Source organism: Vibrio sp. D3 (assembly GCF_043995865.1).
GTDB lineage: Bacteria > Pseudomonadota > Gammaproteobacteria > Enterobacterales > Vibrionaceae > Vibrio > Vibrio diabolicus.
The window spans coordinates 692,057-749,727 of the sequence record NZ_CP171887.1; the positions used below are offsets into that span (position 1 = coordinate 692,057).

Sequence of the window (57,671 nt, forward strand, 5' to 3'; positions counted from 1 at the left end):
TGTGTTTCGAACTCTGTCAATCCATTTTCTAAAAAAATGTGCTCTAAGTGTAATTCTAGCGACTTCCCTGATCTAGACTTTCTACGATTACTAATTGAGTTTGCTAAAGCTATAAAGTCATCGACACTAGTGAATCCCGACTTGATCAATTCAAGCACATGGACTTCTTCAATTTTTTTAAATAGTGAGTATTCTGCTTCCCTTCTAAGGAGTAGTTTTTTATCAGAGGTATCAGCTTTAATATCAAACACCTGAGTTAAGTAATTTATTATTTCTGTTCCGCTAGGGAACTTAATGTTCCATTCTTCTGGTATTGGATAGTCTTTCGATTTCCAGTCATAGCTCACAGTACTCCCTGATATTACTTTATTAGCATCGGTGAATATAGAAAGCCCAGGGAGTAATTCTCCTGTTAATGTTTCTATAAAATTCTCTTCTTCTAAACTTCTACATACCCATACATCGATCAACTTAGAATCACAATCTTCATTTTTACAGAACGCAAGCACTACAATAGCACCTGTGTTTTCATGGTCTTGTAGAGGTGATTTAGAGCCTCCCCATGAAGTGATTCTCATCTCATTACGTGTCCCATCAAAAAACTTATTATTGTAATAGATAGCTCTTACTTGCTTTTCTAAGAAGTCATGTGAGCTAGTTTTTGCTGTCAGATAAAGAGATGGATTTTTTGTATCAATTCTATTAATGGATGGGAACAGAAACGTCATGTAACCTTTGGGTATGTAGACACCTACTTGATGTGCTCCTGATGCACCTGTGTCATTTGCTGAAAGCCTCTTAATGTAAAAATACCAGTCATCAGAGCTTTTTGACCGAAGCCAAGTTTTTATATCATTCATAGTCATAACTTACTTTTTGTTTAATTTTATTTTAAATCAGATGGTTACATTTTGGCCTTTAAAGTTTTTTATTTTAGTACACTTACAACTGTATAAAAACACAACCTCCTGGTACAATGGGTCAAACATGTACCAGAAGTGAGCACAAACCTCCCATGCTTGATAACGTTATCAGACTTGGCGATGAGCTTTATGAGAAGCTACATCGAGAAGACAAGGATGTTAGTTCAAGATTAATCAAACTCTTAATAGAGATCTACGATCAAAAGAACTTAGCTCGTAAATTGAACGAACTTGGATTTAAAACAGATAGGAAAGCGCTTAGTAACTGGAAGAAAGATCCTGATAAGCATCCACTATTGTTATCTGAAAAAGAGAGAGCATATATCTCTAAGAAACTGCTACCGCCTAAACCAAAGCATTGGGACAATCCCAAGTTTACCTTTGTTGATCTTTTTGCTGGAATCGGTGGATTGAGAAAAGGGTTTGAACAGGTTGGTGGGAAGTGTGTATTTACCTCTGAGTGGGATGATAAAGCAAGAAAGACGTATCTAGCCAATCACTATGTAGGTGAGAGTGAACTCCCATACTTTATTGATAGTGAAGACGAGAACCCTGATAAAAATCAGAAATATATGGACATAACCAACATAACACTAAGTGCTGACAAAATGGCTACGGAAGAAGAGAAAATTTCTCATATTCGCAAGCACATTCCTGCACATGATGTGTTACTTGCAGGTTTTCCTTGTCAACCTTTTTCAATAGCTGGAGTTTCAAAAAAGAATTCTATGGGACGTTCCCATGGATTCGATTGTGATACTCAAGGAACACTGTTCTTTGATGTAGAAAAAGTACTAGAAGCTAGAAAGCCAAAGTTCTTCGTTTTAGAGAATGTAAAGAACTTAAAAAGTCATGATAAAGGTAATACTTTTGCAGTAATTGTCAGAGCTTTGGATAAGCTTGGATATTGGATTGCTGACATCACTAATGAAGGAGATGATATAGAGGCTGCCATAGAGAGGGTTCGTAAAAGGAAAAAAGAACCTGTAATTATAGATGGCGCTGACTTTCTCCCTCAGCATAGAGAAAGGGTTGTTCTGGTTGGGTTTAGAAAAGATTTAGATTTAACTTATGATCAATTTTCTCTGGTTAACTTACCTAAACCGCAAAAGCGTTTAACTCTGCGGGATGTTTTATGCGAGTTATCACCTGAAGAGTTAGATCGTTATACACTTACTCCAAATTTATGGAATTATTTGTATAACTATGCTCTTAAACATCAAACTCAAGGCAATGGTTTTGGTTTTGGTTTAGTTGATCCTAATGATGAAAGCGCAGTAACGCGTACTTTATCTGCGCGTTACCATAAAGATGGCTCTGAGATACTTATAAACCATAATGGTTTGGAAACCAGTTATTTAGAAAGCAGAAAAGCAGAGTGTATCCAAAAAATACAAGAAAGACATGCATATGTCGATAAGAAGGTAACTGAGTATTTACAGAGTGAACCTAAAGCAACAAATGCAAAGTTGTCTGAACTGAGAAAAGAAGCTGAGTCAGAGTATAACGAAAGATTTGGGCGTTATGTTAGCTATGATTCGTTTAACCCAGAATATCGCACACCTAGACGCCTTTCTCCTAAAGAGTGTGCAAGGTTAATGGGGTTTGAGAAGCCAGAAGAGCTGCGCTGTGAAGGCGATGTGGATTTCAATATTGTATGTGCAGATACTAGTGCTTACAAGCAGTTTGGCAACTCGGTAGTTGTTCCTGTCTTTACAGCTGTTGCTGAACTATTAGTTCCATTCATTATGCAAGAAAAGGAATCTAATCCAGAAGAGCGTACTGAAAGTAAGCTTGCCATATAACTTCTATTGTTAGTCCAATTGGCAGCATATATATGCTGCCAATTCTCAATTCTTTAGCTTTCACTGTCTCTAAAGCCGTCTAGTTTTGCGTAGTTAGATGTTCTTTGGGAAAGAGATAGCTTCGCTTTATTTGTTGTTCCGCTAAATCTACCGATTTCAAAACCCAGAGACTTCATGAGTTGTCCAAAATACAGCATCTTTTTATTTGTCGTGCTGTTTTTGTTGAGTGATCGGGGGATATGAGTATCTTTGTGCAGTGTCCAATTGACTAAGTCCCGACTCTCGATCATCAGATTAATAAACCCTAAAACCTGCTCCCTATGGACCATGATAGAAGGAGATTGAGAATTAAACTGATGTCCGTTGAACAGACTCTCACTGATTAAATTCGCCAAGCGGCGATATTTTGAGTGTGTGCTGTTATCTTCGTTCGGCGCTGGAACAGAAAATAGCTTGTCGAAGAGCTTTCTGTTCTTAGAAAACAGGAAATGAAACTCGACATCTTCTTTCGTGACTTCAGTCAGCTGATAGTAGCTTTTGATTGTATGCTTCGAGATGGCTGCGTTGTCACTAGCTGTGCGCTTATCTGCCTTCATAAGCCGTTTGATATCATGCTGGTTTAAATCGACAGCTTGCATAATGGCGTTGACTAACGCCTCTCTGTAAGCTTTTAAATAGTGCTTGTTCGTTTTAGACCCACAGCTCTGTGAGTACACAGAGGATGGCAGCGAATCTACATGAAAGCCGAGTTCCTTCAATGTGATCCATAGATGTAGTCCCAGAGGTACGGTGAACTGTGATTTCACGTTACCGAATGCAATCTCTAGGTTGTCTGTGGGCGCTGAGTGAATATTCGCATTGTAGACTCTTGCTCTTGTCGGGCGGCAGAAGAAGTCTTGACGGGCATCTACGGTGAACCAAATCTCCTTTGCTTTACGGAATCGACGTGCGAAGTTAACTAGTTCAAATGGATTTAGTGTTTTGTCACAGAATACGACAACTCTATTGGCAAAGTTTTTGACGATTGAGAAGCCTGACCCTAGACAGGGAGAAGCGATAATCGCTTTGTATTTGGAGATTTCTTCATTCGGGTTAGCCAGAAAAGCACGTTGTGCGTCCATTCCTTTATTCTCCCCGTGAATGACTAGCACACCGTCGTTTAGAGCCGCAGTCTCACAATCTAAACCTTGCTTGTCCTCATAACCAAGTTGTTTAACAACTCCTCGAAGCGTCACTAGTGAGTCAAAAAGAAACACCTTGTCGTCCAATAATTTGGATTTGAGATCACCCTGACTGTAAAGGTACTGATTTTTATCTGTGATAACTGCTTCAATTCCCAGATATGGGTTTTTGTCGCAGTGGATTAAAGTCACGTCACCTCGTAAATCTTTCAAGAAGCCTAAACTAATATCGGAAAGATCAGCATCACCCACAATGACTTGTGGAATGGAGCGAATAATCTCAGACAAGCAATGAAAAACGCGTTGTTTAGGCATTTGTAGTGAATGCTCCGAGCACACGACAGTTGAAATTACTTTCTCAAACTCATCAATAATCAAGGTATCGGCATTGTGGCAATATGCTTGGATATGTGCTTTCCACACACTATTGACGACTAATCCCATCGCTTTCGACTGTTCAAGCTGAGTTAAGTTTTGAGTGGTATAGCTGACCGCATGATTTTGAATGCAGTATTGTTCTACTAAAGCCATCAGATGAGAAAGGTATACCACGGATTTATTGTTTTGCTCAGCTAGCTGAGTAATAGGTCCAAAGACGTGTTTCGTTTTACCAGTCCCTGTTGCAGATTTAATTGCAAGGGTTCGCTCATTGGTTAACGCTTTACACACTTCTGGACAGTCGAGAGTTGAAGTACGGATTGTTTTCGTAGGCGTTCTAAGCTTCATAAAATCTTGAACTGAGGAATGGTGGTGGTGTAGCTGTAGTTCAAGGCAATCTAGGACTTTGCTTAAGAAATTGTTGTCTTTGTGAAGATAGAAACGATAAGTTCTCAAGCATGATTCAGCATCGGAACAGATCAGAGGAATTGTACGGACTAATTTTTTCGCTAGCCAGTCAATGATTTCGTCACCCTGCATGCCGCAACTCGTCAACTGATAACAAAGAGATAGATACTGCACTGTGTCGTTGTAGTCTTTCAGTCTGTAGAGCTGCTTTGACGCTAAATCATAAAGGTCACACATAGCGTGGCGATAATTAATCATCATGAAATCTACAGCTTGAGCGGGGAGCTTTTTTGAATCAATGATTAACTTGATGTTATTGAAGCCAGCATCACGGTAATAGCGGATAACTTCAGCCAGGTTGTTTTTGTCGTTGCGAACAGCAACGACCCTGTACTTGTCATGATCGAAGCTTAGAGACTCGCCGCTAAGAATAGCGACCGAGCAGGATTCTGTTGAACGAACCAGTGTATGTTCTGAGGCTTGAGATTGCGCGATAACGTTCATTTATTCTTATTCCTAGTAGAACGTAAAAGTGCAAAGTTTCTAAGTAATATATATAACTAAAGAACTCTGCACTTTTACCAGCATGCTAAAGCATGCAGTAAACAATTGATTTATTTGTGCTTAGTGAGAGTTTTTAGTTATGCGGCTAGTGCATAGAGACTGTTGTCGAAAAGAGACTGTCTTTGCTCAACAAGATGAGAAACGGTTTGCTGTAGATCTTTGCCCAATGCCATGGCTGCGATAATTGCATCGACTTCATGAGATAAGAAACCAACAGAGTTTGCACCAAGTGGAATTGAAGGTGGGAATGTTCCATCATTGATTTTGCGATGGAGAGTCGCTCTTGAGAATGGAACGCGCTGTAGAACGTCAGATTTACGTACGATTTTTAGAAGAGGAGTTGTATTTACAGACATAACGATAACCTACATTAATTCATGTCTAGTACTAACTTTATATTCCAATACTTACACTGATCCACGGAAGTTTATTATCAGTGAAGGAACACCTAGATGGGACTGAAGCCTATTGGGTTACAGACTCATTCCTTAATAATTAAAGGAAGGTATTCGTATGTAATGGAATAGTGAAGACTTCAAAAAAAGGCTCCGAAAGTTAAGTTAATACCAAAACAATAAACAAATAGTTAAACCGAAGTTTAACGGGAATAAGTTACGTCGCCGCGTAGCGGACTTTAAATGTCTGTTTCCTATGTAAAAATTAAATATTTAGACGCGATTTAAAATAATGTGGGTGATTCTCATCGTCAATACAAAATCACCCACATTTCGTTTATAGTGTGACTTGTGTCACTTATTTTGATGGTTTTGCAATAGTGTTAGCAGTTTTAGAAGCATCGAATATGAAGTTACTCCACCATTCCATGATCTTGCGGCGTTCTTCCAAGTATTCAGCATTGTTGTAGATGTCACGAATCGTGTTCTTATCTACGTGTGCTAAACACAGCTCAATAGCATCTTTGTTGAAGCCCTGTTCGTTGAGCGCTGTACTGCCAATTGAGCGTATACCATGGCTCACCAACTTTCCCGCCATACCTGCACGTTTCATTGCAGCGTTGATACTTTGACTGTTCATGTGTTTGTCTGCTGAGCTAGCGCTTGGGAAAACATATCGTTGACCGAATGATATAGGCTTCATAAAGTTCAATAGCTGTAATGCAGCGTCTGAAAGAGGGATCTTATGGTCGCGTTTCATTTTCATTTTATCTCGACCAATGATCCAAAGCCTGTTTTCGAAATCTATCTCATTCCATTCGGCTCTAGCGCACTCATTTGGGCGGGTTAGCGTGTGAAGCTGAAACTCAAAGGCGCACCTAGTGGTAAGCTTGATATTTGCCAATGACATTTTTTGCATAAGAATATTTAGATCATCAGGCTTTATCGTAAGCATGTGTTCAGCTTTTGGCTTTTTGAAAGCTTTCGAGATGTTTTCGAACCGATTGAATTCAACTTTGCCGCAGTGTTGTGCATAAGTCATAACTTCATTTAAGCGTTGACAGACGCGTCTTACTGTTTCTAAAGCTCCTTTCGCTTCGATAGGTCGTAATGTTTGAATCACTGTTTGAGTAAGTAATTCGTTAACAGGCATATTTCCTAAATTCGGAAACACATGCAGTTCAAGAGATCGCCAAATGTCATCTGCATAATCATCTGACACATCGTGCTTCTTCACTTCAAACCATTCTTCAGCGACAGCTCTTAACGTGTGAGACTGTGCTATCTGAGCATTAAAACGTTGGTTATCTCTGTGAGTTTTGGGATCTACACCCTCGGCTACCAACTGTCGCATCTCTCTTGTTTTTTCTCTCGCAGATGCGAGAGTGATGTCGGGAAATGCACCAAGGCTTATGTTCTTACGTTTTTTAGTAGTTGGATGGATGTAGTTGAAAATCCAAAGTTTTGCGCCATTCGGCTTTATACGTAAGTACAGACCGTTGCCATCGGCAAGCGAATATTCTTTTTCTAAGGGCTTAGCTTTGGTTACTTGAGTTGGTGATAAAGGCTTGATTTGCTTAGCCATTTTAATGGTTCCTTTCTGATGTAACACCAATTTGTGTTGTTATTGGTTAGTGTTACGCAGAATGTTACTAAATGACTGAGATTAAGTGAATCTTGATGAGACGTCCTGAACCACTTAAAGCTAGATGGGTCAAGGGTTTAGAAAAGAAAACGGGACGTCCTGAGACGTCCCGTTACTAGTGATTGGTGGAGCTGGCGGGAGTTGAACCCGCGTCCGAAAACCGTTCATCATTGGTACTACATGCTTAGTCGATCTTTAATTTCGCCACCCACCTGCGAACCGACACGCTAATGAATGACTAGCCTGAATTAAAATTCGCCGTTCATCTCTCAGGCGGGAGAATCCGGGCTAGCGCGTTTGGGTTTGATCCCTCGTTATTCCCCGTCTTACGTGCGGAAGCTAGGGCGAGAGAGCTCTGAGCAGGTTATTAAGCTGCTAGTGCGTAGTTTTCGTCGTTTGCGACTATTTTTTTGCGGTTTGTTAACGAGGCCTACCGCACCTCGGCATGCACCTCAGACTTCTGAATTCCCGTCGAATCCTAAATCAGCCCCAGGTAATATTCGCATAGTAACAGAAAAGCATTGGCTGTCCAGTACTATGCGTTTAAGTGGTCAAGATTAACGCAGTGTACTCTTCATTACGCGTGCTTTCTCTCTTGCCCAGTCTTTTTCTTTTAAATCCGTACGTTTATCGTGCAGCTTTTTACCTTTTGCTACGCCAATTTTTAGTTTCACCCAAGAGCGAGACCAGTACAGAGAGAGCGCCGTTAATGTCATACCTTCACGGTTCACACGTCCGAATAGGTTGTCTAGTTCACGACGACTCATTAGTAGTTTACGCACACGTGTGGGGTTCGCCACAACGTGTGTCGATGCCTGATTTAAAGGAGTGATTGTCATGCCACTCACAAAGGCTTCACCGTCACGCATAAATACGTAACTTTCAGAAATATTGGCTTTACCTTGGCGAAGGGCTTTCACTTCCCAACCTTGGAGCTCCAAGCCAGCTTCGATTTCATCATCGATGAAATACTCGTGGCGAGCTTTTTTATTCAGCGCGATAGTATTGCTACCCGCTTTTTGTTTCGTTTTTTTCTTTGCCATAATAGCGACATTATACGGGTTGGATATCGGATAGGAAATCCTTTTATTTGCGCAATCGTGGAATAAAAGTAAAATTGGCAGGAGCTTTAAATCTGTACATGTATCGATAGGAGTATGTATGAAGCAAGTCAGCCGTTCTGCGCTTGTGTCTTTTAGTGCTGAACAGATGTTCAATCTGGTTAACGATGTTGCTAAATACCCTGAGTTTCTGCCTGGTTGCTCGGGCTCTAGAATCATTGAGTCTTCGGGTAATGGTATGGTGGCTTCTGTCGATGTGGCGAAGGCTGGTATCAGCAAAACGTTTACTACTTCAAATGAGCTGATCCCAGGGCAAGCAATTATGATGAACTTGGTGGATGGTCCGTTTAAGACATTGCGTGGTGGTTGGATTTTTACCGCGCTAGATGAGCAAGCTTGCAAGGTTGAGCTAAAGCTTGAGTTTGAATTCTCAAGTAAAATGATTGAGATGGCCTTCGGTAAGGTTTTTAACGAGCTTACCAGTAACATGGTAAATGCATTCACTAAACGCGCAAAACAGGTCTACGAGTGTTATGAGTATTGAGTCAGATATGATTCACGTAGAGGTTGTCTATGCTCTTCCTCATGAACAGCGTGTATTTAATTTAGTGGTGAATAATCACGCAACGGTAGAAGAGATCATTCGACAATCTGGCGTGTTAGAGTTATACCCTGAAATTGATTTATCTAAGAATAAAGTGGGTGTGTTTAGTCGTAATGTGAAGTTAGATGCGACCGTTCGAGATCGAGATCGAATAGAGATATATCGTCCGTTACTCGCAGACCCGAAAGAGATTCGTCGTAAGCGGGCGGAGCAGGCTAAAGCCGAGGGGAATGCAGACCCAGTCACCGGTGGTAAGCCTAGCTCTGTACGTAAGAATAAGTAGACTTGATATCAATCCCAATGGATGGCGTCATTGATTCAAAGTGTGATTGCGCGATATCTAGATAATAAAAAACCTCTCATGTGAGAGGTTTTTTGCAAAAGTCGTTTACTGAATCTGCTCGTAAAAAGCGTCACTTTTTGGGAAGTCACCACTGATATCTGCGAGTGTGCCTTGATCGTTAAAGTTAACGATCAGGTCTTTTTGCACTGGATCACCGTGACCAGGAGTATGGTGATAAATGTAGTACCAAGTGTTTGGGTAGCCGTTTTCAATAAGCATTGGCGACCCTAGTACGAAGCGAACCTGTGCTTTAGTCATCCCAAACTTTAATTTATCTACCGCACTTTGTTCTACATAGTTGCCTTGGTTGATATCAATGCGATAAACCAGTTTTTCCAATACCGAACATCCTGTCAGCAATGTCATTGCTAATGGTACGGCAACTAACCACTTCTTTAATTGCATAATAATTTCTTAGTAACCTTTAAAATACTGCGCTGATAATAAACAAGCTCGACGCAGATGTAAAAAGCTATGCGTCGTATGATAGGAAATCTGACAACGAATTTTGAGTTGAGTTGCATTTATTGATTCTCTCACATGTATGTTTATGTCGATGAGCGGTTTTCTATCCAGTTTAAGCGGTAACTAATGACAAATAGCCAAGTTATTGAGCTATGGGGTGGCACTGACCATTATTTCGAAAGGGAATCAGCACCCAAGCACTTTGATATGGTGATGGGGGAGGTAGAGTCACGGAGCAGTGTTCGTGACTCTATCTTTGGAAGAGTATGGCTAAGCGGCGATGAGGAGCTCTTTGGCGTTTGCAAGGGTAGAATCTGTAATTTGGCTACCTCCAAGTAGGCGAGCTAATTCTGCCACACGCTGTTGTTCATCTAATGCGTGCATTTGTGTTTCGGTTTGGCCTGCTTTGGTTTGTTTAGCCACGAACATTTGTTGATGGCCACACCCCGCAACTTGAGGGAGGTGAGTGACACATAATACCTGAGTAGACTCGCCAAGCTTGCGTAGCATTTTGCCGACGACTGCTGCTGTTGGACCACTAATACCGACATCCACCTCATCGAAGATCAAGCTTGGTGTATCCACTTTCTGAGCGGTAATCACTTGAATAGCTAATGAGATGCGTGATAGCTCACCGCCTGACGCAACTTTTGCTATAGGTTGCAATGGTTGCCCTGGGTTGGTCGATACTAAGAAGCACACACTGTCCATGCCAAGTGGTGATGGGTGCGTGTTTTCATTGCTGACTTCGATATTGAATACCGCTTTTTCCATGCTCAATTCGTGCATGCTTTGTGTGATCAGTTTGTTCAGTTCTTTTGCGTAACGGCTGCGTGATTTGTGTAGTTTTTCTGCTTGGTTTAGGAAGCTTTGGTACTTTTGTTCCACTTCTTGCGCGAGTTCATCTAAACGTTCATCAGAGCAATCTAACGCTTCTACTTGAGCCAGAAGATCTTGGTGATGTTGGTATAGTTCTTCTGGCATCACGTGGTGTTTGCGAGCAACAGACATCACTTTAGAAAAACGTTCTTCTACATAAGCCATACGAGCAGGATCCACATCGATGCCATCTAGATAACTGCGTAATTCGTTCTTCGTTTCTTCCAGTTGAATCATCGCTTCTGACAACATGTTGGGTAGCTCAGATAGCTTTTCATCTAACTCAGCTAGTTGAATTAGGGAGTGATTGGCCGATTGCAAAATACCAAGCGCATTGACTTCTTCACCTTCGTAAATAAGTTCGATGGCTTGCTGACAGGTAGTGGCGAGTTCACCACTATTGGATAATCGTTTGTGCTCTTGCTCGAGCTCTGCAAATTCTTCTTCACCTAGCGATAACTCATTTAGTTCTTTGATTTGGTATTCAAGCAATTGTTTTTGCGCCTGGTTTTGCTGGCTATTTTCTTTTAGTTGCTTGAGGTTATTGTCTGCCTGACGCCAATGCTGGTAAGCACTTCGTGTGCTTTTTAGTAGGTTTAGATGACCTGCATATTGGTCGAGCATAGCCATTTGGTGTTCGCTTTTCATCAATTGGTGATGAGCGTGTTGCCCATGGATATTGATCAGCAGTTGCCCTAGAGATTTGAGTTGTGATAGTGGGACAGGACTGCCATTAATGAAGGCTCTTGAGCGACCTTCTTTTGTGATGATGCGACGCAAAATACATTCACTGCCATCAAGCAGATCGTTATCTTCTAGCCAACGCGTTGCATGTAGGTTGTTGTCCAGTAAAAAAGCGGCACTAACTTCGGTTTTTTCTTCACCTTGTCGAACCATGCCGGCATCGGCTCGTCCGCCTAAGCAGAGCCCTAAAGCATCGATAGCAATGGATTTACCCGCGCCTGTTTCACCTGTGATGGTGGTCATGCCCTTAGACAGCTCGAGTTGTAAAGACTTAACAATCGCAAAATTATTAACACTTAGATGAGCCAGCATTTTTATTTACCTGTATAACTGAACAATACTGTATAAGAGAACAGTATATACTGTTTCTTTATACAGTAAAGACAGGTGAGAAAAAATTTCTGTGTGGGGTGCTTTTTTGTGATGAAGTGGGAAAAATGAGCCGAAGTGATTACAACGACTCATTAAAATTGAACAGGTTACGGACGAGTTGGGTTAATCGTGAGCGGCTCTAATGTGACTACTGCATTCACACCAGCACCTGGATGATCCACGTATGATGTGTCTTGCATTAGTGTGTAGTAAACGTCGACGAAGTCATCATCATTCGTTAGGACGCCGTCAGGGATCGTGTCGATGATCTTATTCGTGATTTGCGGAATAATCGCGTAAGCCTGAACTTCTGGATCTGGAATCGCTTTCAACACTTCTCCAGCAACTTGAACAAGGAGTTTTGCCAACTGTTTATAGTCTGTACCATCATCTTGTTCCATGAGCACGATGTCCGCAGCGCCCCAACGGTAACGAGACCAGTGAATAATGATCTGATTTGGGTAGTAATCTTGGTTATCGTAGTCTAAGTATGGAAGCTCTACTAAATCGAGAGTAGGTTCATCACGACTTGGATTGACGCCCGTTACGATAGCGTAGATTTCTGCCTTGCCAGAGATCCAAGGTTCTTTGTCATCGGCTAGACGGATCTTTTTCAACTGCGTTGTTTGAATTGGAGCCGCTTCGCCCACTGTGCTACTTGACAATAGCGGTGCATTTTGGCGTTGTTCATCAGCAATATATGGTTGAACTAAAGCTGGCTGACCGAGTTTTTTCATCTCAGCTTGCATAGCTTGCAAGCCTGCTTTTAGCTCTGCAGAGCTGTTGTTATCAACAACGAGTACAGGTACCTCAGGGAGTTGGTAAACATCGAGTTGATGGATGTTGCCATACACATCAAATGCTTCGATATATTGCCAATTCTCATCATCACCACTTGGTTCAAATGCAAATAATGGCTCGACCTCGCCACTTTGCCATGCTGTTATCATGCTCTCATTCGCTAAACGAACTTCCAGCAACTGATCTGAGTATTCAGAAATACCTTTCCAGCTACGAATTTGAGTGTCAGCTTGTACAAGCTGACGGCTAAACTCGGAGTTGGGGTTTTGTTGAACAAATGCTGATACAGAGACGCTAGTCTGTTGTGGAGTAATATCTCTTCTCAACATGGGTTCAATGGCAGCATAGTTCTCACTCAATTGTTGAGCGAGGGCACGCTTCGTCTTAGTGATATCTTCCGCTTTTGCGTTGGATACACTGTTGACTTGCGTTTCCTCTGATTGGCAGCCAATAAGTGCTAATGTACTGAGAACAGACAGAATGATGGTTTTCTTCATAATATGTCCTTTATTGATTTTATGAAATAGAGTTAATACTCTATTCATGGTGAGAATATCACCGGACATAGATCATTGAATTTGCTTTTCTATCTTTTGTGTAAACTTTGCCCACAGGATCAAAATTTATAAACTTCTCTTTAATGACAGCAAATATCGTGTCGCCTCACTACTTTGTGTCTATTTCTTGTCTAAGAAAGCCAAAAGCCAGTGGCAATTAAGCTACTGGCTTTTTTATTGAAGTCATTTCCCTGAGTAACAAGTGTTAGAACAATTTACTAGACCAACCAAGCTTGTTACGTAAAACGTGATAGTAGCTGTAGTCTTTGGGATGGATGAGTTTGAGCACATTTGGACTTTGATAGATGTGGATTTCGTCTCCTGGAGAAACAGGGAGAGACACTTGTCCATCACAGCTAACTTCTTGTGTTCCTCGGTTCTCTGGTGACACCACCAATTTAATTCGACGCTTTCCATCAACCACCAAAGGTCGACTCGACAAGGTATGAGGAAACATTGGCACGAGTGAAATGGCATTCAAGCTAGGCGAAAGAATTGGACCACCGCCAGAAAGCGAATATGCGGTCGAGCCCGTTGGTGTGGAGACAATCAAACCATCGGCTCGTAAAGAGAAGGCGAAGCTTTCATCAATGTACACTTCAAATTCAATCATATGGGCAATTTGCCCTGGGTGAAGTACAGCTTCATTTAGCGCAGCGTTGTGGCTTTTAATTTGTCCGTGGCGGTGTACTTCCGCCTCTAAAAGAAAACGCTCCTCTTCAATATACTCACCGTCGAGTACCGCTTGCAGAGACGCTTGGAAGTCGTCTGGGTTCAAGTCAGTTAAGAAGCCCAAATTTCCACGGTTCACGCCTATAACTGGTACATCAAATCGAGATAAAATTCTTGCTGCACCTAGCATGTTGCCATCGCCACCAACCACAATGGCTAGATCGGCATTTTTTCCTAGTTCAACTAAGCTAGCAAACTGACTCTGTGGGATATCATCCAGTATTGCGGCAAGGCGATCGTCAATGAATACTTTATAGCCCTCAGAGGTCAACCATTGGTACAACTCTTTATGAGTTTGAATTGCTTGTTGATCTCTTGGTTTTCCGATAATCGCGATCACGTTACATGGATTTTTCATAGCATTTCCGCATTAAAGAGGCTTGAATCAGGAATCTTCATCCCCATAATAATGGCAAGTCACCTAAATATGCGAATTTTTATGTGGTTAAAGCCCGCAAAAACGCGCATGGCTTTAAGGGCATTATGTTGAATTCTGGAGATATCATGAGCAACGAAGAAAACAAAGTTACAGAAGAAGAGCTTGATCAAATCATCGAAGAGGCTGAAAAAGTAGAAGCTGAAGCACAAGAAGTTGAAGCTGAGCTTGAAGAACTTGGTGATGAGACAGACGCTAAGATTGCTCAACTAGAAGCGGCACTACTGTCTAGCGAGGCAAAAGTAAAAGAGCAGCAAGATGCGGTGTTGCGTTCTAAAGCTGAAGTAGAAAACATGCGTCGTCGTACTGAGCAAGAGATCGATAAAGCACGTAAGTTTGCGTTGAACAAGTTTGCCGAAGAGTTGCTTCCTGTTATTGATAACCTAGAGCGTGCAATTCAAGCGGCAGATACAGAGAATGAAACGGTTAAGCCGTTCCTAGAAGGTGTTGAGTTAACACACAAAACGTTTGTCGACGTTGTGGCGAAATTTGGCTTGAAAGCAATCAACCCTGAAGGTGAAGCATTCAACCCAGAGTTCCATCAAGCGATGTCGATTCAGGAAAGCCCAGATCATGAATCAAACACAGTTATGTTTGTTATGCAAAAAGGCTACGAACTAAACGGCCGTGTGATTCGTCCGGCAATGGTAATGGTTGCTAAATAACCTTAACTGCCTGTTTTCAAATATAAAGCGCCCATCATTTTTTGATGGGCGCTTTTTTGTTTTAAACGTAAGTTGTTGTAATGAGCTTCATTGTATATCGATAAAATGGAAGTTTGATCCCCTTCATGTTTTTTCTTATTGGTTAATTATTTTCCTATAGGAGATTTCTTCTCATCTCACTGCGTGTTTATGAACGAAGAGGGCTATAAGTAATTGTAATTATTCGCTGTGTGAATGTTTGTCCTGCATAGGAATGTAAAGATAGTCATTTTTTCTACAATAATTCCGTTAACAAAAGTGTAAATTATCACTTTATTTTGTAACCTTCGTGTGTATGATTTGCGACTAATGCTTTAAAAGTAAGCATATATAACTACAAAGATGTAAATAGCAAACACAACATATCGGAGATTTATAATGGATAAATCGCTTTCTAGTAAGATTTTTATAGGCTTGTTTGCCGGCCTTGTGCTGGGAACAGCAATTCAGTACTTATTTAGCGGTATTGCGATTTTTGATACATACCTACTTGGAGCAGCAGAAGGCGTTGGCGGCATGTTTGTCTCGCTGATCAAATTGCTTGTTGTTCCTTTAGTTTACGTTTCAATCGTATGCGGCATTGTTGACTTGAAAGACATCAGTGCATTTGGTCGTCTTGGTGGAAAAACTTTTACCCTCTACATTCTTAACACCATCATTGCGATTACGGCGGCTTTGACTGTTGGTTTGATTTTCCAGCCAGGAGCTGGTGCTAATCTGGCAGGAACGGTATCTGAGGCCGTACAGCTGACGACGACAGAAACGCCGGACATTTTCTCTCTAGTTGTTAACATTGTTCCTAGCAATCCAGTACAAGCGTTTGCTAACGGCGATATGCTGCAAATTATCTTCATGGCAATTCTGACAGGTCTTGCAATTCAAGCTTTGGATTCTCGTGGTGGTCCTGCCATCCGCACATTCAAAATGGCAAATGAAATCATGATGAAACTGGTTGGATTAGTGATGAGTCTTGCACCATATGGTGTGTTCGCACTAATGATTCAACTAGGTGCAACGCTAAACGCCAATACATTGATGTCCGTGGCTGGTTACGTGGCTTTGGTGGTTGCGATGTTGGTGTTCTGGATCTTCTTCTTCTACCCAATGGCAGTGAGTATTGCGACCGGAACTTCTCCAAAGACTTTCCTACGTGCAACTCGTGAGCAGATTCTGTTCTCTCTATCTACCGCGAGCTCAAACGCGACTATCCCGGTAACGATGCGTACACTGACAGAAAAGCTTCAGGTCTCTAAATCGGTTGCTGGCTTCGGTGTACCACTGGGCGCAACGATGAACATGTCTGGTGTGTCTATCTATATTGCTCTAGCAACGATGTTTGTTGCGAACGCTTTTGGCCAGCCAATTAACACCGCAGACATCTTCACGCTTGGTTTGACTATTCTTCTATTATCTATTGGTGCTGGTGGCGTTCCTGGAGGTGGCGTGGTAATGGTAGGCGTTTTGCTTCACCAACTAGGCTTACCACCTGAAGGCTTGGCAATTATTGCTGCGGTTGACCGTATTAATGACATGTTCTGCACGTCTTCAAACGTTGTGGGCGACACGGCGGTAAACACCATTGTTGCAAAAACAGAAGGTGAGATTGGTAAAGAAGAAGGCGTTGACGCTGAGCCTGCTCAAGCGAACGCTTAATGTCTTGAATCATTTATTTTAACCCTAATATTGAAACGAGCTCTTATGAGCTCGTTTTTTTTGTTTAGGAAGAGTCGGGCATAAATACATTTACCTGAGAAATGGTGTTTTGTTGCGCTACAGCAGTGTGACGAGTTCCCAACTAATCAGAAAGAAACACATAAATTTCGAAAAAAGACGCTTTTTTTTAATTCTGCCCTTGAAAAGCATTTTGCCGCCCTTATCTATGTGGCATAGAGAAGCAAACATTGATTATTTTTGTTTGTGAGCAAGGGTTGAAACCCGATTCTCCTCCCCCCACATTGGGGTTATAACCAAACGAAAATAGAATTTATTCGGAGATAGCCAGATGGGTAAAATCATTGGTATTGACTTAGGTACTACTAACTCATGTGTTGCTGTATTAGACGGCGACAAACCACGTGTAATTGAAAACGCAGAGGGCGAACGTACTACTGCATCGGTTATTGCTTACACTGACGGTGAGACGCTAGTAGGTCAACCTGCGAAACGTCAAGCAGTAACTAACCCAGAAAACACGCTATTTGCAATTAAGCGTCTAATCGGTCGTCGTTTTGAAGACGAAGAAGTTCAGCGTGACATCCAAATCATGCCTTACAAAATTGTTAAGGCTGACAACGGTGACGCTTGGGTAGAAGCAAAAGGCCAAAAAATGGCGGCTCCTCAGGTTTCTGCTGAAGTTCTTAAGAAAATGAAGAAAACTGCTGAAGATTTCCTTGGTGAGGAAGTAACTGGCGCAGTTATCACAGTACCTGCTTACTTTAACGATGCTCAGCGTCAAGCTACAAAAGATGCTGGCCGTATCGCAGGTCTAGAAGTTAAACGTATCATCAACGAACCAACAGCAGCAGCGCTAGCTTACGGTCTTGATAAGAAAGGCGGCGATCGCACTATCGCGGTATACGACCTTGGTGGTGGTACATTCGATATTTCTATCATCGAAATCGATGAAGTTGAAGGCGAGAAAACATTCGAAGTTCTAGCGACTAACGGTGATACTCACCTTGGTGGTGAAGACTTTGATAACCGCCTAATCAACTACTTAGTAGACGAGTTTAAGAAAGAGCAAGGTATCGATCTTAAGAACGATCCACTAGCAATGCAGCGTGTTAAAGAAGCAGCAGAAAAAGCGAAAATCGAGCTTTCTTCTACTTCTCAAACTGACGTAAACCTACCTTACGTTACTGCAGATGCAACTGGTCCTAAGCACATGAATATTAAAGTGACTCGTGCAAAACTAGAATCTCTAGTTGAAGACCTAGTACAACGCTCTCTTGAGCCACTAAAAGTAGCTCTAGCTGACGCTGATCTATCAGTAAACGACATCACTGACGTAATCCTAGTTGGTGGTCAGACTCGTATGCCAATGGTTCAAGCGAAAGTTGCTGAGTTCTTTGGTAAAGAAGCGCGCCGTGACGTAAACCCTGACGAAGCAGTAGCAATGGGTGCTGCAGTTCAAGGTGGTGTACTTGCTGGTGACGTTAAAGACGTACTACTACTAGACGTAACTCCACTGTCTCTAGGTATCGAGACAATGGGTGGCGTGATGACTAAGTTAGTTGAGAAGAACACAACTATCCCAACTAAAGCGAACCAAGTTTTCTCTACAGCGGAAGACAACCAGAGCGCGGTTACTATCCACGTTCTACAAGGTGAGCGTAAGCAAGCGATGTACAACAAGTCTCTAGGTCAATTCAACCTAGAAGGCATCCAGCCTGCACCACGTGGTATGCCACAAATCGAGGTTACTTTTGACCTTGATGCGGACGGTATCCTACACGTGTCAGCGAAAGACAAGCAGACTGGTAAAGAGCAGAAGATCACTATCCAAGCTTCTGGCGGCCTGAGCGATGAAGACATCGAGAAAATGGTTCAAGAAGCAGAAGCTAACAAAGAAGCGGACAAAAAGTTCGAAGAGCTAGCGACTGCACGTAACCAAGCTGACCAAATGATTCACGGTACTCGTAAGCAAGTAGAAGAAGCTGGTGAAGCACTACCTGCAGAAGAGAAAGAGAAGATTGAAGCAGCAATTTCTGAGCTAGAAACAGCGCGCAAAGGCGAAGACAAAGAAGCTATCGATGCTAAAGTTCAAGCACTAATGACCGCTTCTCAAAAACTGATGGAAATCGCTCAACAACAAGCTCAAGCGCAGCAAGCACAAGGTGCTGACGCCGATGCACAGTCTAAAGAAGACGACGTTGTAGATGCTGAGTTCGAAGAAGTTAAAGACGACAAGAAATAATATTTCTTAACCAGATGGCTGCAAAGCCATCTGGGGTCGATAAGACTTCGTGTGCGGGCGTTTGGGGCAACTCTTACGCCCGTCTGTTTGTAAACGCTGTCTTTCTAGTTAAGTATGTTGCGGATAAGTGCACTTACCTAGAACGATACAAACACCAAGCGGTGAATCGATGCCGTTTGTAGTAATTAACTGGTGACGAAGAACATGTCAAAACGTGATTTTTACGAAGTATTAGGCGTAAGCCGTGATGCCTCAGAGCGCGATATCAAAAAGGCGTACAAGCGTCTAGCGATGAAATTCCACCCAGACCGAAACCAGGGTGATGAGTCTGCGGCGGACAAGTTTAAAGAAGTAAAAGAAGCGTACGAAGTTCTGACCGACCCTCAAAAGAAAGCGGCGTACGACCAGTACGGTCATGCTGCTTTTGAACAAGGCGGCGGTGGTTTCGGTGGCGGCGGCTTTGGTGGCGGCGGTGCTGATTTCGGCGACATCTTTGGCGATGTATTCGGCGACATCTTTGGTGGTGGTCGTCGTGGCGGTGGCGGTCACCGTGCTCAACGTGGTGCGGACTTACGTTACAACATGGAACTGACGCTAGAAGAGGCGGTTCGTGGTGTAACGAAAGAGATCGAAGTACCAACACTAGTACACTGTGATACCTGTGATGGTAGTGGCGCGAAGAAAGGCTCATCTGCTGAAACATGTGGTACCTGTCATGGTCATGGTCAAGTACAGATGCGCCAAGGCTTCTTCGCAGTGCAACAAACCTGTCCAACCTGTCACGGTAAAGGCAAGATCATTAAAGACCCTTGTAATGAGTGTCATGGTCAAGGCCGTAAGCAGAAAACCAAAACACTTAACGTTAAGATCCCTGCAGGTGTTGATACTGGCGACCGTATTCGTCTATCTGGCGAAGGTGAAGCGGGAGAAATGGGAGCACCAGCTGGTGACTTGTATGTACAAGTGCACGTGAAAGAGCACCATATCTTCGAACGTGATGGTAACAATCTGTACTGTGAAGTGCCTGTAAGCTTTGCGATGGCGGCTCTAGGTGGTGAAGTAGAAGTACCAACTCTAGATGGTCGCGTAAGCCTAAAAGTGCCTTCAGAAACGCAAACAGGTCGTATGTTCCGCATGCGTGGTAAAGGTGTGAAAGGCGTTCGCGGTGGCGGTATCGGTGACTTGATTGTTAAGTTGGTTGTTGAAACACCAGTAAACCTAAGCTCACGCCAAAAAGAACTGCTCAAAGAGTTTGAAGAGTCTTGTGGTGGTGAAGCGGCGACAAAGCACAAGCCTAAATCAGAAGGCTTTTTCAACGGTGTGAAAAAGTTCTTTGATGATTTAACCAGCTAAGACGTTAGTGAAAAGCACAAATACAAAGGCCTGCTAAAATGCAGGCCTTTTTGCATCTTGGTGTTCTTTCTAATTCCAGCAATCACTTGGTTCTTCGACATTTTTTGACGTTAAAGTAATCGTTTTAGCGCCAGTCAAGCACTCGTCGTCGTCTTGTCCCAGAGCCGATTTTGCTGTTGCTGTAATGGTATAGGCCGTACTTGCAGAGCTCGCAATATTGAAAGAAAATCTATCTGTGTCTGAATCGCATAGAGTGCATGTGCCTCCAGAGATAATATGACTCCAGTCGTACCCACCATCATAAGATGTCTCTAGCTCTAGCTGAATTCGACTAAGATCGCTCAAGGCAACCGTCCTATGAGACTTGAGCACATGATTGGTGTAAGAAGGGTAGGCGACAGCCGCAATGATCCCGACAATCACTACGGCTATCAGTAATTCGATCAATGTCATCCCTCCCAATCTTTTTTTGTAGCTGTTACAGCGAGAAATTCGAATCATCACGAGTAGTTTCCTTTTCACTTTTCCGCCTATTTTTGGCAGGTGATAGCATCTGTGCAAGATGAATTACGGCCCTTTTGCCGTTTACATAGGAATTTGGGAAATGCCTCGCGGGTTTACGTTGTTGGAGCTTCTTATTACTGTTGCTGTACTGAGTATTATATTGGCGTTTGCAGCACCATCTTTCCAAAATGTTTTTGAAACCAACAAAATGCAGCGCTTAGCTAATGAATTGCATGGCTTTGTTATTGAAGGCAAGTCTGAAGCAGTATTACAGCGTGAAAGACTTTGGGCACACATCATCATGCCCGGTAGTTCATCCAGTGATGGTAATTGGCGTATCGAGCTTACTGATAACGGAACGGAGGGGGAAGGGACAGTTTTGTTCTCTTTTTCAGGAACACCTTATGAGGGGATCGTCGTTACACCTAGCTACGCTTCAGACCAAATCAGTTTTGACGACGTTTATGGCCGTCCGTCATCAGGCAGTATTCGTTTTTATCCCGTAGGGGAACCTTCAAAAGTCCTCAAACTTATTTCCCACACTTTGTCTGCTCGCGTGCGAGTGTGTAGTGATAGCAGCAATAAAGAATATTACGGTTATTCAACTTGCTCTTAAAAGGATGATTATGTTTAAACAAAAAGGGGCAAGCCTTGTTGAGTTTATGATCGCATCTGCACTTGGGCTTATTTCTCTTGCGACAGTGGGGGCAATTTATGTGAGTGGTCAAAGGGTGATAATGGAACGGTCGAAAGAGCTAATGTTGTTACAGAACTCTGAAAGTGTTGTGCAAATGCTCAAGAGTGACATTCAGCGTGCTGGTTTTGATGGTAACGATGGCAATTCTATAAAAATATCTGGCTCATCAAACACAATTTACACTCTCGATGATGTTGATAGAGGGGTGATTGCTTATGCTTATTACATAGGTGTTTCTGGCGCTGGCGCTAGCTCTTTTCCTTTATATAAAAACGTAGCTTATGAGCAACGAGTTAGCACGCCAGAGTCGCTATTTGTTTGTGAAAAAAAGCAAACAACGATATGGGATGTTGATGACGTGATTAACCTTGCAGGCACTGGCTCATGTAAAAATCTTTTTGATAAGAAAGTTATTCACGTTAATCGTTTTGACCTTACTAGTGAACTGTTAGAAAGCACTGATGCAAAAAGTGTACTGGTGACCGTTACATTGGGAACCGAATTGAAAGATGCGACAGATATTCACACTCAGCAGTCGTTTACTGCGATGCAAAGGAACTGGCAGTAATGAAGAAACAACAAGGTGCAGCTGCGTTGTTAGTTGTGAGCGTATTGCTAGTTGTGGCATTAATGATGTCTCTCGGTAGCTATAAATCCCTCTTTTACCAAATTAAACGAGCCAATAATCAAATTGAAGCAAGACAGGAACATTGGCGTGCAGAAGGAGGGCTAGAGTGCGTCTATAGCAAGACAAAAATAAATAAAACATTGCCAACTAATGTGAATGATTGCATCACAGCTATGGGGCTTGATGCCTTAACATATTCCTCGGGCTCTTCAAGTCTAGTGACTTCAACGATAGGTAATCGGGAAATTAAAAAGACCATTAAACTACCTACAAGCAGTGGGGCTGGAGCGATAAAATCTAAATCCGACCTCGTGATTAATGGCTCATATACGAGCTCTCCAGATCCGAGTAAAAGTCTCGGTAATAATTTCTGGGAATGCACTTCTGTTCTTTACTACAACTTTTTTTATGCAACAAGTGTAAACACTTTTCACCCCTATCAGCTATCTGATAAGCCTTATTCGAGTTTCCCTGACAGTCCTGCAGGACAAGAACAAAAGTGCGCATCTACTCACTATAGTTGGGGAACAAGTGTTGCTGCATCTGAGAGTGATTATCGTCAGTCTTCGGATATGGATCCGTTTAAAGATGTATTTGATGTCCCTCGAAGTGAGTGGTTCGATGTGATGTCGGATAATTCCCTGTTCGGATATGTACCCTTGTCATTAAATAGTATGAAATTGAACTCAAAAGCAGATCTCCCTTCTCCTGTATTCAACGAGACATGCGCGGAGGGGATTGTTAGCAATATCGAAAATGGGAAAGATCTTATTTGGGTTTATGGTGGCTGTGAAATTAATACGGCCGATTTTACGAGTATAAAGAACGCCATAGATAATAGCCTGGGTGGGAGCGGGATAATTCTAGTCGTTCAAGACGGTATTTTTTCTACGATAGGCACGCAGGATTTCAAAGGAATGCTTTACCACTTTATTTCTCCGCTGTATACCGAACCTACAACTGGGGCTACATTTGATTTTACCGACTGGTCTGGCTCTGCCAATGATGCCGAATTGGATGGCGTCATAGCGGCTTTAAAAACAACAGTGCCTATGGAAAAGGCAAAGGTTGGCTATTTTCAGCACGGTGCATTTAACCCGTTAGGAGGATTTGTCATGGATGCACCAGGAACATTTGCACTCTTTAATGCCGCGTTATCATTCCAATACAATCGCGATGTAATTGAGGAGCCTCAAGAGAAGCTGAAGAAAGCACATTGGAAAAAGGGCTCTTGGAATGATCTCTAAACAAAAAGGATTTAACCTTCTAGAAGTCTTAATTTCTTTCCTGCTTCTTGGCGTAGGCGCGTTAGGTTTAACGAAGCTAAACGTGTATCTAGAACGTGAATCCGAATATGCCATAAAAAGTATTGAAGCACTGCGTCTAACAGAGAACCAGCTTGAATGGTTCCGAACGCGTGGTGCTTCGGATGCGCTTTCTACGATTTCTACTGCCAGTTTTGCCTCTATCGTGACAGGATCTTCCGCCACTGGAGCGTACACGGTGGAGTGGGATGTGCCACCTGCTACTGTATCAGGTTCACTAAAGACGATCATCATCACAACAAGTTGGGAAGATAGAATGGGGCAGACGCAATCCGTTCAGCTGAAAACTATGATTTCACAGTACAGTGAATTCGAAAACTAAGTTCAATTGCATGCATGCGCTGAGACAAATGCGGGTGTAATTCCTGTTTGATACCGGATTTGTCGCGGTTAATAAATGGTTTTTGAACTGTTAATCGAGTTGATGTGCTACTGTTTTTATTATGTTTAATTGAAGTGGTGTTTTTGCAAAATATGTCTCCAATTATGAAAAAAAATATAGAACCTTGTGCTTTCTCCATTAGTGTTTACTAGAATACTCGTTGGATAGTAGGCCGTATAATTATTCAAATAGGCCTTGGCACCAACATCATTCACTATGGAGTTACCATGAGTAACCAAGCTGTAAATAAGGCACCATCATCGAAGCCGAGCGGGATGGAGCGCTTTTTAAACTTTATCGAGAGGACAGGTAACAAAATTCCTGATCCTGCGATTTTGTTCTTCTGGGCATTGATCATTACTTGGGCGGCGTCAGCACTTTTGTCGAATGTATCATTCGATCTTCCAAACCCTCGAACGGGCGAAGCTCTTACCATCACTAATTTACTTACGGGCGAAGCGCTAGCAAGTTTCCTTGCGAACATGGTGACGACGTTTACTGGTTTTGCGCCACTGGGTATCGTACTTGTCGCGATGCTAGGTGTGGGCGTTGCAGACTCTTCGGGCTTTATTACGACGGGTCTTAAGAAGATGCTGAACTTCACGCCAGCTAAGCTTCTTACTCCAATGCTTATTTTGGTTGCTATTGTGTCGCATACTGCGGCAGATGCAGGCTATGTTCTGGTTATTCCTCTGGGCGGTATTATCTTCCATGCGGCAGGTCGTCACCCTCTAGCGGGTATTGCGGCAGCATTTGCAGGTGTATCTGGTGGCTTCTCTGCAAACTTTATCCCTTCTGGTATCGATCCACTACTTGCAGGCTTTACGCAAACCGCGGCGCAGGTTCTTGATCCTGAATACGTGGTTAACCCATTAGCAAACATCTTCTTTACTGGCCTATCTTCCATCATTATTGTAGCGATTGGTTGGTACGTGACAGAGAAAATCATCGAGCCTCGTTTGTCAAAAATGCCAATTGATGACGATGCGGAAACCGCGCCAAACCTAGGTTCATTTACTGAACTGGAATCAAAAGCATTCCGTTATGCAGGTTGGGCAATGATGGCGGGTATTGCTTTACTTGTTGCAGCGTTAATTCCAGAAACATCAGCACTTCGCTCGCCTGAAGGTGAAATTACTGCCTTCTCAGCACCGATCATGAAGTCTATCGTGCCGTTGATCTTTATTCTGTTTATCATTCCTGGTTACGTTTACGGTAAAGTGTCTGGAACGTTCAAGACCAGCAACGACATTATCAAAGCGATGGCTGATACTATGTCGACCATGGGCGCATACATTGTAATGTCGTTCTTCTGTGCTCAGTTCCTATCTGCATTTGCTCAGTCAAACATCGGTACGATGCTAGCGTTGTATGGCGCAGAAGGCTTAAAAGCGATGAACCTACCAGGTGAAGTGACTATCATCGGTATGATCCTTCTAACCGCGTCTGTAAACCTACTTATTGGTTCGGCATCGGCAAAATGGGCTTTAATTGGTCCAATCCTAGTGCCAATGCTAATGGCGGTTGGTATCTCGCCTGAGCTATCTCAAGCGGCTTACCGTGTGGGTGACTCTGTATCGAACATCATTTCGCCTCTAATGGTATTTTTCCCTCTTGTAGTGGTTTACTGTCAGCGTTATGTGAAGTCGGCTGGTATCGGTACGCTTGCGTCACTAATGATGCCATTCTCGATCGCAATGCTGATCGGTTGGTCTATCTTCCTAGTTGCTTATTGGATGGTAGGTATCCCGCTAGGCATTCAAGCTCCTTACACTTACACAATGTAAAAACGTGTAGGGTGTGAAAGCCGCTAATTGGCAGCCAAAAAGCGCAGGTCTTCGATCTGCGCTTTTTTGTTCTCGCAAAACGAACATCGATAGGTCTTGTAACTAGGTTTTTTGGAGTTGCAAACTTTGTCCCGTGATGTGTTGCTGTAGTGAAACCGAAGTTGGTGCTAAAATTCCTGAATTCAATCGTTTTTTGTTTCTTTGGAGCCTCCTTTGTCTAACCATCCGTTTACCCCTCAAGATGAATTGTTTATGCGCAGAGCGATGGTGCTTGCTGAGCAAGCAGAAGCTGAGGGGGAAGTACCTGTCGGCGCAGTGCTTGTCAAAGATGGTGAAATTATCGCTGAGGGGTGGAATCGCTCTATTGGTACTAATGACGCTACCGCACATGCTGAGATTCAAACACTGCGTAAAGCAGGCCAAAAGCTAGAAAATTACCGCCTTCTGGATACGACTTTGTATGTAACACTTGAGCCATGCCCAATGTGTGCGGGAGCCTTATTGCATAGCCGCGTTAAGCGGGTCGTTTTTGGAGCGCCAGATTTAAAAGCTGGAGCAGCAGGAACAGTGCTTAATTTGTTTGAAAGCCAAGCTGCTTACCATTACGCCTTGGTTGAAAAGGGGCTACTAGAAGATGAGTGCCGTACTCAGCTACAAGCGTTTTTTAAGCGTCGCCGAAAGGAAATTAAAGCGAAGAAACAAGCACAAAAAGCATTAGAAAATGGAGAGAGTGGACAAAAATATGGAAATAGTGAGAGTTAGCAAACATCTACAACGTGGTAGATGTTTGCTTGGACGCACTAGTGATTGACTAAATGTACAAAAACACGATTACGTGAACTTACTTTCTTTTTCATACATGTCAGTTTACGTTTACGTCGGATAGCAGCTACTGTGTTATTTAAACGCTTTGACTGCACTCTACGTCTTCTCATATTCAAAACCTCCTGCAGACAAGACTTATACCAGTAAAGCGCGGCTCATCGATGCTTGGCAATAGGCTCGATAATCGCACTAAACATTGTATGGTTTAAACGTTCTTCATTTGACTTCTGCATTGCACAGAGCCAGCAAACAATTTCAATACGGTGCTTAATAATAGGAGTGGCGTTATTTCGGCAGAGCGTAGCCGATAGCGCCGCTTCATCAACTGAGCTAAACAATGTGGTTACGAAGCAATCTGTTACAAAGCAATCAGTTTAACTAACGGTGAAAAAGGCGACCAACCAAAGGAATGGTTGAGTGTGGTTGGTGTCACTCAGAGTCTTGGATTCTAGATAAGTTTTCGCTAGGACTCAACAAAAATGACGAGCTCATGGGCTCGTCATTTTTTAGTTTACAGCGGGTCTATTCTTCAAGGCTTTCTTGTTCGGTGTCTTCTTCAACCGTGACGTCAGAAGCACCTGAGACTTGCTCGACGACAGCCTCTACTGCTCCTGATATCAAAATGTCGGGGTTGAGCGGCGGGATAACTTGCAAGTCATCGCTATTCTCATCAATCGCTGGTCTTTGGCTGACATGACCAATGATGGATTGGTAGTAACGTCGAATATTTTCTACGTAATTACGCGCTTCATCACCTCTGGCGTACCCATAGCGAGTTTGACTGTAGTAACGCTTCTGACGCAGTAAAGGCAATCTGTCTTTTACATCCGCCCAAGCGTTTGGATCGCCACCTTGCGCTTTAGTAAGTCGTCGTGCGTCCATCATGTGGCCATAGCCAATGTTGTATGAAGCCAGGGCAAACCATATTTTTTCATGCTCGTTGATACTATCAGGCACGCGACCTACAATGCGACGTAAGTACTCGACACCACCACGAACAGATTGCTCAGGGTCTAAACGGTTTGTTACCCCGACGCTTTTCGCTGTTGGCAGAGTAAGCATCATCATCCCTCTAACACCTGTTGGCGATTTTGCCGCTGGCTTCCAGTGTGATTCTTGATACGCCAATGCTGCAATTAAGCGCCAGTCGAACTCTTCGCTGTACTTTTGGAATAAAGGTGCCCACTGAGGCAATTTGTCATCCAGAGCTCGAATGAATGCGCGAGTATCAACGTAGTCAAATGCTTCAATATGACCAATGTACTTCTCTTCGAGAGTGGACAGTTCTCCTGATTGTTTAATGTTACCGAAAAACTCTATCAGCATCGCATACAAACTTTCGTCTTCAGAGCGTCGAGTAAACCACGATACTGGTTGATCTTCTGTAAGTTCAAACGCGAGCGCAAGATCGGGGTAAAGGCGCTGAGCTAGGGAAAGTTCCACAGAGTCAGTCACAGTAAAACGCAACTCACCAGTGGATACGTATTTAAGTAAGTCTCTCGTGTCAGCATCGCCAACAATTTCAAACTGCAGCTCTGGGTATTTCTTCTTTAATGCGGTTAGGGTCGGAACATATTGCGATTGTTCGACAATCTTTAATGTTTGCGCGCCTGCATTTGTATCTTCGTCAGATTCGCTGTCTTTCGATGCTTGGTATTCAATCAGCTGTTCGATATCACGTGGTCGAAGTTGCCCCTTTTTATACACAACTTGTTGGCTTACATAATAATAAGCAGGGCCCGGTCTAAAGCGTTTTACCGCTTGTGACGTTTGATTTAAGCCCGTAGCGATGAGATCAATATCTCCTTTCTTAAGAGCAGGAAAAAGCTCAGCTTGGCGAAAGGCAGGTTTAATCTCGAGCTTGACGCCGAGCTGCTCCGCAAACTGACGCGCCAATTCGTAATCCAACCCAGCGGGACCATCGGGACCAATATAATAGGAAAGCTGATTGTTTAGCGTGCCAACACGAAGCACGCCACGTTCCTGAATCTTTTCGAATTCACTTTTGGGTTCCGACTCAATCTGGCAGGCAGAGAGTAGTAGCACAGAAACAAAAATTAGAGCGCTGCGCTTGAGTCGGTTGAGCTGGCTTATTTGCATTAATAGGTACATCTTAGGAAATTTCTATTTGCCTTTATATCAAAGCGAGCTCATGGGGCAAAGTGAATCACACACTTATAGCGTGACATTGTGTGTTTTATCGACATTTTAGTCGTAATTCAAATTTGACAAAAAAAATGACGCAAACGGTTGCTTTTGGTGTTACATCACAAAAACAATTGCTATATAATGCGCTCGCAATGACGAGGTGGAATCGGCATAGGTTCGACAGGGCTTATTTTAAGTGTCTGAATTTATTCCAATATCACCTTAATCAATTGCATAAGAGACCTAAGCACATGAGAATTTTGCGTGGCTCCCCAGCTCTTTCTGAGTTTCGTGTTAATAAACTACTGGAACTTTGTCGTGAACAAGATCTGCCTGTAACTGGCATTTATGCCGAGTTTATGCACTTTGCCGATCTAAAGTCTGACCTTGATGACCAAGAGTTAGAAAAACTTGAAAAGTTACTAACTTACGGCCCAACCATCGAAGAGCATGAGCCAGAAGGTCTTCTACTTCTTGTTACGCCTCGTCCAGGCACTATCTCGCCTTGGTCTTCTAAATCTACCGATATCGCTGTTAACTGTGGCTTGGATAAAGTGAAACGTCTAGAGCGCGGTACGGCTTATTATGTCGAATCTTCAGTTGTTCTATCAGAAGCTCAAGTTGACGCTGTCAAAGCGTTAATTCATGACCGCATGATGGAAACGGTATTTACAGAATTTGAAGCTGCGTCAGCGCTGTTTACAGTCGCAGAGCCTAAGCCTGTCGCACATGTTGATATCTTAGCGGGCGGTCGTCTTGCGCTTGAAGAAGCAAACGTTTCCCTAGGCTTGGCACTCGCAGAAGATGAAATTGATTACTTGGTAGAGAGCTTTACTAAGCTTGGGCGTAACCCAAACGACATTGAATTGATGATGTTTGCTCAGGCGAACTCAGAGCACTGTCGCCACAAAATTTTTAACGCAGATTGGACTATCGACGGGGTAGATCAACCTAAGTCTCTGTTCAAAATGATCAAAAACACGTTCGAAACGACACCTGACTATGTACTGTCTGCATACAAAGACAACGCGGCCGTTATGACGGGTTCTAAAGCGGGTCGTTTCTTCCCAGATCCAAAATCACGCCAATATACTTACCACCATGAAGATGCACACATCTTGATGAAGGTAGAGACGCACAACCACCCAACAGCAATCTCTCCATGGCCGGGCGCATCGACTGGTTCAGGCGGTGAGATCCGTGACGAAGGCGCGACGGGTATCGGCGGTAAGCCAAAAGCGGGTCTGGTTGGTTTTACAACCTCTAACTTACGTATTCCTGGTTTTGAACAGCCATGGGAAACCGACTTTGGCAAGCCAGGTCGTATTGTTAACGCGCTAGACATCATGCTTGAAGGTCCTCTAGGCGGCGCGGCATTCAACAACGAATTTGGCCGTCCAAATCTATTGGGTTACTTCCGTACTTACGAAGAAAAAGTGACCTCTCACGCGGGTGAAGAAATCCGTGGTTACCACAAACCAATCATGATTGCTGGTGGTATGGGTAACATTCGTGACAAACACGTGCAGAAGAAAGAAATTCCAGTGGGTGCGAGCTTAATCGTACTTGGTGGTCCTGCAATGAACATCGGTCTTGGTGGTGGCGCGGCGTCTTCAATGGCGTCTGGTCAGTCAGCAGAAGATCTGGACTTCGCGTCAGTACAGCGTGAAAACCCAGAGATGGAGCGTCGCTGTCAAGAAGTGATCGACCGTTGTTGGCAGCTAGGCGACGACAACCCAATCGCATTTATCCACGATGTGGGCGCGGGTGGTATCTCTAACGCATTGCCTGAACTTGTCGACGACGGTGAGCGTGGCGGTAAGTTCCAATTACGCGATGTACCAAACGATGAGCCGGGCATGAGTCCGCTAGAAATTTGGTGTAATGAATCACAGGAGCGTTACGTTCTTGCGGTAGCGCCAGAAAACATGGAAGCATTCGATGCAATCTGTAAGCGTGAACGCGCACCATATGCAGTGGTGGGTGTGGCGACAGAAGAGCGTCATCTAACGCTAGAAGATTCTCACTTCGACAATACGCCAATCGATATGCCAATGGATATCCTGCTTGGTAAGCCACCGAAGATGCACCGCGACGCAACCACACTAAAGGTGGAAAGCCCTGCCATTGTTCGTGATGGTATTGAGCTTAATGAAGCGGTGGATCGCGTACTTCGTCTTCCAGCGGTTGCAGAAAAAACATTCCTAATTACTATCGGTGACCGAACAGTAACGGGTCTGGTTGCTCGTGATCAAATGGTTGGCCCTTGGCAGGTACCAGTAGCAAACTGTGCAGTAACAGCGGCAAGCTATGACACTTACCACGGCGAAGCAATGTCGATGGGTGAGCGCACGCCAGTGGCATTACTAGACTTTGGTGCATCGGCTCGCCTAGCTGTTGGTGAGTCACTAACGAACATTGCGGCAACAGACATCGGTGATATTAAACACATTAAACTGTCTGCGAACTGGATGTCGCCAGCGGGTCACCCAGGTGAAGATGCAGGTCTTTATGAAGCAGTCAAAGCGGTGGGTGAAGAGCTCTGTCCTGCATTAGGTTTGACGATCCCAGTTGGTAAAGACTCCATGTCGATGAAAACCAAGTGGGAAGAGAACGGCGAGAGTAAAGAAGTCACTTCTCCACTGTCTCTAGTTATCACGGCATTTGGTCGTGTGGAAGACGTACGTAAGACCGTGACTCCACAACTACGCACTGACAAAGGCGATACTTCTCTAGTTCTTGTTGACTTGGGTAACGGCAAAAACCGCTTAGGTGCGACAGCATTGGCACAAGTATACAAACAGCTGGGTGACAAACCTGCTGACGTAGATAACGCTGAGCAGCTAAAAGGCTTCTTTGATGCAATGCAAGCGTTAGTACGTGATGACAAGCTGGTGGCTTACCACGATAAAGGCGACGGTGGTCTGTTTGTTACACTGGCTGAGATGTCGTTCGCGGGTCATTGTGGCGTAAAAGCGAACATCGCAGAGCTGGGTGATGATGCGCTAGCCGTTCTATTTAACGAAGAGCTAGGTGCGGTTGTTCAAGTTAAGAATGATGATCTGGATTCAGTTCTATCTACTCTGGCGGCAAACGGCTTAGAGGCATGTTCACATGTGATTGGTTCAGTTAACGCTTCAGACGACTTTATTATCACTTCTGGTGATGCAGTTGTGCTTGAACGTTCACGTACCGAACTACGTGTTATCTGGGCTGAAACAACGCATAAGATGCAGGCGCTACGTGATAACCCAGCGTGTGCTGACCAAGAGCACGAAGCTAAGAAAGACAACTCTGACCCGGGTCTAAACGTTAAGCTCAGCTTCGACGTAAATGAAGACGTTGCAGCACCGTACATTGCGAAAGGTGCTAAACCTAAGATGGCGATTCTACGTGAGCAGGGTGTTAACTCCCACGTCGAAATGGCAGCAGCGTTTGACCGCGCAGGCTTTGAGGCAACCGACATCCATATGAGCGATATCCTAACGGGTCAAGCGGTACTGGATGAATACCATGGCCTAGTAGCTTGTGGTGGCTTCTCTTACGGCGACGTACTAGGTGCGGGTGAGGGTTGGGCTAAGTCTATCCTGTTTAACGCACAAGCCCGTGAACAGTTCCAAGCCTTCTTCAACCGTAAAGAGACGTTCTCTTTAGGTGTATGTAACGGTTGTCAGATGCTTTCTAACCTGAAAGAACTTATCCCGGGTGCAGACTTGTGGCCACGTTTTGTTCGTAACGAATCTGAGCGTTTTGAAGCGCGCTTTAGCCTAGTTGAAGTTCAGAAATCTGATTCTGTATTCTTCGACGGAATGGCTGGTTCGCGCATGCCAATCGCGGTTTCCCACGGTGAAGGGCGTGTAGAAGTACGTGATGAAGAGCACCTAGCAGCGATTGAAGCATCAGGTACGGTTACGGTTCGTTACGTGGATAACCTCGGTAACCCAACACAACAATACCCGAACAACCCGAACGGTTCGCCAAACGCGATTACTGGCTTAACAACAGCAGATGGTCGCGTGACTATCATGATGCCTCACCCAGAGCGCGTATTCCGCACAGTTGCAAACTCTTGGGCTCCGGAAGGTTGGGGTGAAAATGGTGCTTGGATGCGTATGTTCCAAAATGCCCGTAAGAATATCGGTTAATTAACCAAAGGTTAATCTAGCTTAAGTAAAGCGTTGGTTGAGAGACCAGCGCTTTCTTTTTTCTTATCACTCTTTTTCTTCGCCGCTCTTTCTAGTGACTTGGCGAAACGTTGCTTTGTTCTGCCTCTTCTTTGTCATCTATTATCTCGCGTAAAAAACTTGCAGCGTTTAGATTACTTTTATGCTCTAATACCGCGCTTACCAAGGGATGGTGTTAAACAGCTCAGCTTAGATGGAGTTATCAAGTTGACCGAATCCCTGATTGATCCCTAAATCCCTTAGGAAATGAAAGAAATGTCTAAGAATCCAAAATTTGCTATCCGCGTCACTGAAAAACGTAACGGCTGGAGCGCAGAAATCACTCGCCAAGTGACATCTCGTAAGACTGTAGTATCAAAGCGTGAAACTGGCTTTGACAGCGAAGAGAAAGCACAAGCTTGGGCTGAACAAGAACTGGCTGGTTTTATCCAAAACCAAGTGGTTCGTAACGAGCGTAAAGCAGCGCAACGTCAAGAGCGTGAAGCAGAACAACTAGCGGCAAAAGTTCGTAAAGAAGAAGCCCGCAAAGCACGTGACGCTGAAGTAGACGCTGACGAAGAATAGATTCAAGTCGGTGAGATGGTGACGTCACCCATCAAACAAAAAGTGAAAATGCCCTGAGCTTTGTCTCAGGGCATTTTTTATTGTATCGACTTAAAAACAATCCGAAGATACTGACAGACTAAACGTACCGTCTTCAGGGGCTGCAAATTGTTTATTGCCAGGAAGAAGGTGAGGGTTATTAGCATAAGTGCGATGTGTTGACTTGCCCTTTGCCGAGTGCCTCTCTGGTAAATCAAAGTGTTGCAATCCGTCAGATAGATCGTTTGCTTCACCGTAGTCGAAATGTGTTGCGACGTCCTTGGGCTGCTTGGCGTAACGACAGTGATCCGGCTTGCCATCTTCGTGCCAAGTTAACGCGTTTGCTTTGGCGTCTAGATTCAGATTATTTGTTGTTGGTTGTGCGTAATGATCCTCAATAACTTGGTGCTGACTCTGCTCTTGTAAGTAGTCAGCAATGCTCTCGGAAGTCTGTGCCAGGCTTTGACTTGCTGGAACGAAGCAAGCAAGAAGAAACAGTGTTTTTAAGTTGTTCATAGTGTGTATGCAAGCAAAAAGAAATGATAGTACTGGTAAATAAAACGGTGTGCAATTATGTCCGTTGGACACGATATAGCAGGGCAGTTAATGTCTGCCCTGCATCTTTTAGGTATGGTTAGTATTGATAAGTGAGATGCAGTTTGACTTCGCGACCAGGCGAAGGCACGCCATTAGATAGGTATGCTTCGTAGTAACGATCGGTTAAGTTTTTCACAACAGCGCCAACACTCAAGCCTTCGACTTGTTGTATTTCCCAAACCACGTAAGCGTTTTGTAGCGTGTATTGCTCACTTGGCGATTTCACTTTTAAATTGTTACCGCTTGCCTTGGTTTTGGTTTGCGCATCATACCAACGGACTTCCCAGCCAGTGCGTAAACCTGGAATCCATTCGTAACCTAAACCTAAGTTGATATTTAATGGTGGCACATCAGGGTGATCATCATCTGAACCTGTCGAGTCAGATAGACTGCCTTTGTTTTTGCCGCGAATGTAACTTGCTGAGAAATTACTGTAGAAATCTTCAATCCGGTATTGTGAAATTAGCTCAAAGCCGTAGTTTTTAAAGCCATCTAGGTTTGTATTCCAGCTTTGTAACTCAGTAGTATTTTTGTCGAGGTTTTCGCCCGTTCGTATATCAACTGTGTCGCTAACATCGTTATAGAACAAAGTTAACTCTGTTGCGAGGTTATCGCGAGAGTTCACCAGCCCTTCCGTTAAGTTGATAACGCTTGCTTGATAAGCATGGATACGAGACACGTCCAGATTCAAAGCAGTAGCCGTAGCGGTAGCTCGCGCATATTGCACTGAGTAGATGTTATCAACGGTTGGTGCTTTTAAAGCGTAGGCGTAGGAGGCGTTTAAACGCGTATTATTGGTCGCATCAAAGTCGATATCCAAACGTGGGCTAAAGCCTTTATGCGTCGTTTCACCGTAGTCATGTCCGGCGGCTGGATCATTATAATCCGGCGCGGCGTTCCCTTTTCCTTCACTCTTGATGTATTCGTAACGCAGAGAAGGTGTGATGGTTAGACGGTCTGTTGCTTGATAGTGATCAGCAATGTAAGCCGCATAAATTGACTGAGTGCCAGATGGTTCGTAGTAAGGGGTATACCAACCGTAGTTTTTGGCTTCATTACTGTCGTATGATGCGTTGAATACTAATGAGTCTCTATCGGTTTTTTGATATTGAAGCCCTGTGACTAGAGTGTGGTCTCCGAACTGCGCTTGGTTAAACACATCAGCATAGTCACGCTCGTAACTTAACCAAGACTCGTGACCGTAACTGCCAACAGAAACGAACATTTTCTCGAATGCCACGTCAGGGCGAACCCAGTGACGATCGTTTTCAGAACGTGCCATTTTGATATTGAAATCAATATACGGGTTAGTCGGCATGTAGTGGTAAGAGATGGTCGTGGTGTTATCCGTGTATTTATTATCGACGGTGTATGCGTATTTGGCTTTTTCTAATGATCCGTATTTCTTGATGTTGTACTCAGTGATGTTAGGCATTTTTCCGCGGCGGTTAGCCCAAGGTTTACGACCTTCATCTTTGTAGCGAGTGTGGCTAATTTCAAACTCGTGATCGTTGTTTTCATAACCGACTTTTACGAGCATGTTTTCTTGCTCATAACCTGAGTAATCCAGCGTTTCACCACCACCAACTTTAATGTCATCAGAATCTTTTAAAGAGCCATTCGCTAGAAAATAAAAACCAGCATCGTTTTTACCATAGAGTGTTAGCGTGTAGGCATTCTCATCGCCGTTGGTGTTATATGCACTTGAGATGCGAGCACCAAAGTTTCTATTGCCGTACAGTAGGTCATCGACACTCTTGGTTTTAATACGAATTGAGCCACCAAACTTTCCGTTGAGTGCTCGATAGTCGTGCGCGCCCTTGATAATTTCTGCTTCACCAATCAAGAACGGATCAAAAAAGAAAGTTCCGTAGCGGTATTGTTGAAAGCCAATGGGAGCGCCATCGACAAATACGGCGATATCGCTTGGATCATCAAAACCACGAATATTAATACGTTCGCCGCCGGAACGGCCGCCGCCATCTAATGATGCGCCCGGAACGGCATCGATCATTGAGGCAAAATTGGAGTATTGTTGCTCTTCAATCTCTGACCAATTAATGGTGGTTTGCGCAGGCTCAGCAACGGTGATGGGTTTGGCATAACGCACACCGATGACTTCGAGCTCTTCATTTGGCGTTGTCTCGGCATATGAATAAAGAGGGAAGAGCAAAGTCAGTGAAATGAGATTTACTTTGAATGGATGACTTTTTAATCGTTTCATATTGATGATTTATAGTGTTTTTATGAAGCTCGGATTATAAGAACATTATTACGATTAATAAATGATAATGAGATTAATTATCAAATGTGTTTTTGCGATGGTTTGTAAAGTTTTTTATCCATTCGTGGAAACTACGATGAGTATCGTTAGCTTACAGAAAACAAAAAGCCCAGCATCATGGACGCTGAGCTCATTGGCTTTTAAACAAAATGGTGCGAGCACTGTTGCTCCTTTCGAGCTAATCAAGTGCGTACTTGGTAGGAATTACTGAGTTTCTAACGGGATCTGTCCGGTAGTCAGTGGCTCGACATCGAACTCGGTCAGTCCTTCAATGTAACTTTCAACGGCTTGTTCTACCGAATCATCACCTTGGTTGAAGTAAGCAAGGTGGAAGATCGCATCGCCTTCATTAACCAGTGGCAAAGTTTGTTGACCGATCACCAAGCCACGCTTAGGCGCTTTGAGCTCTACCTCATCATGTCCAAGAGGAGAGCTGATATAGGCGAGCGTTTCACCCTGTTCCACTTTGTCTCCCAGATTAACGACAGTACGCAAAATACCGTTACCTGACGCACGAACCCAGCTGGTGGACTTCGCTATGATAGGCTCTGGCAGCTTTTTCCTGCTCGCACGCAACATACCAATGGCTTGCATTACGCGCCGAACCCCGAGTACACCAGCGCTGATCGAAAGTGGATCAAAACGCAATGCTTCGCCAGCCTCGTAGGTTAGCACGGGGATATCACATTTTTCTGCTTCACTGCGTAAAGAGCCATCACGCAATGCTGAGTCAACAATCACTGGCGTCGCAAACGCCTGAGCAATACGCAGAGTTTCTGGGTTGCTTAAGTTTGCGCGAATCTGTGGCAAGTTCGTGCGGTGAATGGCCCCGGTGTGCAGATCCAAAATGTAGTCACAACGCTTGGCAATGTTGTTAAAGAACCCGTGTGCCATTCGAGATGCAAGCGCGCCTTTTTCACTGCCAGGAAAACAACGGTTGAGATCTCGTCGATCGGGCAAGTAACGTGATTTATGGATGAAACCAAAAACGTTAACGATAGGTACTGCAATGACAGTGCCTTTCAGTTTTTGTGGATCCAGTTGGTTAATGATCTGACGAACGATTTCTACGCCATTAAGCTCATCACCATGGATAGCAGCATTCACCATCAACACAGGCCCTTCTTGTTTCCCATGGATGATTTCCACAGGAATAGATAAAGGCGAATGTGTGTATAGCTTCGCTGCTTCAAATTCGATCTCTAATCGTTGTCCTGGTTGTATTTGATGCCCTAAGAGCTCAAACACTTTGCTTTTTTTACTTCTGGCCATAAACCATCTCTGTCAAATGCGTTATCAGCAATGTAACAATTGCTGCAAAATCGCACTAATCATTCTCATTAAGGACACGACAAATTACTTTAATCGTCATGCGCGAAACCTCAGCATGTGTGAAGTTTTTGTTTTCAATATGATCTTTTCTATCAGTTTAATACATAACGAGAGGTACAGAAGGAAGAGCAATCATAGGCTTAAAAAATGTGACTGTATTAAAAATAATACTGATAATGAAGGACAAAAAAACGGACTTTTAACCCTACTTTTTATCCGATAATATCCGCGCCGAATTTGAGGTCTAACATTTCTAACTAGAGGTTTTGATGAAAAAGGCAATTGCTAAAATTGGTGCATTGACTGCTGTAGCAGTTTCACTTTCAGGTTGCGTTGGCAGTAATGCCGTGACAGGTTATGTCATGGGGTTTAACTTGAAAGCTGTAGATAACCGTTACGCTCGAGGTGGTCTAAACATGCTTTTAGCACCTGTTTATGGTGTCGCAATCGCAGCGGACTACATCGTGTTTAACTCTCTAGAGTTTTGGACGGGTAAGAACCCTTTAAATGGTAAGCCACATATCTTCGATACAAAGATGGATACTTACATCGATGTAAACCACCAGTTAGATAAATCGTTAACGACGGCGCCAATTGCACCGTTAGCGAATAACCGTGTTATTGAGCAGGGTCGAATGCAGCAAATCGATGAGAATACTGTTCAAATGGATATTACTTACAATAACGGCGAGAAGGCGACACTCATGGGTGTGCGCGATGGTGAGTTTGTCACTTACTACATTGATGGCGAAGTCGTTGCACAAACCTCAATGGATGAGCTAGCTGCTTATACGCAAAATCGCGTGTAATTTGGTCCAGCCAAACAAAAAAGGGTGCCGTAAAGCACCCTTTGTCGTTTTTCGTGGTTGAATTACGCTTTCTCTGGAATTGCCTCTAGAAGCGCTACCATTTGGTCCCAGTACAGCTGAACGGTATCAATCTTCACTTTCTCATCTGGTGAGTGAGGGAATTTAATTGTTGGACCGAAAGACACCATATCCATGTGTGGGTATGGTTCTTTAAACAGGCCACACTCAAGACCAGCATGGATGACCATGATGTTCGGCTTATGACCGTAAATGCCTTCATACATATCACGGAAAATTGCCATAATCTCGGAATCTGCATCTGGCTTCCAGCCAGGGTAAGCACCTGAGAACTGAATTTGTGCGCCTGCTAATTCAGCAATTGAACGTAGCATACTCTCAACTTGGCTGCGGCCAGAGTCAATGAGAGAACGAATCAAGCAAAGCACGGTGACTTTATTTTCTTCTGTGCTGATCACACCAACATTTAGAGAAGTTTCAACAACGCCTTCCACCTCATCACTCATACGCATTACTCCGTTTGGACAAGCGTTAAGTGCCGCAATGAATCGTTGCTGATCGGCGATTGAAAATACTTGCGCGTCAGTCGTGATCACTTCATTAAAGGTTACGATACCTGTTTCGATTTTACCCAATTCAGTTTTAAGCAGCTCAGTGTAGTGGTTGAACAGCTCAGCAAGCTTGTCTTGGTTTTCGACAGGAAGCGCAACAGTAACAAACGCTTCGCGAGGGATTGCATTACGTAAGCTACCACCACGGAATTCGACTAAACGTAAATCAAGCTCTTGAGCATGACCGGCAAGGAAACGACCAAGTAATTTGTTGGCATTACCGCGACCTGTGTGAATGTCACAACCTGAGTGACCACCTTTTAGGCCTTTCAGCGTCAGTTGGCGTGTTACGAAACCTGCAGGCGTTGATTCTCGAGAAATATCGAAAGTCATGGTGCCATCAACACCACCAGCGCAACCCATGTAGACTTCGCCTTCTTGTTCAGAGTCTGTGTTTAGAAGGATCTCACCTTCTAACCAACCAGCCTCAAGACCAAATGCGCCAGTCATGCCTGCTTCTTCATCAATTGTCAGCAGAACTTCGAGTGGACCGTGCTTAATATCTTTAGATGCCAATACAGCAAGGCAAGAAGCCATACCAATCCCGTTATCTGCACCAAGTGTCGTGCCTTTCGCCGTTACCCATTCGCCATCGATATAAGGTTGGATTGGATCTTTGGTGAAGTCGTGCTCGGTGTCTTCGTTTTTCTGCGGCACCATGTCGATGTGTGCTTGAAGTACAACAGCCTTCTTATTTTCCATTCCAGGTGTCGCGGGCTTTTTGATGAACACGTTACCGGTTGGATCACGGCGAACGTCAAAGCCTTGCTCTGTTGCCCAGTTGATAATGTACTGCGCTAATGCTTCTTCATGTTTAGATGGGTGAGGGATAGAACAAATCTTATCGAAAAACTGCCAAAGTGGAGCAGGTGATAAGGTACTGATCTCAGAATGGAACTCAGACACGGAGGACTCCTTTTGATGTGCTTTGCCAAATATATACCGTAAAAATATTATCAAAATAGCATTAAATGCTAGACGATTTGGCCTTCAAATTGCCGTTTAGCATACCACCAGATAAGGAGTACGAGTAGTCGCGTGCACAAGGATTTCTCTCAGAACTGTCACAGTTTGTGAACACAATAACAGGCACTGTGCGTTCTTTATCATACATTCTGAAAGTGGCTTTATTTTTTAATTCATAAAACTGTAATTTAATTACAGTTAAACTTTGATGAAGGTCAATTTATATATTTTTTGTGATTCCAGTCACTAAAATGCTTGTAATTAAATTTCTTGGTGGTATATTTGTAACCAGCTTCTGAAAGAAGAATGAAATGCTCAAAGGATGAGTCCGTTTTATCGCCTCCAAGGAACCGAGAAATCAACGAATGTTTAATTGATTTAAAAGGTGATAGTTATGAAAGGTTTACCAAGTACAATGTTCTGGAATAGCAAGTCTGTTTACACCGGCAACTTTGTATACCCAACAAGCTTTGGCTACTAAGTGAAGTCAACGCATGTGACTCGAACAGTTTGTTCACCCCTATAAATTGGAATTTTTTTTCAGTGATAGTGCTGACATGATTCGCCGCCACCCAAATTGGGTGGCGTTTTTTTATCTCCACTTTCTCTTTCTGACACATTTTCTGCCATCAAGGCTGGATTCTATTCTCCGTTCTTCAGTTTTATCGACTGCCCCGTCAAATCCACCTAGATATGACGCTTAAAACGCCTAGTTTCTATTTGAAAGTTTAGTACATTGTTCAGTTTTTATTCTGTTGTTGGGTTCTGAGCAATAATTATTAATTGTTGTTTTATAAGAATATATTTTCTGTTTTGCTTTTAAGAATTAGCGAATGGGTTTCATATCCAAAGAAAAAAATCGCATTAGAGTGAAGATTCTATCTAGAATTTGCTATTTGATAACTTTATAATTCCCGCCAATCGATTACGCAACCGTTTACTTTTTTTACCTTTACAGGATTCGATCATGCTCGAGAGGCTTTTTAAGCTCAGTGACAATGGCACAAATGTGCGCACTGAGATCATTGCAGGTGTTACCACCTTCCTAACTATGGCTTACATTATTTTTGTAAACCCAGCGATCCTGTCGGATACCGGTATGGACCGTGGTGCCATTTTTGTTGCAACTTGTCTTGCGGCCGCTATCGGCTGTTTCATCATGGGATTTGTTGCCAACTACCCAATTGCACAAGCACCAGGAATGGGGCTGAACGCATTTTTCACTTACTCTGTTGTGTTGGGGATGGGCTATACGTGGCAAGTTGCGTTAGCGGCGGTGTTTGTTTCAGGCCTGCTGTTTATTCTTTTGAGTATATTTAAGATCCGTGAGTGGATTATTAACTCTATCCCGCATTCTCTTCGAACTGGTATTTCAGCCGGTATCGGTCTTTTCTTAGCATTTATCGCATTAAAAAATGCAGGCATCGTCGTTGATAACCCTGCGACATTAGTTTCTATGGGAGACATCACATCATTGCCATCTGTATTGGCTGCGATTGGTTTCTTCCTTACTATCGCGCTTGTTCACCGTGGTGTGAAAGGTGCGGTGATGATCGCCATTCTTGGTGTTACAGCGCTTGGCCTTCTATTTGGTGATGTGCAGTGGAGCGGCATTATGTCTACGCCACCAAGCATTGCACCAACTTTCATGCAACTGGATTTCTCTGGCTTGTTTGAAGTTGGCATGATTTCCGTTGTGTTTGCTTTCCTATTTGTCGATTTGTTTGATACCGCAGGTACGCTAGTTGGCGTTTCTCAAAAAGCAGGCCTCACGGACGAGAATGGCAACATCCCGCGTTTAAACAAAGCGTTACTTGCAGACTCAACGGCAACGTCAGTAGGTGCATTACTTGGTACCTCAAACACCACATCTTACATTGAGAGTGTTTCTGGTGTGGCGGCTGGTGGTCGTACTGGTCTAACAGCAGTGGTTGTTGGTGTGCTCTTCCTACTTGCTCTGTTGTTTTCACCACTAGCAGGAATGATCCCAGCTTACGCAACATCGGGCGCTCTGTTCTATGTCGCGATTTTGATGCTGTCTGGGCTGGTAAGCATTGATTGGCGTGACCTAACGGAAGCATCACCAGTTGTTGTGACTTGTTTGGTGATGCCATTAACGTTCTCGATTGCAGAGGGTATTACGTTAGGCTTTATCGCGTACTCGGCGATCAAATTATTCAGCGGCAAGGGCCGTGAAGTGTCGATGAGTGTGTGGGTGATGTCTGCCATCTTCATCGTCAAATACCTCGTCGGTTAATTTCTCGAGCAAAAAGCCAGTGTGGATTTATTCACGCTGGCTTTTTCTTTTTTCACGTTGTTCACTTCAGACGGTTTTTCTGCGGAATAGGCAGAGAATTTTGATATCACCGTTGGTATTAGCGGTGTGTTTCGGTAGAATAATCGTTTGCGCAGCTTGAAATCCTCATCTCCATACGTTTTGGAGAGGTCAGTGAGCATTCCGCTTTTGAGTGAGTTCGCTAGATTTTGAGGATGCATATTTTCAAATTATTAGGTTATTACAATGAGTAAAAAATTCATTATCACTTGGGATGCAATGCAGACTTACTGCCGTGAACTGGCTGAAAAACAAATGCCAGCTGAGCAATGGAAAGGGATTTGGGCGGTAAGCCGCGGTGGTTTGGTTCCTGGCGCTATCTTGGCTCGTGAACTGGGTATTCGTTACGTTGATACAATCTGTATTTCAAGCTACGACCATGATCATCAGCGCGATATGACGGTACTAAAAGCACCTGAAGGCGATGGTGAAGGTTACCTAATCGTTGAAGACCTAGTAGACAGTGGTGATACGGCGCGCAAACTACGTGAGATGTATCCAAAAGCGAAGATGATCGCTGTGTGTGCAAAACCTTCAGGCAAAGCGTTGCTAGATGATTATGTGGTAGATATCGCGCAAGACACTTGGATTGAACAACCTTGGGATATGTCAATCCAGTACGCTGAGCCTGTAAACCGCAAGCAAAAATAAACGCTATTAAAGAATATTGAGAAATGCCCCTGTATAGGGGCATTTTTTTTATTATCATAACAACTCATGCTAATAGCCTAAGGTTCTTCCTATGTCTGAAGACGTCAGTAAAAATCTTTCCGAAACTTTGTTCGTGAAACATAAGCAAGCAAAAGAAACCTCTGCGCTTACCCAGTACATGCCGACCAGTCAAAAAATACTTGATGAGCGAGAAGCGCAGGGTGATCGTGCTTGGTATCGTCATTTGCGCCGCTTGCAATGGGCTTGGCAAGGGTTGTCTCCGATAGAGATGGAAGGTGTGCTTTCTAAAATCGCTTCTTCTTCCCACTCTCGAACCAATGATGATTGGTTAGACACCGTAATGGGGTACCACAATGGCAACTGGACATTTGAGTGGATTAAGCTCGGCATGGAGCATCAGAAGCGTTCAAATGAAATGCAAGGTGAGGAGGCCGCCGATGAACTCTTCACCGCTTCTTTGTGTTTTAGTATCGCAGGCTACCCACATCTGAAGAATGATAATTTGGCCTTGCAGGCTCAAGTGCTGGCAAACAAAGCGTACTCTGACGGCGCAGAGAAGACCAAGTACACCATCAAGCAAATTGAAGTGCCTTACCAAAATCGCAAAATCATCGCGAACCTTCATTTGCCAAGAACCGACAAACAACTGCCTGTGGTGATGGTGAGCGCTGGTCTCGATACGTTACAAACCGACATGTGGCGTTTGTTCCGCAATCATCTTGCACCACGAGATATTGCGATGTTGACGGTCGACATGCCTTCGGTAGGGCACAGTTCTCACTGGCCTTTGACTGAGAACTCAAGCTGTCTGCACCAAGCGGTACTAAATGAGCTGTATTCATTGCCTTGGGTGGATCATCACAAAGTGGGGTTAGTTGGATTTCGTTTTGGTGGTAATGCCATGATCCGACTCTCTTTTGTTGAGCAAGAGAAGATCAAAGCTTGTGTAGCCCTCGGCGCACCCGTACATGATATTTTTACTTCCCCTGAGAAGCTGCAAAAAATGCCGAAGATGTATCTGGATCTGTTGGCTTCTCGCTTAGGGAAAAGCGCGGTTGATATTAATAGCATGGCGGGCCAGATGATGGCCTGGTCATTGAAGGTTCAGGGCTTCTTGAGCAGTAGAAAAACTAAAGTACCTATTTTAGCTTTGAGCCTTGAAGGCGATCCGGTGTCTCCACACAGTGATAACCAACTCGTCGCGCTGTTTAGCCAGTATGGCAGAGCGAAAAAAATCAGTTCCAAAACGATTACAAAAGGATATGAGCAATCCCTCGATTTAGCCATAAAGTGGCTAGAAGATGAATTATTAGGGTGACAATTCTCCTAAATTAGTTAAAAGTGATATATCTGAGCAAAAAATAAGCTCATGATAATTAAAAATAATAATCATTCTTGGGTGTTTACTTTTAACTATGAAAACGGAGATTCATATGTCAGAGACGACTCAGGGCCCGACTCACTTTCGCTTGATGTCAAAGTTGAAGGCGATAGGGCCTTACCTGCGCGAACCACAATCGCAAGAAGGGCGCTATTATTTTGATTGTCTATCTGTTTGTGTAGACGACAAAAAATCGCCTGAAAAGCGTGAATTTTGGGGCTGGTGGATGGATTTGGAATCCATCGAAGGAGGCTTTACTGCCAAATATCATATCGGCAAGTACAACAAAGAAGGGCAATGGGTATCTGAAGCCCTGCCTAAAAAAGCGGTAGAGGAAGTGTATCTGACGCAGAGCACATTCCATCAAAAGCTGGTTGATACTTTAGAAGAACACTTCAAATTGGAAGTCGAATATCACACGGAGTCTTTCGATTTCGCTTAATTTGGTTGTTTTCATTTAATACCAAACAAAAAGGTGCGAAAACGCACCTTTTCTCTTGTTAATTCCCTCTTTGATTGTTAAAACATCCTCTCTTTATTTGTTTTTCACTTCAGAAGACATCATGACAACGAATCAACAAAATGCAGTTGTTTCACAACCACAAACTGTCGTTGTGAAACTGGGTACAAGTGTGCTGACAGGCGGCACTCTGGCACTCGACCGTGCTCACATGGTTGAGTTAGCGCGCCAGTGTGCTGAGCTTAAAAAACAAGGCCATTCAGTGGTAATGGTTTCGTCTGGTGCTATTGCAGCAGGCCGTGAGCATCTTGGTTACCCCGCATTGCCCAACGAGATGGCGAGTAAACAATTACTTGCGGCGGTAGGGCAAAGTCGCTTGATTCAAACATGGGAGTCTTTGTTTGGTATTTACGGTATCAAGATCGGCCAAATGCTACTAACTCGTGCTGATTTAGAAGATCGCGAGCGATTCTTAAACGCACGTGACACCATCAATGCGCTCGTTGCGAACGATATTATTCCTATCGTAAACGAAAATGATGCCGTTGCGACCAGTGAGATTAAAGTGGGCGATAACGACAACCTTTCCGCTTTGGTGGGCATTTTGTGTGGCGCAGATAAGCTCTTGCTTTTAACTGACCAAAAAGGTCTGTTTACTGCTGACCCTCGTAAAGACCCAAATGCAGAGTTGATCAAGGAAGTAAAAACCATCGACGATACGCTGCGTAAAATCGCAGGAGGAAGTGGTACAACATTGGGTACTGGCGGTATGGCAACGAAGCTGCAAGCCGCAGACATCGCTCGCCGCGCTGGTATCGAGGTTATTATTGCTGCCGGTAGTGCACCGAATGTTATCTTTGACTCTTTGAGTGCAGAGCCACAAGGCACACGCTTCCTACCTTGCGCTGAAGCTTTAGAAAACCGTAAACGCTGGATTCTGGCGGGACCTGCGGCATCGGGCGACATCATTATTGATGACGGTGCGGTAAATGCTGTGGTCGGTAAGGGCAGTAGCCTACTTGCTAAAGGAGTAATCAAAGTAAGTGGTGACTTTGCACGAGGCGAAGTGGCGCGTGTAACAAATTCTCACGGTAAGTTGGTGGCTCGTGGCATCAGCGCCTACTCAAGTGATGACCTAACTAAAATTACTGGTAAGCACAGTAAAGATATCATCTCTATTTTGGGGCATGATTATGGCTCTGAGGTGATTCATCGCGATGATTTGGTCGTCATTCAGGAATAGAATTAGAGGGAAGCAAAGTGGATTTAACGAATATGGGTAAAGCTGCTAAAGATGCAGCTTTCGAATTAGCGACAGCGTCAACTGCGCAAAAGAACCAAGCTTTAGCGATCATTGCTGATGAGCTAGAAGCAAACTCCGTTGCTATTTTGGCGGCAAACGCTAAAGACATCGAACTTGGCCGTGAAGCGGGTTTAACCGATGCACTGCTTGATCGCCTTTTGCTGAATGAAGAACGATTGACTGCTATTGCGAATGATGTTCGCAACGTCATTAGCTTGAACGATCCTGTAGGCAGCGAAATCGACAGTAAGGTACTGGAAAATGGGATGTCACTGTCTCGTCGCCGTGTACCACTGGGTGTTGTAGGCGTAATTTATGAAGCGCGTCCTAACGTGACTATTGATATTGCGGCGCTGTGCTTGAAAACCGGCAACGCAAGCATTTTGCGTGGCGGCAAAGAGACATTTTTCTCGAATATGGAATTGGTAAAGGTTATTCAGTCTGCGCTAGCAAAGGCGAACCTTCCTGCCGCTTCGGTTCAGTACATTGAAAAGCCAGATCGTGAGCTAGTCTCTCAACTGCTTAAACTGGACGATTACGTCGACATGATCATTCCACGCGGTGGTGCTGGCCTACACAAAATGTGTAAAGAAAACAGCACGATTCCGGTGATTATTGGCGGCTTTGGTATCAGCCATATCTTTGTCGACGAATCCGCTGATCTAGAGAAGTCCCTGAATGTGGTTGAGAACTCTAAAGTTCAACGTCCATCTGCGTGTAACTCACTAGATACGCTGCTCGTGCATGAAAAAATTGCAGCACAGTTTCTGCCAATGATCGTTGAGCGTATGGACGAAAAAGTGACGTTCGTGGCAGAGCCAAAAGCAAAAGAACTCATGGAGCAAGCGAAACAAGTTCGCGATGCTGTTGAAGGTGACTTTGATACGGAATGGTTGAGCTATACCCTTGGTGTAAAAGTCGTGTCTGATGTGAAAGATGCAATTGATCATATGCGTGTTCATAACGCGAGCCACTCAGATGCGATCATGACCAATAGTTTGGAAAACTCAGAACTGTTCATCAATTCTGCCGGTTCGGCGGCGGTTTATGTGAATGCTTCAACGCGCTTTACAGACGGTGCGCAATTTGGCCTTGGCGCAGAAGTCGCAGTATCCACGCAAAAGCTACATGCCCGTGGTCCAATGGGCTTAGAAGAGCTAACTAGCTACAAGTGGGTTGGTAAAGCGAATTACTTAGCACGCAGTTAACACATTCAACGAGATCTTGAGTGAAAAAGGGGCCTTGGGGCCCCTTTTTGTTTTGTCTAACATACCAATTCCGCTACACTACATGAGCTTTTATTTCGGTTTGAAAGCGTTATACCCAAATAGCTTTAATAGAGTCCGTATAACCATGAACGCGTGGTTATCCGTGATTGCTAATGAGGTTATTTTGGTATAGATATGGAGGTGATATGCATTGTCCTTTTTGTTCCGAGAACGATACCAAAGTTATTGATTCCCGCTTAGTGGCAGATGGCCATCAAGTTCGACGTCGCCGTCAGTGCTTGGCGTGTAGCGAGCGTTTTACTACGTTTGAAAGCGCAGAGTTAGTGATGCCTAAAGTGATCAAATCGAATGGCAACCGTGAACCATTTGATGAAGATAAAATGGTTGGCGGTATTCAGCGCGCATTAGAGAAACGCCCAGTGAGTGCCGATTCTATAGAGCTAGCGATCAGCATGATCAAATCACAACTGCGTGCGACGGGTGAACGAGAGGTTCCGAGTGAAATGATTGGTAATTTAGTCATGGACCAACTCAAAGAGCTCGACAAGGTCGCTTATATCCGTTTCGCCTCAGTTTACCGCAGCTTTGAAGACATTCGCGAGTTTGGCGAAGAGATTGCCCGCCTAGAAGACTGAGTAGCTCATGACTCAACACACTCCTGAAAGAGCGTTTTCTGATTTAGATTTCGCCATGATGTCACGAGCTATTAAGTTAGCGAGACGTGGCATTTATACCACCGCCCCAAATCCAAATGTGGGGTGCGTCATCGTTCGTGATGAAGAAATTGTTGGTGAGGGCTATCACCACCGCGCTGGTGAGCCGCATGCCGAAGTGCACGCGATGCGCATGGCGGGTGAAAAAGCAGTTGGTGCAACCGCTTATGTGACGCTCGAACCTTGCTCTCATTACGGCCGTACACCGCCATGTGCTGAAGGGCTAATCAAAGCCAAAGTGGCTCGTGTGGTTTGCGCAATGGTAGACCCAAACCCTAAAGTTGCGGGGCGGGGCATCCAGATGTTGCGTGATGCCGGAATTGAAGTACAAATCGGCTTGTTAGAGCAAGATGCCCTTGCCCTTAACCCTGGTTTTATAAAGTACATGCGTACAGGCATGCCGTTTGTTCAATTAAAAATGGCAGCCAGTTTGGATGGGCAAAGCGCACTCAGCAATGGGCAGAGCCAATGGATCACCTCCCCAGCGGCCCGCCAAGATGTGCAGCGTTATCGAGCGATGAGTGGTGGCATTCTCTCTACCAGCAAAACGGTGATTGATGATAATGCGTCACTCAATGTGCGTTGGGATGACTTACCTACCAGTGTTCAAGCGCAGTATTTACGAGAAGAACTTCGTCAACCAGTACGTGTAATCTTAGACCGTCAGAACCATTTAACGGATGCGCTCAAGCTGTTCCACACCGATGGAGAGCGAGTTATTGTTAGCCCAGATGGAGACAGTATCCCTCTATTGGACAGCGCTGACCAAATTGACTTATCAACAACATTAAAACGTATCTCGGATGAGCACCACATCAATCACTTATGGGTTGAAGCTGGAGCAACGCTAGCCAGCGCGATGATAAAGGCTAATCTTGTAGATGAGCTCATTGTTTACCTTGCGCCAAAACTCATGGGCAGCGATGGTCGGGGGCTGATTGGTGCTTTAGGGTTAAGCGCTATGGCTGACGTCACTGATTTAAACATTACAGACGTTCGTATGGTTGGGGTAGACATTCGCATCACTGCCACCATCAAACGTAAAGAACTTAGATAAGAAATAGTATGTTTACAGGAATAGTAGAAGCAGTTGGCAAGTTAGCTGCGATTACGCCGAAGGGCGAAGACATCACCGTCACAGTTGAAACGGGGACTCTTGATATGTCAGACGTTAAGTTAGGCGATAGCATCGCGACCAATGGTGTTTGCTTAACGGTAGTTGACTTCGGAAGCCATTATTACAGTGCTGATCTGTCATTAGAAACCTTGAAGAAAACTGGGTTTGCTGAATACCAAGTAGGCGATAAGGTGAATCTAGAAAAAGCCATGTTACCAACAACGCGATTGGGGGGACATATCGTTTCTGGCCATGTCGATGGGGTTGGTGAAATTGTCGAACGCAATTTAGTTGGCCGCGCGATAGAGTTTTGGGTTGCAATGCCTGCGGAAATTAGCAAGTACGTCGCAGAGAAAGGCTCGATTACCGTTGATGGTATTAGCCTAACTGTCAACGACTTACGTAAAAATGCTTTTAAGCTGACGATCGTTCCTCATACGAGTGAAGAAACTACGATTGACCAGTTTCAAGTGGGACGTAAAGTAAACTTAGAAGTTGATGTACTTGCTCGTTATATGGAGCGTTTACTGCAAGGACAGCAAGAAGATAAGGCCGAGTCTCGTATCACGATGGACTTTTTACAGCAAAACGGTTTTGCATAAGTCTTGGGAGTGGCTGCGTGAGGCATGCGATAAAGAGCAGACTCACAGAACACCGCGAGATTCATTGACTTGCTTGGTGCAAAGCTCAAACTATTGACCTAACTAGCATTCACTGCAACATGATTTTTCATTGCTGTCGCAATAACAAATTTAGAATAACGGGATAACAGACTATGCCAATCAGTACGCCACAAGAAATTATTGATGATATTCGCGCAGGCAAAATGGTCATCCTAATGGATGATGAAGACCGCGAGAATGAAGGTGACTTGATCATGGCTGCCGAGCATATTACGCCGGAAGCCATCAACTTTATGGCAACCTATGGCCGTGGCCTGATTTGTTTAACCATGACCAAAGATCGTTGCGAAAGCCTAGGTCTGCCACCAATGGTGCAAGACAATAATGCGCAATACACAACCAACTTTACCGTTTCTATTGAGGCGGCAGAAGGAGTAACGACGGGTATTTCAGCCGCGGATCGCGCACGTACGGTTCAAGCGGCAGTCGCGCCAAACGCCAAAGCTGCGGATTTGGTGCAGCCTGGTCATATCTTCCCGCTCGCAGCCCAAGACGGTGGTGTACTGACTCGCGCTGGTCACACTGAAGCTGGCTGTGATTTGGCTCGCCTTGCTGGTTTAGAGCCTGCATCGGTGATTGTTGAGATCTTAAATGACGACGGCACTATGGCTCGTCGCCCTGATCTAGAGATCTTCGCAGAGAAGCACGGTATTAAATTGGGCACTATTGCCGACCTAATTGAGTACCGCAATAACACTGAGACAACGATTGAACGTGTGGCAGAGTGCAAGTTACCGACAGAGTTTGGCGAGTTCACGTTAGTCACGTACAAGGACACCATTGATAACCAAGTGCATTACGCAATGTGCAAGGGCGATTTGAAAGAAAAAGCGCCATTGGTTCGCGTTCACCTCCAAGATGTCTTTACTGATTTATTACGTAGCGATCGCAATGCAGAGCGCAGCTGGACACTAGATAAGGCAATGAAACGCATTGGTGAAGAAGGCGGTGTGCTGGTTGTTCTTGGCCATGAAGAATCGACCGATCTACTTATTCATCGTGTGAAGATGTTTGAAGCGCAAGACAAAGGTGAAGCACCAACGCTTGCTAAGAAACAGGGCACGTCTCGCCGTGTTGGTGTGGGGTCACAGATTCTTGCGGATCTCGGTGTACATGATATGCGCCTTCTGTCATCGACCAACAAAAAGTACCACGCATTAGGTGGTTTTGGTCTGAACGTGGTTGAGTACGTCTGCGAGTAACAACCGAACAATAAGTTCCTAGTCTTTTACGCACTCAACTCGTCAATGGCTAGGAACCGGTGATTTGCCTCCAATTTCCATTAGATATTGCTCACAAATTTGTGCTAGAATCCGGCGATTCTCACTTGATGAACATATTTCACTTATAAATAGAGTTAAAGGAAAGCTTATGAAAGTGATCGAGGGTGGCTTCCCAGCGCCAAATGCAAAAATTGCTATCGTTATTTCTCGTTTCAACAGTTTTATTAACGAAAGCCTACTTTCTGGTGCGATCGATACACTAAAGCGTCACGGACAAGTAAGCGAAGACAACATCACGGTTGTGCGTTGTCCAGGTGCCGTAGAACTACCTCTAGTAGCTCAGCGTGTTGCTAAAACTGGCAAATTCGACGCTATTGTTTCTCTAGGGTCTGTTATTCGCGGTGGAACGCCTCACTTTGACTATGTTTGTAGTGAAATGAACAAAGGTCTAGCACAAGTGTCTATGGAATTCAGCATTCCAGTAGCATTTGGTGTTTTGACTGTTGATACGATCGATCAAGCGATTGAACGCGCAGGAACCAAGGCTGGTAATAAAGGTGCAGAGGCTGCACTAAGCGCACTTGAAATGATTAATGTACTATCTGAAATTGATTCCTAATGGGGGCCAGTGTGAAACCAGCCGCACGTCGTAACGCACGTCAATTCGCTCTACAGGCGATCTACTCATGGCAAATTACTAAAGAGAATGTTGCCAAGATTGAAGAACAGTTTTTGTCTGGCGACAAATACGATGAAGAAGAACTTCATGCATCTGAGCCAGCGCTTGCTGCTCCAGAAACAGACGTAGCTTACTTCCGTGAACTACTAAGCGGTGTTGTACTTAGCCACGCTGAGCTAGATAGCAAAATTCGTCCATACATCTCTCGTCCTATGCAGGATTTAGATATGATGGAACTTGCTCTTCTTCGCCTTGCTATGTACGAGATGACTCGTCGCGAAGATGTTCCTTACAAAGTTGTTATCAATGAAGCGATTGAACTTGCAAAAGTCTTCGCAGCAGAAGATAGCCACAAGTTTGTGAACGGTGTACTTGATAAAGCAGCACCTCACATTCGTAAGAAATAAAGATTTCTTCAATGAAAAGGTCAGCACATGCTGACCTTTTTTGTATCAAAAGCTTTTACATCAAAAAGTAAGTGAATTATGTCTGGTGAATTTAATCTGATAGACAAATACTTCGTCGGTCGTCAGAGCCAACGTAAAGATGTCCATCTAGCCGCTGGTGATGATTGTGCTTTGGTCAAAGCGCCAGCTAATGTTCAGATTGCGATTAGCACGGATACATTGGTGGCTGGAACGCATTTCTTATCCGATGCAAATCCGGCGTGGGTGGCGCACAAAGCATTAGCTTCTAACATCAGTGATTTGGCAGCGATGGGAGCAACGCCTGCATGGGTGAGCTTTGCATTAACGATGCCCGAGCCAGATGAAGAATGGCTTGCACCTTTCTGTGATGCATTTTTCGAACTGGCTGATTACTATGGTATCCAGTTAATAGGCGGTGACACCACCAAAGGGCCATTGTGTCTGACACTAACGGTGCAAGGTTTTGTACCTGAAGACAAAGCGCTCACGCGATCCGGCGCAAAGCCTGGGGATTGGGTATACGTAACGGGAAACCTTGGCGATGCAAAAGCTGGCTTGGATGTGATTCTAGATGACTCTCTGCGCAGCAGAGTCGGCGCGGAAGCACTAGAGCGAGCTCATTACCTTAGTTCTCCGCGTGTGCTTGCTGGACAAGCTCTTGTTGGCTTAGCCTCGTCGGCGATAGATATTTCAGATGGTTTAATCTCTGATATTAAGCACATTTTACAGCGATCTCAGGTTGGGGTGAGTATTGATGTCTCTCAGCTACCGATCTCTTCAGAATTAGTCCAGTTTTTAGATGATAAGATCAGCGCGCAGCAGTATGCTTTAGCAAGTGGCGAAGAATACGAGTTGTGTTTTACCGTGCCGGAGCAAAATCGAGGCTCGTTACAAAGCGCTTTATCTCATACTGGCTGTAAGGTCACATGTATTGGTCAAATCCGACCAAATGGAACCTTCGAGCTGCATGATAACAATCAACCACTTGATTGGGACTTAAGTGGCTTCGACCACTTTAAATGATCTGAGCTAAGCTCTAGCCAAGAGCCTGTTACTATTGAGCAACTCGCAGGCATGACGATTGAAACCAAACTAGCAGTATAGGTTTAAGGATATGACCAACCCTCTTTCTCTGATTTCATTAAAGAACCCGTGGCATCTATTGGCGACGGGTTTTGGCAGCGGATTATCTCCGTTTATCCCAGGAACAATGGGCACATTGGCGGCCGTGCCCTTCTTTTTGTTGTTGGCGCAATTGCCATTTACGGCGTATGTCATTGTTGTTCTGATTTCGTGTGTGATCGGTATTCAAATCTGCCAAGTGACGTCAGCAGACATGAAAGTACATGATCATGGTTCAATCGTATGGGATGAATTTGCGGGTTTTTGGATTACGATGGGCATCGTCCCTGCGTTAAATATTCCACTCACTGAGTGGAAATGGCTGCTCACTGGCTTCATCTTGTTCCGTTTTTTCGACATGGTAAAACCGTGGCCAATTGGGTGGCTAGATAAGCGAGTTCACGGTGGGTTGGGTATTATGGTTGATGATATCGTGGCGGGAGTTATGGCAGGTGTTGCCCTGTTTCTAGTCGCAAAATACGCAGGCTGGATGAATTAAACGTTGGACATAAAAAAGGGATGCCATGAGCATCCCTTTTTAAATTCTATTTTGCTAAATAATCCAAGATGGATTGTTCAATCCCTTTTGCATCGAGACCAAGCTCTTCATGCAGTTCATCTTGTGTTCCCTGATGAATAAACTCATCTGGTAAACCTAGGTTCAACACAGGTTTAATGATTTTATCTTTCATCATGAACTCAACGACACCAGCACCTGCACCACCTGCGATAACATTTTCTTCTAACGTCACGAGCACATCATGATCTGCGGCTAATTGACGAATTAATGCTTCATCGAGCGGCTTCACAAAGCGCATATCAGCAACAGTGGCGTTAAGGTATTCTGCCGCTTCTAGCGCGTTACCCAAGAAAGTACCAAAGTTCAGAATAGCAACTTTTTCACCTTGGCGAACCATGCGTCCTTTACCGATTTCTAAAGCCGTAAACTCAGTTTCGATTTCTACGCCCATCCCGCTACCGCGAGGGTATCGAACCGCACTAGGGCCAGTATGTTTATGGCCAGTGTAAAGCATTTGTCGACATTCGTTTTCGTCACTTGGCGCCATGATCACCATGTTCGGAATACAGCGCATAAAGCTTAGATCGAATGCGCCTTGGTGAGTTTGGCCGTCTGCACCAACGAGACCTGCACGGTCGATAGCGAACATTACTGGTAAATCCATGATCGCGATATCGTGGATCAGTTGGTCATAACCACGTTGCAAGAAAGTCGAATAGATAGCTACGATTGGATGATCGCCAGCAATTGCCATACCTGTTGCAAGTGTCACAGCGTGTTGCTCAGCAATCGCCACGTCAAAGTATTGGTCTGGATATTCTTTTGAGAAACGTACCATACCAGAGCCTTCGCGCATTGCTGGCGTAATTGCCATTAGCTTAGGATCTTGGGCCGCCATATCACATAAAAAGTCACCAAAGATCTTTGAGTAAGTTGGCTTACCGCCACTGCTTTTCGGTAGACAGTTATGCGTTGGATCGAATTTAGGAACACCGTGGTAGCCGATAGGATCTTTCTCGGCAGGCTCATAACCTTTGCCTTTCTTGGTCATGATGTGCAGGAACTGAGGACCTTTGAGCTCACGCATGTTTTTTAGCGTTTTGACGAGTTCATTGACGTCGTGCCCATCAATCGGACCAATGTAATTAAAGCCGAACTCTTCGAACAGAGTACCAGGCACTACCATGCCTTTGAGGTGCTCTTCCGTACGGCGAACCAACTCTTTAATAGGTGGAACACCAGACAGCACTTTCTTACCGCCTTCACGGATAGAAGTGTACAAGCTGCCAGAAAGTACCTTAGCAAGGTGGTTATTCAGCGCGCCTACGTTTTCTGAAATCGACATTTCGTTGTCGTTCAAAATCACCAACATATCAGGATGAACGTCGCCAGCGTGGTTCATAGCTTCGAATGCCATGCCTGCTGTAATTGCGCCATCGCCAATCACACTGACAATTTTACGACCTTTGCCTTCTTTTTGTGCGCTGATGGCCATGCCAAGACCTGCACTAATCGATGTCGAAGAGTGACCGACAGATAAGGTGTCATATTCACTTTCTTCACGCCAAGGGAAAGGGTGTAGACCATCCTTTTGGCGAATTGTTGGCATTTTATCGCGACGTCCGGTGAGGATTTTATGCGGGTAAGCCTGATGACCAACATCCCAGATCAATTTGTCGATAGGGGTGTTGTAAACATAATGCAGAGCGACAGTTAGCTCCACGGTGCCTAAGCCAGACGCTAAGTGTCCGCTAGATTGGCTCACTGAATTTAGCAGATACGTTCGCAGTTCATCACACAGATTTGGTAATGTTTCTTTCGGAAGGAGACGTAATTCTTCCGGTGTATTTGCTAACGCCAGTGTTGGGTACTTTGAAATATCAAGAGTCATATAAATGCGCGCTTATAGTGTTAATTTTTGCGCTCGATGACATATCGGGCGAACTCTTCGAGTAACTGAGTATTGTATGGGATAGCTTCCAATGCTTGAAGTGCTTCCTGTAACAGAGTGTGAGCTTTCTCTATGGCTCCCTCTAAACCCAGCAGGGAAGGATAAGTGCTCTTATTCAGACCTTGGTCGGAACCTTGAGGCTTACCCAGTGTTTCTGTGTCACTGATGATATCAAGAATATCGTCTTGAACCTGAAACGCCAAACCAATTGCTTTTGAGTAGCGCTCCAAGTGAGGTAGAACCTCGATACCTTTCTCACCAGCAGCTAATGCACCTAATTTTACCGCACAATCAATCAGAGCTCCGGTTTTTTTACGGTGTATCTCTTCCATTTCTTCAAGAGAAACTTGGCGATTTTCTGCGCCTAAATCTAAAGCTTGTCCAACACACATGCCGTTGGCGCCAGAAGAATGCGCCAACGCTTTGATCATGTTGATGCGTTGAGTCTCGGCTGCCGGGTTTAATTGACCATCGGCAATAATGGTGAAGGCGAGAGTTTGTAGTGCATCACCTGTCAGTATTGCGGTTGCTTCATCAAACTTAATATGACAAGTTGGTTGACCTCGACGCAGTTCATCATCGTCCATGGCTGGCAGATCATCATGAATGAGTGAGTAGGCATGTATACATTCGATAGCAGCGGCAGGAGTGTCTAAGTCTTCAGGTTTACAGCCGAGCATTTGACCTGTGATGTAAACAAGAAAAGGGCGAACGCGTTTTCCACCTAGCAAAAGGCCGTATTTCATTGCTTGAATCAATGGCTGCTCTTGATATGGAAGCTGATCGAGCCACAAGTTCAATTGCTGATTGTTTCTTTGTTGAAAAGACGTCAATGTCTGTTGCATCACATTGCTCACTACTGATGGTTATTCTGAATCTGGTTTGAAGTCACTCAGTGGTGCTTCATCATCTTCGCTAAGAAGAATACTTACGCGCTGTTCGGCGTCGCTAAGTTTAGTTTGGCCAGCACGAGCTAAGGCAATGCCTCGTTCAAACTTACGTAGAGCATCATCTAGGGCAAGATCGCCATTTTCTAATTGATCAACCAAGCTATCAAGCTCTTCAATGGTTGCTTCGAAGGTCATGTTTTCTGGTTTCTTGACCGCCATCTTTTTTCTGCCTTAATCAAGCCTTGGAGAAGATGCACGAAAGTTACCTTAGCCTAGTAACTTGGTCAAATTTAACCTTATATAATTGTCACAAAATTAGCGTTAAACGAGCCTAAGCGCTGAAACCCCATATTTTGGTTAAGGTTGTTAAGTCTAATTTGTGATCCATTAGCTAAGATTTTTCTAAAAATTCTGCGCGAGTTGTCGATACAGGTAATAATCCGCCCAATGGCAGTATTTGAGTATAGCGTGAGGAGTGCTTTGTGGATTTAGCAACCCTATTAGGTTTGATTGGTGGTTTTGCATTCGTCATTATGGCGATGGTGCTTGGTGGCAGCATCGGCATGTTTGTCGATGTCACGTCGATCCTTATTGTCGTTGGTGGCTCAATATTTGTAGTACTGATGAAGTTCACAATGGGACAGTTCTTTGGTGCAACAAAGATCGCAGGCAAAGCCTTCATGTTTAAAGCGGATGAACCGGAAGACTTGATCGCAAAAATTGTGGAAATGGCCGATGCGGCACGTAAAGGTGGTTTTCTTGCTCTTGAAGAGATGGAAATTAATAACACTTTTATGCAAAAAGGTATTGATTTGCTTGTTGATGGCCATGATGCCGACGTGGTAAGAGCTGCCTTAAAAAAAGACATCGCGCTTACGGATGAACGACATACTCAAGGCACTGGCGTATTTCGCGCCTTTGGTGACGTTGCCCCTGCAATGGGGATGATTGGTACCTTGGTTGGCTTAGTCGCGATGCTTTCAAATATGGATGATCCAAAAGCGATTGGACCAGCAATGG

Annotated in this window: 49 protein-coding genes and 1 other RNA gene (2 of these 50 running past the window's edge); 31 read left to right on the forward strand and 19 right to left on the reverse strand. The window is 44.2% G+C overall.

Going from position 1 to position 57,671, the window contains the following annotated elements; genetic code table 11:
* Positions 1–866, reverse strand: partial view of a type II restriction endonuclease gene (locus ACHFJ9_RS11220; RefSeq protein WP_243357280.1) — the 5' portion only. It extends 343 nt beyond the left edge of the window; 866 of the gene's 1,209 nt are visible here — the first part of the coding sequence; it begins with the start codon at positions 864–866; the stop codon falls past the left edge of the window.
* Positions 867–1,015: 149 nt separating this feature from the next.
* Here ACHFJ9_RS11220 and dcm point away from each other — a divergent pair, with 149 nt between their 5' ends.
* Positions 1,016–2,728 carry a DNA (cytosine-5-)-methyltransferase gene (gene dcm / locus ACHFJ9_RS11225; RefSeq protein ID WP_159408098.1) on the forward strand — a complete coding sequence of 571 codons (1,713 nt, stop codon included), beginning with the start codon at positions 1,016–1,018 and terminating at the stop codon, positions 2,726–2,728.
* A 53-nt stretch (positions 2,729–2,781) separates the two neighbouring features.
* On the opposite strand, the gene ACHFJ9_RS11230 is transcribed toward dcm, so the two are convergent.
* The 5 genes from ACHFJ9_RS11230 to smpB form a co-directional block, all read right to left on the reverse strand.
* Complete coding sequence (locus ACHFJ9_RS11230) at positions 2,782–5,199, reverse strand: DEAD/DEAH box helicase (RefSeq protein WP_159408097.1); 2,418 nt, start codon at positions 5,197–5,199, stop codon at positions 2,782–2,784.
* A 137-nt stretch (positions 5,200–5,336) separates the two neighbouring features.
* Positions 5,337–5,615: a helix-turn-helix transcriptional regulator gene (locus tag ACHFJ9_RS11235; RefSeq protein WP_000115789.1), complete on the reverse strand. Its 279-nt coding sequence runs from the start codon at positions 5,613–5,615 to the stop codon at positions 5,337–5,339.
* A 397-nt stretch (positions 5,616–6,012) separates the two neighbouring features.
* The gene (locus tag ACHFJ9_RS11240; RefSeq protein ID WP_159408096.1) at positions 6,013–7,239 is read right to left on the reverse strand and encodes an integrase domain-containing protein; all 1,227 of its coding nucleotides are present in this window, start codon (positions 7,237–7,239) and stop codon (positions 6,013–6,015) included.
* 183 nt (positions 7,240–7,422) lie between these two features.
* Positions 7,423–7,790, reverse strand: a transfer-messenger RNA (tmRNA) gene (gene ssrA / locus ACHFJ9_RS11245).
* A 66-nt stretch (positions 7,791–7,856) separates the two neighbouring features.
* The gene (smpB, locus tag ACHFJ9_RS11250) at positions 7,857–8,342 is read right to left on the reverse strand and encodes an SsrA-binding protein SmpB (RefSeq protein ID WP_005391476.1); all 486 of its coding nucleotides are present in this window, start codon (positions 8,340–8,342) and stop codon (positions 7,857–7,859) included.
* A 118-nt stretch (positions 8,343–8,460) separates the two neighbouring features.
* Between smpB and ACHFJ9_RS11255 the strand changes: the two genes are divergently transcribed.
* Together ACHFJ9_RS11255 and ACHFJ9_RS11260 are read left to right on the forward strand one after the other, a co-directional pair.
* Positions 8,461–8,904: an SRPBCC family protein gene (locus ACHFJ9_RS11255; RefSeq protein ID WP_005391473.1), complete on the forward strand. Its 444-nt coding sequence runs from the start codon at positions 8,461–8,463 to the stop codon at positions 8,902–8,904.
* Positions 8,894–9,247 carry an RnfH family protein gene (locus ACHFJ9_RS11260; protein ID WP_005391471.1) on the forward strand — a complete coding sequence of 118 codons (354 nt, stop codon included), beginning with the start codon at positions 8,894–8,896 and terminating at the stop codon, positions 9,245–9,247. The genes ACHFJ9_RS11255 and ACHFJ9_RS11260 overlap by 11 nt, the downstream gene beginning before the upstream one ends.
* 105 nt (positions 9,248–9,352) lie before the next feature.
* Here the strand turns inward: ACHFJ9_RS11260 and bamE are convergent, their stop codons facing one another.
* From bamE to nadK, 4 genes are all read right to left on the reverse strand, one after another.
* Positions 9,353–9,712, reverse strand: a complete 360-nt coding sequence (gene bamE / locus ACHFJ9_RS11265) for an outer membrane protein assembly factor BamE (protein ID WP_005391468.1) — start codon at positions 9,710–9,712, stop codon at positions 9,353–9,355.
* Between the two features lie 330 nt (positions 9,713–10,042).
* A complete protein-coding gene (gene recN, locus ACHFJ9_RS11270; RefSeq protein ID WP_104971335.1) occupies positions 10,043–11,707 on the reverse strand; it encodes a DNA repair protein RecN in 1,665 nt (554 codons plus the stop codon).
* A gap of 167 nt (positions 11,708–11,874) precedes the next feature.
* The gene (locus ACHFJ9_RS11275) at positions 11,875–13,065 is read right to left on the reverse strand and encodes a DUF3103 domain-containing protein (RefSeq protein WP_005391464.1); all 1,191 of its coding nucleotides are present in this window, start codon (positions 13,063–13,065) and stop codon (positions 11,875–11,877) included.
* Between the two features lie 265 nt (positions 13,066–13,330).
* Positions 13,331–14,215 (reverse strand): NAD(+) kinase, encoded by an 885-nt coding sequence (gene nadK / locus ACHFJ9_RS11280; RefSeq protein ID WP_161444927.1) that lies wholly within the window; start codon positions 14,213–14,215, stop codon positions 13,331–13,333.
* Positions 14,216–14,361: 146 nt separating this feature from the next.
* On the opposite strand from nadK, the gene grpE reads away from it, so the two are divergent.
* From grpE to dnaJ, 4 genes are all read left to right on the forward strand, one after another.
* Positions 14,362–14,958, forward strand: a complete 597-nt coding sequence (grpE, locus tag ACHFJ9_RS11285; protein ID WP_021034134.1) for a nucleotide exchange factor GrpE — start codon at positions 14,362–14,364, stop codon at positions 14,956–14,958.
* A gap of 417 nt (positions 14,959–15,375) precedes the next feature.
* Positions 15,376–16,650: a dicarboxylate/amino acid:cation symporter gene (locus ACHFJ9_RS11290; protein WP_047010172.1), complete on the forward strand. Its 1,275-nt coding sequence runs from the start codon at positions 15,376–15,378 to the stop codon at positions 16,648–16,650.
* A 349-nt stretch (positions 16,651–16,999) separates the two neighbouring features.
* Positions 17,000–18,913, forward strand: a complete 1,914-nt coding sequence (dnaK, locus tag ACHFJ9_RS11295; RefSeq protein WP_005391455.1) for a molecular chaperone DnaK — start codon at positions 17,000–17,002, stop codon at positions 18,911–18,913.
* A gap of 204 nt (positions 18,914–19,117) precedes the next feature.
* A complete protein-coding gene (dnaJ, locus tag ACHFJ9_RS11300; RefSeq protein ID WP_005391453.1) occupies positions 19,118–20,266 on the forward strand; it encodes a molecular chaperone DnaJ in 1,149 nt (382 codons plus the stop codon).
* 69 nt (positions 20,267–20,335) lie between these two features.
* Here dnaJ and ACHFJ9_RS11305 read toward each other — a convergent pair whose 3' ends face one another.
* Positions 20,336–20,767 carry a type IV pilin protein gene (locus tag ACHFJ9_RS11305; RefSeq protein ID WP_176320256.1) on the reverse strand — a complete coding sequence of 144 codons (432 nt, stop codon included), beginning with the start codon at positions 20,765–20,767 and terminating at the stop codon, positions 20,336–20,338.
* A gap of 103 nt (positions 20,768–20,870) precedes the next feature.
* On the opposite strand from ACHFJ9_RS11305, the gene ACHFJ9_RS11310 reads away from it, so the two are divergent.
* The 6 genes from ACHFJ9_RS11310 to tadA all read left to right on the forward strand — a co-directional run bounded on the left by ACHFJ9_RS11310 (position 20,871) and on the right by tadA (position 26,351).
* Positions 20,871–21,386 (forward strand): GspH/FimT family pseudopilin, encoded by a 516-nt coding sequence (locus ACHFJ9_RS11310; protein WP_167394139.1) that lies wholly within the window; start codon positions 20,871–20,873, stop codon positions 21,384–21,386.
* 10 nt (positions 21,387–21,396) lie between these two features.
* A complete protein-coding gene (locus ACHFJ9_RS11315) occupies positions 21,397–22,035 on the forward strand; it encodes a PilW family protein (protein ID WP_139059803.1) in 639 nt (212 codons plus the stop codon).
* Complete coding sequence (locus ACHFJ9_RS11320) at positions 22,035–23,342, forward strand: hypothetical protein (RefSeq protein WP_343429716.1); 1,308 nt, start codon at positions 22,035–22,037, stop codon at positions 23,340–23,342. The genes ACHFJ9_RS11315 and ACHFJ9_RS11320 overlap by 1 nt, the downstream gene beginning before the upstream one ends.
* Positions 23,332–23,742: a prepilin-type N-terminal cleavage/methylation domain-containing protein gene (locus ACHFJ9_RS11325; RefSeq protein ID WP_154204806.1), complete on the forward strand. Its 411-nt coding sequence runs from the start codon at positions 23,332–23,334 to the stop codon at positions 23,740–23,742. Before ACHFJ9_RS11320 ends, ACHFJ9_RS11325 begins: the two co-directional genes overlap by 11 nt.
* 287 nt (positions 23,743–24,029) lie before the next feature.
* Complete coding sequence (locus ACHFJ9_RS11330) at positions 24,030–25,589, forward strand: AbgT family transporter (RefSeq protein WP_005383758.1); 1,560 nt, start codon at positions 24,030–24,032, stop codon at positions 25,587–25,589.
* Positions 25,590–25,841: 252 nt separating this feature from the next.
* A complete protein-coding gene (tadA, locus tag ACHFJ9_RS11335) occupies positions 25,842–26,351 on the forward strand; it encodes a tRNA adenosine(34) deaminase TadA (RefSeq protein ID WP_395357431.1) in 510 nt (169 codons plus the stop codon).
* 585 nt (positions 26,352–26,936) lie between these two features.
* On the opposite strand, the gene mltF is transcribed toward tadA, so the two are convergent.
* Positions 26,937–28,514: a membrane-bound lytic murein transglycosylase MltF gene (gene mltF / locus ACHFJ9_RS11340; RefSeq protein ID WP_395357433.1), complete on the reverse strand. Its 1,578-nt coding sequence runs from the start codon at positions 28,512–28,514 to the stop codon at positions 26,937–26,939.
* A gap of 299 nt (positions 28,515–28,813) precedes the next feature.
* Between mltF and purL the strand changes: the two genes are divergently transcribed.
* Both purL and ACHFJ9_RS11350 read left to right on the forward strand, forming a co-directional pair.
* Positions 28,814–32,707 carry a phosphoribosylformylglycinamidine synthase gene (purL, locus tag ACHFJ9_RS11345; RefSeq protein WP_395356859.1) on the forward strand — a complete coding sequence of 1,298 codons (3,894 nt, stop codon included), beginning with the start codon at positions 28,814–28,816 and terminating at the stop codon, positions 32,705–32,707.
* 294 nt (positions 32,708–33,001) lie between these two features.
* Positions 33,002–33,310, forward strand: coding sequence for a DUF3622 domain-containing protein (locus ACHFJ9_RS11350; RefSeq protein WP_005391432.1), 309 nt, complete (start codon positions 33,002–33,004; stop codon positions 33,308–33,310).
* A gap of 90 nt (positions 33,311–33,400) precedes the next feature.
* Here ACHFJ9_RS11350 and ACHFJ9_RS11355 read toward each other — a convergent pair whose 3' ends face one another.
* From ACHFJ9_RS11355 to ACHFJ9_RS11365, 3 genes are all read right to left on the reverse strand, one after another.
* A complete protein-coding gene (locus tag ACHFJ9_RS11355; RefSeq protein WP_047010164.1) occupies positions 33,401–33,844 on the reverse strand; it encodes a hypothetical protein in 444 nt (147 codons plus the stop codon).
* 118 nt (positions 33,845–33,962) lie between these two features.
* A complete protein-coding gene (locus ACHFJ9_RS11360) occupies positions 33,963–36,149 on the reverse strand; it encodes a TonB-dependent receptor domain-containing protein (RefSeq protein WP_395356861.1) in 2,187 nt (728 codons plus the stop codon).
* Positions 36,150–36,413: 264 nt separating this feature from the next.
* Positions 36,414–37,481 (reverse strand): succinylglutamate desuccinylase/aspartoacylase family protein, encoded by a 1,068-nt coding sequence (locus tag ACHFJ9_RS11365; protein ID WP_005391426.1) that lies wholly within the window; start codon positions 37,479–37,481, stop codon positions 36,414–36,416.
* Positions 37,482–37,810: 329 nt separating this feature from the next.
* On the opposite strand from ACHFJ9_RS11365, the gene ACHFJ9_RS11370 reads away from it, so the two are divergent.
* Positions 37,811–38,350, forward strand: a complete 540-nt coding sequence (locus ACHFJ9_RS11370; protein WP_047010162.1) for a DUF3332 domain-containing protein — start codon at positions 37,811–37,813, stop codon at positions 38,348–38,350.
* 62 nt (positions 38,351–38,412) lie between these two features.
* Here the strand turns inward: ACHFJ9_RS11370 and ACHFJ9_RS11375 are convergent, their stop codons facing one another.
* Positions 38,413–39,885, reverse strand: coding sequence for an aminoacyl-histidine dipeptidase (locus ACHFJ9_RS11375; protein WP_176320453.1), 1,473 nt, complete (start codon positions 39,883–39,885; stop codon positions 38,413–38,415).
* 1,027 nt (positions 39,886–40,912) lie between these two features.
* Between ACHFJ9_RS11375 and ACHFJ9_RS11380 the strand changes: the two genes are divergently transcribed.
* The 14 genes from ACHFJ9_RS11380 to pgpA all read left to right on the forward strand — a co-directional run bounded on the left by ACHFJ9_RS11380 (position 40,913) and on the right by pgpA (position 53,789).
* Positions 40,913–42,202: an NCS2 family permease gene (locus ACHFJ9_RS11380; protein WP_006741838.1), complete on the forward strand. Its 1,290-nt coding sequence runs from the start codon at positions 40,913–40,915 to the stop codon at positions 42,200–42,202.
* Between the two features lie 264 nt (positions 42,203–42,466).
* Entirely contained in the window at positions 42,467–42,931 is a 465-nt protein-coding gene (gene tet(34), locus ACHFJ9_RS11385; RefSeq protein ID WP_005391418.1) for an oxytetracycline resistance phosphoribosyltransferase domain-containing protein Tet(34), read from the forward strand.
* Between the two features lie 91 nt (positions 42,932–43,022).
* Entirely contained in the window at positions 43,023–44,270 is a 1,248-nt protein-coding gene (gene frsA / locus ACHFJ9_RS11390; RefSeq protein WP_005391416.1) for an esterase FrsA, read from the forward strand.
* A 115-nt stretch (positions 44,271–44,385) separates the two neighbouring features.
* Positions 44,386–44,775 carry a sigma factor-binding protein Crl gene (gene crl / locus ACHFJ9_RS11395; RefSeq protein ID WP_005391414.1) on the forward strand — a complete coding sequence of 130 codons (390 nt, stop codon included), beginning with the start codon at positions 44,386–44,388 and terminating at the stop codon, positions 44,773–44,775.
* A gap of 121 nt (positions 44,776–44,896) precedes the next feature.
* The gene (gene proB / locus ACHFJ9_RS11400) at positions 44,897–46,036 is read left to right on the forward strand and encodes a glutamate 5-kinase (protein WP_005391413.1); all 1,140 of its coding nucleotides are present in this window, start codon (positions 44,897–44,899) and stop codon (positions 46,034–46,036) included.
* Between the two features lie 17 nt (positions 46,037–46,053).
* Positions 46,054–47,304 (forward strand): glutamate-5-semialdehyde dehydrogenase, encoded by a 1,251-nt coding sequence (locus ACHFJ9_RS11405; protein ID WP_104969126.1) that lies wholly within the window; start codon positions 46,054–46,056, stop codon positions 47,302–47,304.
* Positions 47,305–47,510: 206 nt separating this feature from the next.
* The gene (gene nrdR, locus ACHFJ9_RS11410; protein ID WP_005381578.1) at positions 47,511–47,960 is read left to right on the forward strand and encodes a transcriptional regulator NrdR; all 450 of its coding nucleotides are present in this window, start codon (positions 47,511–47,513) and stop codon (positions 47,958–47,960) included.
* A gap of 7 nt (positions 47,961–47,967) precedes the next feature.
* Positions 47,968–49,095 (forward strand): bifunctional diaminohydroxyphosphoribosylaminopyrimidine deaminase/5-amino-6-(5-phosphoribosylamino)uracil reductase RibD, encoded by a 1,128-nt coding sequence (ribD, locus tag ACHFJ9_RS11415; protein WP_104969127.1) that lies wholly within the window; start codon positions 47,968–47,970, stop codon positions 49,093–49,095.
* An 8-nt stretch (positions 49,096–49,103) separates the two neighbouring features.
* Positions 49,104–49,757: a riboflavin synthase gene (locus tag ACHFJ9_RS11420; RefSeq protein ID WP_053811835.1), complete on the forward strand. Its 654-nt coding sequence runs from the start codon at positions 49,104–49,106 to the stop codon at positions 49,755–49,757.
* Between the two features lie 173 nt (positions 49,758–49,930).
* On the forward strand, positions 49,931–51,040 hold the full coding sequence (gene ribBA, locus ACHFJ9_RS11425; RefSeq protein ID WP_005381573.1) for a bifunctional 3,4-dihydroxy-2-butanone-4-phosphate synthase/GTP cyclohydrolase II: 1,110 nt from the start codon (positions 49,931–49,933) through the stop codon (positions 51,038–51,040).
* A gap of 169 nt (positions 51,041–51,209) precedes the next feature.
* Positions 51,210–51,680, forward strand: a complete 471-nt coding sequence (gene ribE / locus ACHFJ9_RS11430) for a 6,7-dimethyl-8-ribityllumazine synthase (RefSeq protein WP_005381572.1) — start codon at positions 51,210–51,212, stop codon at positions 51,678–51,680.
* Positions 51,680–52,147 carry a transcription antitermination factor NusB gene (nusB, locus tag ACHFJ9_RS11435; RefSeq protein ID WP_005381571.1) on the forward strand — a complete coding sequence of 156 codons (468 nt, stop codon included), beginning with the start codon at positions 51,680–51,682 and terminating at the stop codon, positions 52,145–52,147. The genes ribE and nusB overlap by 1 nt, the downstream gene beginning before the upstream one ends.
* Before the next feature lie 78 nt (positions 52,148–52,225).
* The gene (gene thiL, locus ACHFJ9_RS11440) at positions 52,226–53,191 is read left to right on the forward strand and encodes a thiamine-phosphate kinase (RefSeq protein WP_104971352.1); all 966 of its coding nucleotides are present in this window, start codon (positions 52,226–52,228) and stop codon (positions 53,189–53,191) included.
* Positions 53,192–53,282: 91 nt separating this feature from the next.
* Positions 53,283–53,789 carry a phosphatidylglycerophosphatase A gene (gene pgpA, locus ACHFJ9_RS11445; RefSeq protein ID WP_005391392.1) on the forward strand — a complete coding sequence of 169 codons (507 nt, stop codon included), beginning with the start codon at positions 53,283–53,285 and terminating at the stop codon, positions 53,787–53,789.
* A gap of 46 nt (positions 53,790–53,835) precedes the next feature.
* Here the strand turns inward: pgpA and dxs are convergent, their stop codons facing one another.
* The 3 genes from dxs to xseB are packed head-to-tail and all read right to left on the reverse strand — an operon-like array spanning position 53,836 to position 56,870.
* Positions 53,836–55,701 carry a 1-deoxy-D-xylulose-5-phosphate synthase gene (dxs, locus tag ACHFJ9_RS11450; protein WP_048626092.1) on the reverse strand — a complete coding sequence of 622 codons (1,866 nt, stop codon included), beginning with the start codon at positions 55,699–55,701 and terminating at the stop codon, positions 53,836–53,838.
* Between the two features lie 20 nt (positions 55,702–55,721).
* Positions 55,722–56,606, reverse strand: a complete 885-nt coding sequence (gene ispA / locus ACHFJ9_RS11455) for a (2E,6E)-farnesyl diphosphate synthase (protein WP_005391389.1) — start codon at positions 56,604–56,606, stop codon at positions 55,722–55,724.
* A gap of 21 nt (positions 56,607–56,627) precedes the next feature.
* On the reverse strand, positions 56,628–56,870 hold the full coding sequence (gene xseB / locus ACHFJ9_RS11460; protein ID WP_005381566.1) for an exodeoxyribonuclease VII small subunit: 243 nt from the start codon (positions 56,868–56,870) through the stop codon (positions 56,628–56,630).
* 263 nt (positions 56,871–57,133) lie between these two features.
* On the opposite strand from xseB, the gene pomA reads away from it, so the two are divergent.
* Positions 57,134–57,671, forward strand: partial view of a flagellar motor protein PomA gene (pomA, locus tag ACHFJ9_RS11465; protein WP_005381564.1) — the 5' portion only. The gene runs 224 nt beyond the window's last position; only the first 538 of its 762 coding nucleotides appear in the window; the start codon lies at positions 57,134–57,136; its stop codon lies beyond the right edge, outside the window.

Excerpts from the sequence above, each read along its gene's own strand:
- dcm (WP_159408098.1), top strand. The coding sequence starts at position 1,016 with ATGCTTGATAACGTTATCAGACTTGGCGATGAGCTTTATGAGAAGCTA.
- ACHFJ9_RS11230 (WP_159408097.1), bottom strand. The coding sequence starts at position 5,199 with ATGAACGTTATCGCGCAATCTCAAGCCTCAGAACATACACTGGTTCGT.
- ACHFJ9_RS11235 (WP_000115789.1), bottom strand. The coding sequence starts at position 5,615 with ATGTCTGTAAATACAACTCCTCTTCTAAAAATCGTACGTAAATCTGAC.
- ACHFJ9_RS11240 (WP_159408096.1), bottom strand. The coding sequence starts at position 7,239 with ATGGCTAAGCAAATCAAGCCTTTATCACCAACTCAAGTAACCAAAGCT.
- smpB (WP_005391476.1), bottom strand. The coding sequence starts at position 8,342 with ATGGCAAAGAAAAAAACGAAACAAAAAGCGGGTAGCAATACTATCGCG.
- ACHFJ9_RS11255 (WP_005391473.1), top strand. The coding sequence starts at position 8,461 with ATGAAGCAAGTCAGCCGTTCTGCGCTTGTGTCTTTTAGTGCTGAACAG.
- ACHFJ9_RS11260 (WP_005391471.1), top strand. The coding sequence starts at position 8,894 with ATGAGTATTGAGTCAGATATGATTCACGTAGAGGTTGTCTATGCTCTT.
- bamE (WP_005391468.1), bottom strand. The coding sequence starts at position 9,712 with ATGCAATTAAAGAAGTGGTTAGTTGCCGTACCATTAGCAATGACATTG.
- recN (WP_104971335.1), bottom strand. The coding sequence starts at position 11,707 with ATGCTGGCTCATCTAAGTGTTAATAATTTTGCGATTGTTAAGTCTTTA.
- ACHFJ9_RS11275 (WP_005391464.1), bottom strand. The coding sequence starts at position 13,065 with ATGAAGAAAACCATCATTCTGTCTGTTCTCAGTACATTAGCACTTATT.
- nadK (WP_161444927.1), bottom strand. The coding sequence starts at position 14,215 with ATGAAAAATCCATGTAACGTGATCGCGATTATCGGAAAACCAAGAGAT.
- grpE (WP_021034134.1), top strand. The coding sequence starts at position 14,362 with ATGAGCAACGAAGAAAACAAAGTTACAGAAGAAGAGCTTGATCAAATC.
- ACHFJ9_RS11290 (WP_047010172.1), top strand. The coding sequence starts at position 15,376 with ATGGATAAATCGCTTTCTAGTAAGATTTTTATAGGCTTGTTTGCCGGC.
- dnaK (WP_005391455.1), top strand. The coding sequence starts at position 17,000 with ATGGGTAAAATCATTGGTATTGACTTAGGTACTACTAACTCATGTGTT.
- dnaJ (WP_005391453.1), top strand. The coding sequence starts at position 19,118 with ATGTCAAAACGTGATTTTTACGAAGTATTAGGCGTAAGCCGTGATGCC.
- ACHFJ9_RS11305 (WP_176320256.1), bottom strand. The coding sequence starts at position 20,767 with ATGATTCGAATTTCTCGCTGTAACAGCTACAAAAAAAGATTGGGAGGG.
- ACHFJ9_RS11310 (WP_167394139.1), top strand. The coding sequence starts at position 20,871 with ATGCCTCGCGGGTTTACGTTGTTGGAGCTTCTTATTACTGTTGCTGTA.
- ACHFJ9_RS11315 (WP_139059803.1), top strand. The coding sequence starts at position 21,397 with ATGTTTAAACAAAAAGGGGCAAGCCTTGTTGAGTTTATGATCGCATCT.
- ACHFJ9_RS11320 (WP_343429716.1), top strand. The coding sequence starts at position 22,035 with ATGAAGAAACAACAAGGTGCAGCTGCGTTGTTAGTTGTGAGCGTATTG.
- ACHFJ9_RS11325 (WP_154204806.1), top strand. The coding sequence starts at position 23,332 with ATGATCTCTAAACAAAAAGGATTTAACCTTCTAGAAGTCTTAATTTCT.
- ACHFJ9_RS11330 (WP_005383758.1), top strand. The coding sequence starts at position 24,030 with ATGAGTAACCAAGCTGTAAATAAGGCACCATCATCGAAGCCGAGCGGG.
- tadA (WP_395357431.1), top strand. The coding sequence starts at position 25,842 with ATGCGCAGAGCGATGGTGCTTGCTGAGCAAGCAGAAGCTGAGGGGGAA.
- mltF (WP_395357433.1), bottom strand. The coding sequence starts at position 28,514 with ATGCAAATAAGCCAGCTCAACCGACTCAAGCGCAGCGCTCTAATTTTT.
- purL (WP_395356859.1), top strand. The coding sequence starts at position 28,814 with ATGAGAATTTTGCGTGGCTCCCCAGCTCTTTCTGAGTTTCGTGTTAAT.
- ACHFJ9_RS11350 (WP_005391432.1), top strand. The coding sequence starts at position 33,002 with ATGTCTAAGAATCCAAAATTTGCTATCCGCGTCACTGAAAAACGTAAC.
- ACHFJ9_RS11355 (WP_047010164.1), bottom strand. The coding sequence starts at position 33,844 with ATGAACAACTTAAAAACACTGTTTCTTCTTGCTTGCTTCGTTCCAGCA.
- ACHFJ9_RS11360 (WP_395356861.1), bottom strand. The coding sequence starts at position 36,149 with ATGAAACGATTAAAAAGTCATCCATTCAAAGTAAATCTCATTTCACTG.
- ACHFJ9_RS11365 (WP_005391426.1), bottom strand. The coding sequence starts at position 37,481 with ATGGCCAGAAGTAAAAAAAGCAAAGTGTTTGAGCTCTTAGGGCATCAA.
- ACHFJ9_RS11370 (WP_047010162.1), top strand. The coding sequence starts at position 37,811 with ATGAAAAAGGCAATTGCTAAAATTGGTGCATTGACTGCTGTAGCAGTT.
- ACHFJ9_RS11380 (WP_006741838.1), top strand. The coding sequence starts at position 40,913 with ATGCTCGAGAGGCTTTTTAAGCTCAGTGACAATGGCACAAATGTGCGC.
- frsA (WP_005391416.1), top strand. The coding sequence starts at position 43,023 with ATGTCTGAAGACGTCAGTAAAAATCTTTCCGAAACTTTGTTCGTGAAA.
- crl (WP_005391414.1), top strand. The coding sequence starts at position 44,386 with ATGTCAGAGACGACTCAGGGCCCGACTCACTTTCGCTTGATGTCAAAG.
- proB (WP_005391413.1), top strand. The coding sequence starts at position 44,897 with ATGACAACGAATCAACAAAATGCAGTTGTTTCACAACCACAAACTGTC.
- nrdR (WP_005381578.1), top strand. The coding sequence starts at position 47,511 with ATGCATTGTCCTTTTTGTTCCGAGAACGATACCAAAGTTATTGATTCC.
- ribD (WP_104969127.1), top strand. The coding sequence starts at position 47,968 with ATGACTCAACACACTCCTGAAAGAGCGTTTTCTGATTTAGATTTCGCC.
- ACHFJ9_RS11420 (WP_053811835.1), top strand. The coding sequence starts at position 49,104 with ATGTTTACAGGAATAGTAGAAGCAGTTGGCAAGTTAGCTGCGATTACG.
- ribBA (WP_005381573.1), top strand. The coding sequence starts at position 49,931 with ATGCCAATCAGTACGCCACAAGAAATTATTGATGATATTCGCGCAGGC.
- ribE (WP_005381572.1), top strand. The coding sequence starts at position 51,210 with ATGAAAGTGATCGAGGGTGGCTTCCCAGCGCCAAATGCAAAAATTGCT.
- nusB (WP_005381571.1), top strand. The coding sequence starts at position 51,680 with ATGGGGGCCAGTGTGAAACCAGCCGCACGTCGTAACGCACGTCAATTC.
- thiL (WP_104971352.1), top strand. The coding sequence starts at position 52,226 with ATGTCTGGTGAATTTAATCTGATAGACAAATACTTCGTCGGTCGTCAG.
- pgpA (WP_005391392.1), top strand. The coding sequence starts at position 53,283 with ATGACCAACCCTCTTTCTCTGATTTCATTAAAGAACCCGTGGCATCTA.
- dxs (WP_048626092.1), bottom strand. The coding sequence starts at position 55,701 with ATGACTCTTGATATTTCAAAGTACCCAACACTGGCGTTAGCAAATACA.
- ispA (WP_005391389.1), bottom strand. The coding sequence starts at position 56,606 with ATGCAACAGACATTGACGTCTTTTCAACAAAGAAACAATCAGCAATTG.
- xseB (WP_005381566.1), bottom strand. The coding sequence starts at position 56,870 with ATGGCGGTCAAGAAACCAGAAAACATGACCTTCGAAGCAACCATTGAA.